We start from the raw sequence: 55454 nt of genomic DNA, 5'->3' as shown, positions 1-55454 counted from the left end.
CGCCGCGTCGAAGTCGTCGCGGCTGGCATAGTCGCGATGCGCGACCACCTGGGTGGCCAGGCCCTGCTGCCGCGCCCAGGCCAGCCCGGCGGCATCGGCCCGGTTGGCGATCACCGCGCAAACCTCGGCCGGCAGCGCCCGTTCCCGCAGCGCGTTGACGATGGCCTGCATGTTCGACCCGCGGCCCGAAATCAGGACGACGAAGCGGCATCCCGTAGGAAAAGTGGGGTTCAAGACTATAATTCCTGAGTTGAAGCAATACAAAATTGTAAACTCTCGGGTGTGAAAAACTCTTCTACCATCTACCGCACCCTGCCGCGCCACGACAGCCAGCGCCCAAGCGCGGTAACCATCGGCAACTTCGACGGTGTCCACCGCGGGCACCAGGCGATACTCGCGCGGGTGCGCCAGACCGCGCTGGAACGCGGCCTGGCGTCCGCCGTCATGACTTTCTCGCCGCATCCCCGCGCCTTTTTCGCGCTCCGGGGCCGGCGCCCGGAACTCGTGCCCACCCAGATCAACAGCCTGCGCGACAAGCTCTCCACCCTGGCCCGCCACGGCATAGAACAGATCGCGCTGCAGCGTTTCGACCACCGCCTGGCGGACATGTCCGCCGAGGACTTCATCGGCCGTCTGCTGGTGGGCGGCCTGAACACCCGCTGGCTGCTGGTGGGCGAGGACTTCCGCTACGGCCACAAGCGCAGCGGCGACATCGAACTGCTGCGCCGCTCCGGGCGCGAATACGGGTTCGAAGTCGAGACCATCGCCGACGTGGCCGACGAGCACGGCCATCGCATCTCCAGTTCCGAATTGCGCACCGCCCTGGCGGTCGGCAACCTGGAACGCGCCCGCCATCTGCTGGGGCACGCCTACCGCATCAGCGGCCATGTGGTGCACGGGCAGAAACTGGGCCGCAGCATCGGTTTTCCCACCCTGAACCTGCGGGTCCCGGCGCAATGCGCTTTGCGCTCCGGCGTGTACGTCGTCCAGGTCCATGGCCTGGGGGACAAACCCATGGCGGGCGTCGCCAGCCTGGGCGTGCGGCCCACCGTGAGCAGCGGCGGCAGGCTGCTGCTGGAGGTCCACCTGCTCGACCGCAGGGTGGACGCATACGGTAAACTCACGTGTGTTGAATTTCTTGAATACCTGCGGGACGAAGAAAAATTCCCCGACCTTCCCACTATGATCGCTGCCATCGAACAGGATGCGCAAAGCGCTCGCGACCATTTCGCCTTCCATGGACTATAGAAACACCCTGAACTTGCCCGACACCCCCTTCCCCATGCGCGGCGACCTGGCCAAGCGCGAACCCGGCTGGATCGCCGAGTGGGAAGAAAACAAGGTCTACGCCGCCATCCGGAAAGCCAGCAAGGGGCGCCCCAAGTTCATTCTCCATGATGGGCCGCCGTACGCGAACGGCGACATCCACATCGGCCACGCGGTCAACAAGATCCTGAAGGACATCATCGTCAAGAGCCGCAACATGGCGGGCTTCGACGCCGTCTACGTGCCCGGCTGGGACTGCCACGGCATGCCCATCGAGATCCAGATCGAAAAGAAATACGGCAAGCACCTGCCCGTGGCGGAAGTGCAATCCAAGGCGCGCGCCTATGCCTATGAACAAATAGACCGCCAGCGCAAGGACTTCAAGCGCCTGGGCGTGCTGGGCGACTGGGAACGCCCCTATCTGACCATGAACTTCAGCAACGAGGCCGACGAGCTCCGGGCGCTGTCGCGCATCATGCAGAAGGGCTATGTCTTTCGCGGGCTCAAGCCGGTGAACTGGTGCTTCGATTGCGGCTCGGCGCTGGCCGAAGCCGAAGTCGAGTACGCCGACCGCAAGGATCCCTCCGTCTACGTGGCATTCCCCTTCGACGACCCCGCCAAGGTGGCGCAGGCTTTCGGCCTGGCGTCCGCGGAAGAAGGCGCCATCGTCATCTGGACCACCACGCCCTGGACGCTGCCGGCCAACCAGGCGCTCAACGTCCACCCCGACTTCGACTACGCCCTGGTCCGGCTCGATGCCGGGCGCAATACCGGCCCCCTGCTGCTGCTGGCGCAAGACCGCGTCGAGGCCTGTCTGCAAGAATGGCAGCTCGGCGGTTCCGTAATCGCCACGGCCAAGGGCGGCGCGCTCGCGGGGCTGGAGTTCCGCCACCCGCTCTGGGACGCGCACGCGGGCTACCAGCGCACCGCGCCGGTCTATGTGGGCGAATACGTCACCCTGGACAGCGGCACGGGCGTCGTGCATTCGTCGCCCGCCTATGGCGTGGAAGACTTCCTGTCCTGCAAAGCGCACGGCCTGGCGGACGACCAGATCATCAACCCCGTCAAGGGCGACGGCCACTACGCCGACAGCCTGCCCCTGTTCGGCGGGCTGATGATCTGGAAGGCCAACCCGCTCATCGTCGACGCGCTGCGCGACGCCGGCACCTTGCTGCACACGGCGCCGCTCACCCACAGCTACATGCACTGCTGGCGGCACAAGACCCCGGTCATCTACCGCGCGACCAGCCAATGGTTCGCCGGCATGGACCGCCAGCCCGAGTCCGGTCCGACCCTGCGCGAAACCGCCCTCAAGGGCGTGGAAGACACCGCGTTCTACCCGGCCTGGGGCCGCGCGCGCCTGCACGCCATGATCGCCAACCGCCCCGACTGGACCCTGTCGCGCCAGCGCCAATGGGGCGTGCCCATGGCCTTCTTCGTCCACAAAGAAACCGGCGAGCTGCATCCGCGCACCCCGGAGCTCATGGAACAGGTGGCGCAGCGCATCGAGAAAGAAGGCATCGAGGCCTGGCAGTCGCTGGATCCGGCCGAACTGCTCGGCGCCGAGGCGGACCAGTACGAAAAAAACCGCGACACGCTGGACGTCTGGTTCGATTCCGGCACCACCCACGCCACCGTGCTGGGCGGCCAGGACCACGCCATCAACGGTTCGCACGCCGACGAGCTCGCCTGGCCGGCCGACCTCTATCTGGAAGGCTCCGACCAGCACCGCGGCTGGTTCCATTCCTCGCTGCTCACCGGCTGCATGCTGTATGGCCGGCCCCCGTACAAGGCCTTGCTGACCCACGGCTTCGTGGTCGACGGCCAGGGCCGCAAAATGAGCAAATCGGTCGGCAACGTGGTCGCGCCCCAGAAAGTCTCCGACACCCTGGGCGCCGAAATCCTGCGCCTCTGGACGGCCTCCACCGACTATTCCGGCGAGCTGTCGATTTCCGACGAAATCCTCAAGCGCGTGGTGGAAGGCTATCGCCGCATCCGCAACACCTTGAAATTCCTGCTGGGCAACCTCAGCGATTTCGACCATGCGCGCGATGCCGTTCCGCTCGAACAGATGTTCGAGATCGACCGCTACGCGCTGGCCATGACGGCGGCCATGCAGGCCGAGGTGCTGGCCGGCTACGAGCGCTACGAATTCCATCCGGCCATTTCCCGGCTGCAAATCTTCTGCTCGGAAGACCTGGGCGCCTTCTACCTGGACGTCCTGAAAGACCGCCTCTACACCGCCGGCAAGACCAGCATCGCGCGCCGCTCGGCGCAGACCGCCGTGCACCACGTCACGCAGACGCTGCTCAAGCTGCTGGCGCCCGTGCTGTCGTTCACCGCCGAAGAAGCCTGGAAAGACCTGCACCCGGGCCGCGACGACATCGCCACCATCTTCACCGAGCTCTACCACGCCGTGCCCGCCCAGGGCGACCCGGACGCCCTGATGCGCAAATGGGCGCGCCTGCGCGAGATCCGCGCCGAAACCATGCGGCGCATCGAGGAAGTGCGCAGCGCCGGGGAAATCGGCTCGTCGCTCGCGGCCGAGGTCGACATCCACGCCGGGCCGGGCGACTACGAACTGCTGGACAGCCTGCAAGACGACCTGCGCTTCGTCCTGATCGTATCGCGCGCCGCCGTGCATCGCAGCGACGGCGAACTGCGCATCGAGGTCGCGGCCACCCGGCAGCCCAAATGCGAGCGCTGCTGGCACCACCGGGCGGACGTCGGGCGCGACCCCGAACACCCCACGATCTGCGGGCGCTGCGTGGACAACCTGTTCGGCGCCGGCGAGCTTCGGCAACATGCCTGAGGGCGCGCACACCCCCCGGCTTTCGCCCGGGCGGCGCAACGCCCGCTTCTGGGCGTGGCTGGTGGGCGCGCTGGCCATCATCGTCGCCGACCAGCAGACCAAGATCTATTTCGACACCGCGCTGCAGTACGGCGAACGGCGGCCCGTGCTGCCCTTCTTCGACTTCACGCTGCTGTACAACCCGGGCGCCGCCTTCAGCTTCCTGGCCGACGGCCATGGCTGGCAACGCTGGCTGTTCACCGCCATCGCCGTGGGCGCCACGGGGCTGATTCTTTACCTGTTGCGCAAGAACCCGGGCCAACGCCTGTTCTGCGCATCGCTGACCTGCATCCTGGGCGGCGCGATCGGCAACCTCATCGACCGCGTGCAACACGGGCATGTGATCGATTTCCTGCTATTTTATTGGGAATCGTGGTTCTTCCCCGCGTTCAACGTGGCCGACATCGCCATCAGCTGCGGCGCCGCCCTGCTGGTGCTCGACGAAATCCTGCGCATGCGCCGCGGCAAGAAGCAGTCCGAATCCCCGTCGCAAGACTGAAAAGGCGGATCCCCCCATGCTCGACCTTCAACACAAACGCATCGTGCTGGGCCTGACGGGCGGCATCGCCTGCTACAAGGCCGCCGAATTCCTGCGCCGGGCGCAGGACGAGGGCGCGGTCTTCGACGTGGTCATGACCGATGCGGCCAGCCGCTTCATCACTCCGGTGACCATGCAGGCGCTGTCGGGGCGCCCTGTGTTCCAGGACGCCTGGGACGCGCGCATGCCCAACAACATGGCGCACATCAACCTGACGCGCGGCGCGGACGCCATCTGCATTGCGCCGGCGAGCACCGACTTCATCGCCAAGCTCGCCCACGGCATGGCCGACGACTTGCTGTCCACGCTGTGCGTGGCCAAGGGCGCCTGCCCCTTGCTGGTCGCTCCCGCCATGAACCGCGAGATGTGGCTGCACCCGGCCACGCAGCGCAACGTCGCGCAGCTGCGGGCCGACGGCGCGGTGGTGCTGGGGCCGGCGGAAGGCAGCCAGGCCTGCGGCGAGGTCGGCGGCGGGCGCATGCTGGAGCCGCACGAACTGCTGTCCGAACTCATCGCCTTCTTCCAGCCCAAGCTCCTGGCCGGGCGCCGCGTGCTCATCACGGCGGGCCCCACGTCCGAAAAAATCGACCCGGTGCGCGTCATCACCAACCGCTCTTCCGGCAAAATGGGCTACGCCATCGCCCGGGCGGCCCGTGAAGCGGGAGCCGAAGTCATCCTGGTCTCCGGCCCGACTGCTTTGGCGGCCCCCTACGGCGTGCGGCGCATCGACGTGGAAAGCGCGGTCGACATGCATGCCGCCGTGATGGCCGAGGCCGGCCGCAGCGACGTGTTCATCTCCGTGGCCGCGGTCGCCGACTGGCGCGTCGCCAACGCCAGCGACAGCAAGCTGAAGAAGCGGGCGGACGGCCGCCCCCCAAGCCTGGAATTCGAGCCCAACCCGGACATCCTCGCCGAGGTGGCGGCCCTGCCGTCCGGCCCATGGTGCGTGGGATTCGCCGCCGAAACGGAAAACCTGGAAGAACACGCCCAAGCCAAGCGGGTGCGCAAAGGCGTGCCGCTGCTGGTGGGCAATCTCGCCCAGCGCGCCATGAACGCCGACGACACCGAGCTCGTGCTTTTCGACGAAACCGGCCATCACGCGATGCCGCCCGCCGACAAGATCATTGCCGCGCGCCGGCTGGTGGAGCAAATCGCCCGCCGCCTGCCCGTGCGCCCTTCTCCCTGACCAACCATCCCCCCGCCACCATGAGAAAAATCGGCCTGAAGATCCTGGACCCCAGAATGAACGATTATCTGCCCGCCTATGCCACCAGCGGCTCGGCGGGACTGGATCTGCGCGCCTGCATCGACCATCCCATCACCCTGGAGCCCGGCGCGACGGAGCTGATTCCCACCGGCCTGGCAATACACATCGCCGACCCTGCCTACGCGGCGATCATCCTGCCGCGCTCGGGCCTGGGGCACAAGCACGGCATCGTGCTGGGGAATCTGGTGGGCTTGATCGACTCGGATTACCAAGGCCCGTTGATGGTGTCGGCCTGGAATCGAGGCCGGCATGCGTTCGTGCTGGAGCCCATGGAGCGGCTGGCCCAGCTGGTGGTGGTTCCGGTGCAGCAGATCGAATTCGAGATCGTGGATGAATTCGAGAGCAGCGATCGGGGCGCAGGCGGCTTCGGCAGCACGGGACGGGCCTGACACCCCCCGCCCAGAGCCCGCAAGGGATCACAGCCCGGAACACCCCCTCAGCTCCACGCCATCGCCCTCGGCCGGCGCCTTCCCGCCACGCAGCTGCTCCGCGATCACCGCGCTCAGGCGCCGCAAAGCCTCCTGGTGCGCCGACACGAGCGCCGACACGCCCTCGCGCTCCACGGGTACTCGCGCCGACGCCCGGCAGAGCACCTTGCGGCCGTCCTTCAGATTCACCGGCACCAGTTGCCAAGTCGCATCCAGCAGCGCATAGCGCCCGTACACCGACTCGAACCGCTGGACCGCCAAAGCGACCTTCCAGCTCGGCGCGTCGCCCCCCGGCCCGGAGCTCGAGACATCGATCACCCCCAGACGCCCCGACAAGTCATCGGACAAGGCATTGCGCAATTCCTGCGACAGTGGCGACGCCCACAGATAATTGTTGAGGATGACCACCTGCGTCGTGGCGGTGTCGTTCAGCACGATCTGCAGCCGGTCCAGCTGCTCCGGCACGCTCACCGGCTGCACATCGATGACATAGCCGGGCGGCGGCGACGCCTGCGATGCCGGCGCGGCGTCGCGCTTGGACGCCGCGGGCGGCATCAGGGTGTAATAATGGCTGGCCGGGCTGCTTGCGCAGCCGGCCAGCGCAACGGCCATGAGCGGTATCAGCAAAAACTTCGCGCCATGCATGGAAACTCCTGGTTGTGGTCTCGGCCCCCGTCTGCCGCCTGGCTTGCCATGTTAACCGGACGACACACTAAGGGACCACCGTGATCGCATCGGGCCCCTTGCCCCGGATCACGGACGACGGATGGGATTGCAGATAATCGGCCAGCGCGCGCAGGGACTTGGCCGCGTTGTTCAGTTCGCGCAGCGTGCGTTCCACGTTGCCGCTCATGGGCGAGTTCTCGGACAGCAGTTTTTCGACCTCGCCCAGCGATTTCCTGGCCGCCTTCAGGGTGGCCGTGGCCTGCGGCGTCAGCTCGCCTTCCAGACGTTGCAGCAGCTTGGTCGCCGCGTTCAGGCTGCTGCGCAGGTCGGTGACGATGCCGTCGAACGGCACCGCGTCGATCTTGCTGACGATGCTGCTGATCTGCTGCTGCAGGCGGTCGAAGCTGCCGGCGATGGTGGGCAGCACCAGCGGCGACCGCCGGGCATCGAACTCCACCTTCTCGGCGTCCCGGAAGAAGTCCAGCGCGACGTACTGCTGCCCGGTCAGGATGTTGGCCGGGCGTATCTGCGCCCGCAGGCCGTGTTCGACCAGCGGCCCCAGCAGCGCCCCGCCATGGTATTGGCTCGAGCCCTCTTCCAGCATCAGGTTCTCGTACACGGCGCCGAACCTCAAGGGATAGAGCTCCGCCTTCACCAGCGCGAAGAAACGCTTGGTTTCCTTGTTGAACTCCAGGTCCACGTCGATGACCTTGCCCAGCTCCAGGCCGCGGAAATCGACCGGCGCGCCCACTTTCAGCCCGCGCACCGACTGCTGGAAATGGAACTCGATGGCGAACGGCGGCCCGTCGGGGTCGGCCAGCGCCTCGGTCCGCGAAGCCGCCAGCTTGAAATCGCTGCCGGCCGGCGCCTGCAGGGTGTTGTCCTCGTTCGCGGACGCGAACGCCACGCCTCCGGCGATCATCGACACCAGAGAACCGGTCTGCACGTTGAAGCCGTCGGCGTCCAGCGACAGGTTGATTCCGCTTGCGTTCCAGAAGCGTGTATCGCTGGTGACGAATTTGTCGTTGGGCGCATCGACGAACACCTGGATGTTCACCGATTTGCCGCTTTCGTCCAGGTCGTAGCCGATGATGCGGCCCACCTGGATGCGCCGGTAATAGACCGGCGAGCCGATCTCCAGGGAACCGAGGTCGTCGGCATGCAGGGTGTAGCGCGTGCCCGGCCGGCCGCTGGTGACCTCGGGCGGTTTTTCCAGGCCGACGAATTCGTACACCGGCGTCGCCCCCTTCTTGACCTCGGTCTCAGCGGCGTCCACGGCGATGTAGGCGCCCGAAACCAGGGTGCCCAGACCCGACACGCCGCTCAGCCCCAGCCGGGGCCTGACCACCCAGAAACTGGTGCTTTCGCGCGTGATGAATTCCGAGCCGTCGCGCACGAGCTCGGCCGTGACCAGCACTCTGGCGCGGTCCTCCGCCACCCGTATGCCCGTCACCGTGCCGATGGCGACGTCCTTGTAGCGCACCTTGGTCTGCCCCACCTCCAGGCCTTCCGCGGTTTCGAAGCTGATGGTGATCGTGGGCCCGGTCGCCAGCCAGCTGCGGGCCAGCAGCGACAGGCCGACCAGGGCGGCGACCAGGGGCACGAACCAGATCCAGGAAATCCGGGTTTCGCGGCGGGGATGGACGGTCGGCGCCGGCACCTTCGCCGGCGAATCGGGTTCTTGTGGAGCGTGGACTTCGGTCATGCCTTTCCCTGTTGTGCTGAAGGGGCTGCTGCGCGGGCCGGAGCCTGGGCCGGGGCCGGACTTCGTGCTGTATCCGACTCCCCGTTGCGCGCATCCCACCCTCGGCGCGGATCATAGCTCATCGCGGCCATCATGGTCAGGATCACCACGAGCCCGAAGCTGACGGCGGCGGGCCCCGCCATGACTTGGGAAATGCCGGGGAAGTTCGCCATCGAGGTCATCAGGATCACTACGAACACGTCCAGCATGGACCATTGCCCGATGAACTCGACCAGTTCGTACAAGCGTGTGCGCTGGCGCTGCACCCGATGGCCGCGCCAGCGGCCTTGCGTCATGAGCACCATCAGGGCCAGCAGCTTGGTCATGGGCACGACCACGCTCGCAACGAAGACGATGACCGCGAGGTCCAGCGAGCCCAGGCGCCAGAGCTCGATCACCCCGCCCAGAATGGTGTGCTCGGCGTCGCTGACGGCGGTGCGGATGCGCATGACGGGCAATACGTTCGCGGGCACGTAGGCGATCCATGCCGCGATGATCAAGGCCCACACCCGTGAAAACGGCCGGGGCTTCCGGTAGTGCGTGGTCGACCGGCACCGGACGCAGGGCACGCCCCGGCCGTCGGCCGGAACGGGCTGCACCATGCCGCAGGCCAGGCAGCACGAATGGAGGGCGTCGCCGGAGATGTCGCCCGCCGTGGCAAAAGGCACGAGGCCGGCGTCTTCGGCGTGCCGCCACAGGCGCAGGGACGACAGCCGGCTGAGCGCCGTCAGCAAGACGGTCAGGACCCCGAACGCCAGGATGGCCGGTCCGGGCACGATGGTGGCGAACCCGGCGAATTTCACCAACGCCACCAGTATGGCCAGCATCAGCACCGGCACCATGCTCCAGGGCTCGGCGAAGCCGAGCAGGCGCATGCCGTAGGGGAAGTCGGCCGGAAGCCGCCGGGAACGTATGGCCGTCAAGGCCCACAGGCAGCAGAGGATTTGCGACAGCGGCAGCCAGAACGCGAACATGCCGGTCATGACGGACAGCGTGTAATGGCCCTGCTGCCAGGTCAGGTACAAGGCATGCGGCAGGTTCGCATGCACGGTCATGGCCTGCACGTTCAAGGTCGCGATGGGGAAGTAGTTGGCGATGCCGAACACCACCAGCGTGGTCAGCACCAGCGACAGCCAGCCGTCGAGCGTGAAATAGCTCTGTCGGTACAAGACATAGCCGCAGACGTTGCAGCAGGCCATCGCGCCCTTTTCGATGGGAACGCGTTCATGCAGCGTTCCGCAATGCCTGCACGCAACCAGCGGGTTAGTCAACGAGCTCGGGTTCGGGATGCGACGGCGACGACTGCTTTTGCCCGCCCGGCTTGCCGGATCTGTCGGAGAACACCAGCTTCACCTTGCCGTTTTCGTCGACGTCGACTTCCACATGCCCGCCGTCCACCAGGCGCCCGAACAGGAGCTCATCGGCCAGGGCCCGGCGTATGGTGTCCTGGATGAGGCGCTGCATGGGGCGCGCGCCCATGGCCGGGTCGAAGCCTTCCTTGCCCAGGTGGGCCCTGAGGGCATCGCTGAAGACGACTTCGACGCGTTTCTCGTGGAGCTGGTCTTCGAGCTGCATGAGGAACTTGTCGACCACGCGCATGATGATTTCGTGCGACAGCGGCGTGAAGCCGATGATGGCGTCGAGCCGGTTGCGGAACTCGGGCGTGAACATGCGCTTGATGTCGGCCATTTCGTCGCCGGTGCGCGCGGGCGCGGCGAAACCGATGGCGTTGCGGTTCAGGGTCTCGGCGCCGGCGTTGGTCGTCATGACGATGATCACGTTGCGGAAATCGGATTTGCGCCCGTTGTTGTCGGTCAGCGTGCCGTGGTCCATGACCTGCAGCAGGATGTTGAAGACGTCGGGGTGGGCTTTTTCGATCTCGTCGAGCAGCAGCACGCAATGCGGCTGCTTGCTGATGGCTTCGGTCAGCAGGCCGCCCTGGTCGTAGCCGACATAGCCCGGCGGCGCGCCGATGAGGCGCGACACCGTGTGGCGTTCCATGTATTCCGACATGTCGAAGCGCAGGAGCTCGATGCCCAGCACGAAGGCGAGCTGGCGCGCGACTTCGGTCTTGCCCACGCCCGTGGGGCCGGAAAACAGGAAGGAGCCGATGGGCTTGTCGGGCTTGCCCAGGCCGGAGCGCGCCATCTTGATGGCCGCCGCCAGGGCCTCGATGGCCTTGTCCTGGCCGAACACCACGGTCTTGAGGTCGCGTTCCAGGGTGGCGAGCTTGTTGCGGTCGTCGGTGGAAACGCTTTGCGGCGGGATGCGCGCGATCTTGGCCACCGTGGCCTGGATCTCGGCCTTGCCGATCAGTTTCTTCTGGCGGGACTTGGGCAGCAGGCGCTGCGCCGCGCCGGCCTCGTCGATGACGTCGATGGCCTTGTCGGGCAGGAAGCGGTCATTGATGTGGCGCGCCGAGAGCTCGGCCGCCGCGGTGATGGCGGCCGACGAATAGCGCACGCCGTGGTGCGCTTCGAAGTGGCCCTTGAGGCCGCGCAGGATCTCGATGGTTTGCGCGACCGTGGGTTCGGCGACGTCGATCTTCTGGAAGCGGCGCGACAAGGCGTGGTCTTTTTCGAAGATGCCGCGGTATTCGTTGTAGGTGGTGGCGCCCAGGCATTTCAGCTGCCCGGACGACAGCGCCGGCTTGAGCAGGTTGGAGGCGTCCAGCGTGCCGCCGGACGCCGAGCCAGCGCCGATCAGCGTGTGGATTTCATCGATGAAGAGCACCGCGTTGCGGTTGTCCTTCAGGCATTTGAGCACGCCTTTCAGGCGCTGTTCGAAGTCGCCCCGGTACTTGGTGCCGGCCAGCAGCGCGCCCATGTCGAGCGCGTAGACTTCGGCGTCGGCCAGGATGTCGGGGACGTCGCCCTTGGTGATGCGCCAGGCCAGCCCTTCGGCGATGGCCGTCTTGCCTACGCCGGCCTCGCCCACCAGCAGCGGATTGTTCTTGCGCCGGCGGCACAGCACCTGGATGACGCGCTCGACTTCGTGCTCGCGGCCGATGAGCGGGTCGATGCGCCCGCTGCGGGCCTCGGCGTTGAGGAAGGTGGCGTACAGTTCCAGCGGGGACTTCTGCTGGTCGGACTTGGGCTCGGCCTCGGCCGCCTGGGCCTTGGGCGGCTCGACGGGCGGCTCTTCCGCGGCCTTGGTGATGCCGTGCGACAGGTAGTTCACCACGTCCAGGCGCGTCACCCCCTGCTGCTGCAGGAAATACACCGCGTGGGAATCCTTTTCGCCGTACATGGCGACCAGCACGTTGGCGCCGGTGACCGTGTTCTTGTTGGAATTGCCGGACGAGACGTGCATGATGGCGCGCTGGATCACGCGCTGGAAGCCGAGCGTCGGCTGGGTGTCGACTTCGTCCTCGCCGGGGAACACCGGCGTGTTTTCATTGATGAATTTGCGCAGTTCCTGGCGCAAGGTTTCGATGTTGGCCGAGCAGGCGCGCAGCACTTCGGCCGCGGCGGCGTTGTCCAGCAGGGAGAGCAACAAGTGCTCCACCGTAATAAATTCATGTCGCGCGCTGCGGGCCTCGACAAAGGCCATGTGCAGGCTGACTTCAAGTTCTTCGGAGATCACGCTTCCTCCATTACATATCGGAGCGGACAAACAATTCGATAAATCCTATTCTATGACTAAATCGACCTTGCGTATCAACATTAATTGAAAACCAACATAACCCTTACTATACATGGACTGCGGCGGTGTTGCGCGGCGTCCGCGCCACGGCGTCAGGCGTCGGGAGCGGGCTCCATGACGCACTGCAAGGGATGCTGGCGGGCCTGGGCCATTTGGCGGACCATCTCCACCCGGGTGGCGGCGATGTCCCGGGGGTACACCCCACAGACTCCGCGCCCTTCGTGGTGCACCTTCAGCATGATGCGGGAAGCTTCTTCCTCGCTTTTACCGAAAATGCGCTGCAATACATTGACGACGAATTCCATGGGCGTGTAGTCGTCGTTCAGCAGGACCACCTGATAGAACGGCGGCGGCGCAAGCTTGGAGGACTGGCGGTCCAGAACCGTATCGCGCTGGTTTTCGATCTGAGTAGCCATGTCAAATACTAGTGGTTTCCATAGTTGACTATGTTAGGGTAAATTGCGCATTATCGTACTATTCTGAGTGCCTGGAAGTCCGTTGCATGCCAGAATCTAAAGGCTAAAGGTAACCCCTTTGTAGTCGAGTTTCAATTTAACACTATAGTCGAGAGGCAGTCCGCATGTCTGATTCAACCGCAACCTCCACGCCAGGGGATACGCAAAAGCTGACCGGAACCGTCAAATGGTTCAATGATGCGAAAGGTTTCGGATTCATTACCCCCGATAATGGGGGCGAAGACCTTTTCGCACATTTTTCTTCCATACAAATGAACGGCTTCAAGACCCTGAAAGAAGGTCAGAAAGTCGCTTTCGAGATCGCACAGGGACCCAAAGGCAAGCAAGCGCTCAACATCACCGCCGCCTGAACACCGTTGTGGAAGGCAGGCATTCGGCATCAATAACAATGTATAAATTGTATCGATCTACAGGGCTTCCATGCCCTGTTTTTTTTGGCGCCCTCGCCCTGGTCTTGTGCGCTTGCCTTATGGCCGCCGCGGCCGCCGCCGCCCAGGGCATGCTGCTGCCCACCACCGAACTGCGCGTGGGGCCGCACAAGGTGCATGCGGAAGTGGCCGCCACCGACGCCAGCCGCGCCCGCGGCCTGATGGGCCGGCCCTCGCTCCCGCCGGACCACGGCATGCTGTTCGTGTTCGACGCCCCCAGCACGACCTGTTTCTGGATGAAGAACACGCCCCTGCCGCTTTCCATCGCCTTCATCGACGAAGACGGCATCATACTGAACCTCGAGGACATGCGGCCTTTCGACGAATCCAGCCACTGCCCCGCCGCGCCCTTCCGCTATGCGCTCGAAATGGAGCAAGGCTGGTTCAAGAGCAATCAGGTCGCCCCGGGCGCCCGGGTCGGCGGACTGCCCCGGCGCTAGGGCCGGGCCCGTCAATACCGTCGATATCGAGAGGCCATGGGGGGCGCGCTGCGCGCCCCCCATGCTCCGGGCATGCCTCAGACGCGCTCGAGCACCACCGCGATGCCCTGGCCGACCCCGATGCACATGGTGCACAGGGCATAGCGGCCGCCGCTGCGGTGCAGCTGGTTCACGGCCGTGAGCGCGAGGCGGGCGCCGCTGGCGCCCAGGGGGTGGCCCAGGGAAATCGCGCCGCCGTTGGGGTTGACCCGCGGGTCGTTGTCCGCGATGCCCAGCAGCCGCAGCACGGCCAGCCCCTGGGCCGCGAAGGCTTCGTTCAATTCGATGACGTCGATCTGGTCCAGCGACAAGCCGGCCAGGGCGAGCGCCTTCTGGGTGGCGGGCGCCGGCCCGATGCCCATGATGCGCGGCTCGACCCCCGCCGTGGCCATGGCCACGATGCGCGCGCGCGGCGTCAGGCCGTGTTCGCGCGCGGCGGCCTCGGAGGCCACCAGCATGGCGCAGGCGCCGTCGTTGACGCCGGACGCATTGCCCGCCGTGATGGTGCCGTCGGGACGCACGATGGGCTTGAGCTTGGCGAGGGCCTCGAGGGTGGTTTCACGCGGGTGCTCGTCGGTGTCCACGACCAGCGGATCGCCCTTGCGCTGCGGGATGTGCACGGGCGTGATTTCGGCCTGGAAGAAGCCCGCCTTCTGGGCGGCGGCGGTCTTGGACTGGCTGGCCAGGGCGAAGGCGTCCTGGTCTTCGCGGCTGACCTTGAACTGGTCGGCGACGTTCTCGGCGGTTTCGGGCATGGAATCCACGCCGTATTGCGCCTTCATGAGCTTGTTGATGAAGCGCCAGCCTATGGTGGTGTCGTAGATGGCGGCGCTGCGCGAAAACGCGGCGTCGGCCTTGCCCATGACGAAAGGCGCGCGGCTCATGCTTTCGACGCCGCCCGCCAGCATGAATTGGGCGTCGCCCGCGCGGATGGCGCGCGCCGCGGAGCCGAGGGCGTCGAGCCCCGAGCCGCAAAGCCGGTTGATGGTGGCGCCGGGGACTTCGACCGGCAGGCCCGCCAGCAGGGTGGCCATGTGGGCGACGTTGCGGTTGTCTTCGCCGGCCTGATTGGCGCAGCCGTACAGCGCGTCGTCCAGGCGCGCCCAGTCGATGCCGGAATTGCGCTGCATCAGCGCCTTGATGGGAATGGCGGCCAGATCGTCCGCCCGGACCGTGGCCAGCGAGCCGCCGTAGCGGCCGAACGGCGTGCGCACGCCGTCGCAAATAAAAGCTTGAGTCGTCATTTTTGAGCCTGCGAGAACAAAGGAAACCATGACGCGGCGGGCGCATGCATGGCCCTGGCCGCCGAATGGACGAATCTTAGCGCATTCGTTGACGGCACAATGAAAAGAACCGGTGTTTCGTCCGCGCCGTGGTCACTTCGCTGCGGGCGCCGGCATGCCGGCGGGGCATGCCGGGCAGCCATGGGCCGCGCCCGCGCAAGCTGCGCGGCCCAGCGGGGCTTAGCCCAGGTTCGATGCCGCGAACTGCCAGTTGACCAGGTTCCAGAAGCTTTCCAGGTACTTGGGACGCGCGTTGCGGTAGTCGATGTAGTAGGCGTGTTCCCAGACGTCACAGGTCAGCAGGGGGATGTCGGAAGTGGTGAGCGGCGTGGCGGCATTGCTGGTGTTCACGATATCCAGCGAGCCGTCGGGCTTCTTGACCAGCCAGGTCCAGCCCGAGCCGAAGTTGCCGGCCGCGGACTTGTTGAAGGCGTCCTTGAAGCCTTCGACGCTGCCCCATTTGGCCTTGATGCCTTCCAGCAGCGCGCCGGTGGGCTCGCCGCCGCCGTTGGGCGACATGCTGTTCCAGTAGAAGGTGTGGTTCCAGACTTGCGCGGCGTTGTTGAACACGCCGCCCGAGGACTTCTTGACGATTTCTTCGAGGCCGGCGTTTTCGAATTCGGTGCCCGCGATCAGGTTGTTCAGATTGGTGACGTAGGCCTGATGATGCTTGCCGTAGTGGTATTCCAGGGTTTCCTTGGAAATGGTGGGGGCAAGGGCATCAAGCGCGTAGGGAAGAGGGGGAAGCGTAAAAGCCATGGTCGATTTCCTTCAAAAAAAGCCAGTCAGAATGCCAAAAAGCGGGTACGGCGGCCGCCCGGGCGCCGCAAGGCGCCGCCCTACAGCAGGCCGTGCGCCCGAATGACGTTCGCGCGCACGCTGCCACGGGCAAGCTCTACGCCGATTTGCTCGCCAACACTCAAGTCTAACGCATTTTTGACGATTTCCCCGTCCTCCTTCCGGACGATGGCATAGCCGCGGTCCAGAATGCTGCGCGGGCCCAGCGCCTCGAGGGTTTGCGCCAGCGCCAGCAGCCGTTGGCGGCGGCGCTCGAGTAGCCGCCGGGCCGCGTCGGCCAGGGCTTGCCGGCGGTGATTGAGCTCGGACCGCAGGCCCTGCGGCCGGGGCTGGGCATGGGCCAGGCGGGCGCGGACCTTGTCCAGCCGGACGGCCTGCGCCGCCGTCGCCTGCGCCGCCGCCCTGGACAGCCGCTGGCTGAGGCCTTGCAGGTGCAAGGCCTGCCGGCCCAGGCGCTGCTGGGGCGACACCAGCATGGCCGCCGCCCGGTCCAGCCGCAACGAGGCGCGCTCCAGCAGGCGCCGCTGATGGGCGGCCAGCGATGCGAACGCGACCCGGACGGCGCGCGCGCAGGCCTCATGGCTGAGGCAGCAGAGCTCCGCCGCGGCGGTCGGGGTCGGCGCGCGCAAATCGGCCACGAAATCGGCGATGGTGAAATCCGTTTCGTGGCCCACGCCGCTGATCACGGGGATGGGGCTGGCCGCGATGCTGCGCGCCAAGGCCTCGTCGTTGAAGCTCCAGAGGTCTTCGATGCTGCCCCCGCCGCGGACCAGCAGCAGGACGTCGACCTCGGCCCGCGCGACGGCCTGGCGCAAGGCGGCGTCGAGCTTCCCGGCGGCGTCCAGCCCCTGCACCGGCGCCGGATACACGATGACGCGCACATGAGGCGCGCGGCGGGCCATGGCGGTCAGCACATCGCGCAAGGCCGCCGCGGCGAGGGAAGTGACCACCCCGACCGTGGCCGGCATCGCGGGAATGGGCCGCTTGCGCGCCGGGTCGAACAGCCCTTCGCGGGCGAGCTTCTCCTTGAGCGCCAGAAAAGCCTCGTGCAGGTCGCCGCGGCCCGCGCGGCGCATGCTTTCGACCTGCAGCTGGTAGTCCCCGCGCGGCTCGTACAGGGTGACGGTGGCGCGGAATTCGAATTTCTCGCCGGCCTTGGGCACGAAGCCCACCGCCTGGCAGCGCCCGCGGAACATCACCGCCCTGACGCTGGCCCGTTCGTCCTTGATCGAAAAATACCAATGCCCCGACGCGGCCTGCGTGAAGTTGGAGATTTCCCCGCGCACCCAGAGCCGGGAAAAATGCCCTTCCAGCAATTGCCCGACCTGACGATTCAGCTGGCTGACCGTCAAAACCTCATTGGACATGGGCATGTTTTCCCATGAATTCATCTAAAACCTCCGCTATTCTCGCTGCGCTGTCCACAGAGAAATTGGATTTGTCAAATCGATGAAATATCAATCCGATTCCGCGACCAGCTCAAAACCCGCTTTAATTCGGAAGCGCAAGCACTTGATTTAAATCGATTTTTAATAAATTGGTCGATTGATCGCAAATTGACCATTGAACCTCCAGAGCCAGTAAATCATGCCTATCCGGCAACTTGTGCACAGAATTATCCACAGTTTTTGTGGATACCCGCCGCAAAGCCAGCAACCACGCCCTTTTCCATATCGATTGCGGGGCCGCGCCTGCTTTTCCAGCGCACGAACGACCCGATTCGCCGATTGGAGCCCCTGCCGGCGGACGGCCCGCGGGCGGGGAACGCCGTGCAATGCTTCCCGGGCGGGCCTGCGCCGAACGGCCCATGGGACGCCGCTTTTCGGCCGACCGCCGCCCGACGCCCCCGCGCCATCCGGCCGATTGTAAAATGCCGATACGCCGGACCACACTTTACCCCGGGTGGAGACTACCTTGCTTGAAATCATCAACGCCGCCGGATGGCCTGTCTGGCTGCTCATTGCAACCTCCGTCATCGGGCTCGCGCTCGTCATCGAGCGTTTTCTCTCCCTGCGCGCCAGCAAGATCTTCCCTCCCCGCCTGCCCGGCCAGGTGCTGGAACTCCTGCGTCAGAAAAACGACAACCCCGAAGCGGTCATCCGCCTGGCCGGCAACTCGCCGCTGGGCCGCATCCTGGCGGAAGTCCTGATCAACCGGCACGAAAGCCGCCATTACCGGCTGGCGGCGGTGGAAGACGCCGGCAAGGACGTGGCGCATCGCTTGAACCGCCATTTGCCCGCCCTGGGCACCATCGCCGTCGTCGCGCCGCTCATGGGCCTGTTCGGCACGGTCGTCGGCATGATCGAGATCTTCGCTTCGTACACGCCGGCCGGCGGCGACCCGGCCCAGCTGGCCCGGGGCATATCCATCGCCCTCTACAACACGGGCTTCGGCATCATCATCGCCATTCCCGCCCTGATCCTCCATCGCTATTTCCGCTCGCGGGTGGACCACTTCCTGCACCTGATGGAACGTGAAGCCGGCTCGCTGAACCGGCTCATCAGCCGGGAGGCCGAATGAACTTCCGCCGGCGCCTGCCCGACGACGAGCTGGAGATCAACCTGATCCCGCTCATCGACGTCCTGCTGGTCATCCTGATCTTCCTGGCCGCCACCACCTCGTTCACGCGCTACCAGCAGATGAAGGTGTCATTGCCCGAGGCCCGGGCGGACGCATTGGCCGAACCCGAAGCGCTGAATATCGCCATCAGCCAGGAAGGCCTGTACGCGCTGGAGGGCCGGCTGCTGCCCGGCACCACGGCCGCCGACATCGCGCAGGCGCTCGCGGCGGCCGCGGAAGGCCGGCCGGACGCCGTCCTGGTCATCAACGCCGACGCCCACAGCACCCACGAGTCCGTGCTGCGCGTCATGGAAGCCGCGAGGCAGGCGGGCATCTCGCGCGTCAACTTCGCGACCCGCAGCCCGCGATGAAAGCGCCCGCCGCGCTGGTCCGCGGCCTGCACTCGGCCTGGAGCAAGAAGGGCTGGATCAGCACCCTGCTGCTGCCCCTGTCCTGGATCGCCGCCGCCGCGGTCGCCCGCAAGCGCTCGCGCTACGCGAACCAGCCCGCGCTCACCCATCACTGCGCGATCCCGGTCGTGGTGGTCGGCAACATCTATGTGGGCGGCACGGGCAAGACGCCGGTCGTCATTGCCCTGCTCCAGGCCCTGCAGGCGCGCGGCTGGCGTCCGGGCGTGGTCAGCCGCGGATACGGCATCAAGCTGGGCGAGCGCGCCAGGACGGGGCAAGGCGAGCTGGCGGCCGACCGCTACGGCGACGAGCCCGCCCTGATCGCCCGCGCCACGGGCGTGCCCGTCAGCGTCCATCCCGACCGCCCGGAGGCCGCAAGGCGGCTGCAGCGCGATTTTCCTCAGGTCGACATCATCGTCGCCGACGACGGGCTGCAGCATCTCGCCCTGGGCCGCGACCTGGAGATCCTGGTCCAGGACGGCAGGGGCGTCGGCAACGGGCGCATGCTGCCCGCCGGGCCGCTGCGCGAACCCGCCGACCGCCTGCGCTATGTCGACGTCATCGTCACCAACCTGTCCGCCGGCCAGCTCGGTCCCGCGCCGGTGGACAGCCCGGCGCGGCAGGTCGCCATGCGCCTCGCGCCGGCCGCGGTGGAGCGGCTCGTGTCCGGCGAGACCCTGAGCTGGCCCGACTGGCTGGCCGAGCACGGCGGCGAGCCCGCCGCCGCCGTCGCCGGCATAGGGCGGCCGGACCGGTTCTTCGACATGCTGCGCCATCACGGCCTGGAATTGAGCCGCGCGCTCTCGCTGGAGGACCACGCCGATTACGCCGAATCGCCCTTCGCCGGCCTGACGGCGCCGGCCATCCTGATCACGGGCAAGGACGCCGTGAAATGCGGCCGCTTCCAGGACCCGCGCCTGTGGGTCGTGCACGCGGAGCCGCGCTTTTCCGATCCCGGCTGGCTGGACCACGTACACGACATGCTGCGCATGATCGCCCGCCACAAGGCCTCGGTGGCCCAGCGGCGCCGCGGCGATTAAACTCCTCTTTTATCCGAACACTATTGGAGCCCGGCATGGAATCCCGCCTGCTTGAAATACTGGTCTGCCCTCTTTGCAAAGGCCGCCTGCATCACGACCGCGACCGCCATGAACTGATCTGCCGCGCCGACAAGCTCGCCTTCCCCATCCGCGACGGCATTCCGGTCATGCTCGAGAACGAAGCGCGCGACCTGCGCCAGGCCGCCGCGCACGGCGACCCCGCTAGCGGCCAGCCGGAACAGGCATGAGCTTCATCGCCGTCATCCCCGCGCGCGCGGCCTCCACCCGCCTGCCCGACAAACCCCTGCTGGACATCGGCGGCAAGCCCATGGTGGTGCGCACGGCCGAACAGGCGGCGCGCTCGCGCGCGGCGCGCGTGGTCGTGGCGACCGACGACGAGCGCGTCGCCGCCGCCGCCCGCCGGCACGGCATCGAAGCGCTGCTGACGCGCGGCGACCACCCCACCGGCACCGACCGCCTGGCCGAAGTCGTGCAGCGGCTGGGGCTCGCGCCCGACGCCGTCGTCGTCAACGTGCAGGGCGACGAACCCCTGATCGACCCCGGCCACATCGACGAAGTCGCCGAGCTGCTGCAGCGGGCGCCCGACGCGGCCATCGCCACCTGCGCGACGCCGATCACCGACGCCGCCGTCCTGTTCAATCCCAACGCCGTCAAGGTCGTGTGCGACCGGGCGGGGCGCGCGCTCTATTTCTCGCGGGCGCCCATACCGTGGGCGCGCGATGCGCTGTCCGACGGCGCCCGACGGCTCGCCGACGGCTTGCCGGCCCTGCACCACATCGGCATCTATGCCTACCGCGCCCGCTTTCTGTCGCTGTTCCCCACCCTGGAAGCCGGCACGCTCGAACGATTCGAGTCCCTGGAACAATTGCGCGCGCTGGAAAATGGCTATAGCATTGCGGTTCACGTCACCAAGAACCATCCAGCCGCCGGAGTGGACACTCAGGAAGATCTGGTCCGCATACGCGAAATCTTCGCCAATCGGCTATGACATCGCTTCGAATCGCCGATTCCGCGCACCGGATTCCACGACTCATGCGCGCAGTGCCGTGCAGAAATTGCTGCATTGCGGCATAATCGGAAAAAGTTAGAAAAACCGAACTCCAGGAGGAATTCATGCGACTGATACTGCTCGGTCCGCCCGGCGCGGGTAAGGGTACCCAAGCAGCGTTCATCACCGAAAAATTTGGCATTCCCCAGATTTCCACCGGTGACATGCTGCGCGCCGCCGTCAAGGCACAAACGCCGCTTGGCCTAGAGGCCAAGAAAATCATGGATGCGGGCGGGCTGGTGTCCGACGACATCATCATCGGCCTCGTCAGCGATCGCCTCAAGCAGGACGACTGCAAGAACGGCTATCTGTTCGACGGCTTCCCGCGCACGATCCCGCAGGCGGACGCCCTGAAGGACGCGAATGTGGCGCTGGACTACGTGGTCGAGATCGTCGTCCCTGAAGAAAACATCATCGAGCGCATGAGCGGCCGCCGCGTGCACCCCGCCAGCGGACGCAGCTATCACCTGAAGTTCAATCCGCCCAGGGCGCCCGGCGTCGACGACGTCACCGGCGAACCCCTGGTGCAGCGGGACGACGACCGCGAAGAAACCGTCAGGCATCGCCTTTCCGTCTACCGCGAACAGACTCGGCCGCTGGTCGACTACTATTCGCAGTGGGCGGAAACCGGCGCCCCGGGCGCGCCGGCCTATCGCCAGCTTTCAGGCGTCGGCGAAGTGGAAGAAATCCGCGAGCGCATTTTCCAGGCGCTCCGGTCCTGATCCCCGCCAGCTTCAACATAACGGGCCTCGCGCCCGTTTCTTACTTTTTTCGAGACGGAAAATGGATATCAAGAACAAAGTTTTCATCGTGACCGGCGGCGCCTCGGGCCTGGGCGCCGGCACCGCGCGCATGCTGGTGGCCGAAGGCGCCAAAGTGGTGCTGGCCGACCTGCAGGACGAAGCCGGGCAAGCGCTGGCCGCCGAGCTGGGGCAGACCTATGTGCATTGCGACGTCACCCGGGAAGCCGACGGCCAGGCGGCGGTCGCCGCGGCGCTGGAACTGGGCCCGCTGTTCGGGCTGGTGAACTGCGCCGGCATCGCGCCGGCCTCGCGCACCGTGGGCAAGAACGGGCCGCATGCGCTGGACCTCTTCCAGAAAGTCGTGTCGATCAACCTGATCGGCACCTTCAACATGATACGGCTGGCCGCCACGGCCATGAGCCAGAACGCGCCCGAGCCCACCGGCGAACGCGGCGTGCTGATCAACACCGCGTCGGTGGCGGCCTACGACGGCCAGATCGGCCAGGCTGCCTATTCCGCGTCCAAGGGCGGCGTGGTCGGCATGACGCTGCCCATCGCGCGCGATCTGTCCAAGTCCGGCATCCGCTGCGTCACGATCGCGCCGGGCATCTTCGGCACGCCCATGATCTTCGGCATGCCGCAGGAAGTCCAGGATTCGCTGGCGGCCAGCATCCCCTTCCCCGCGCGGCTCGGCCGCCCGGAAGACTATGCCAAGCTCGTGCACAGCATCATCACGAACGAAATGATCAACGGCGAAACCATACGCCTGGACGGCGCGATCCGCATGGCGCCAAAATGACGGGCAGGCGCCGCCCACTTCCCCGCGCCGGCAAACCCTAGCCCATGAGCCTGCTTCGGTCCGCGGCAACGGTCAGCGGCTTCACGCTGTTTTCGCGCATCACGGGGCTGGCGCGCGACGTCCTCATCGCCGCCTCCTTCGGCGCCGGCCCGCTGACCGACGCTTTCTGGGTCGCCTTCCGCATCCCCAACCTGCTGCGCAGGCTGTTCGCGGAAGGCGCTTTCTCGCAGGCCTTCGTTCCCATACTGGGCCAGGCCCGCAGCACCCGGCCGGCGGAGGAAGTCCGCGTGCTGCTGGACCGCGTCGCCCTGCTGCTCACCTTCGCCCTGATGCTGGTGACCCTGGCCGGCGTCATCGGCGCGCCATGGGTGGTCAGCGCCATGGCCAGCGGCCTGCGCGGCGCCGCGCGCCAAGCCGAATTCGACGCCGCCGTCTGGATGACGCGGCTGATGTTCCCCTACATCGTGTGCATGTCGCTGGTCGCGCTGGCCTCCGGCGTGCTCAACACCTGGAGCAAATTCGCCGTTCCGGCCTTCACGCCGGTGCTGCTGAACGCATCGATGATAGGCGCCAGCCTGTTCCTGGTCCCCTACTTCGACATCCCGATCTATGCATTGGCGGCCGGGGTCATGATAGGCGGCGTGGCGCAGCTGGCGGTCCAATGGGCGGCGCTCGTCCGGCTGGGCGTGGCGCCGCGCTGCTCCGCGCGGCTGCGCCAGGCCTGGGCGGATCCCCTCGTTCAGCGCATCATCCGCCAGATGCTGCCGGCCATTCTGGGGGTCTCGGTGGCCCAGCTGTCCCTGCTCATCAACACCAACATCGCCACCTGGCTCGCGCCGGGCAGCGTGACCTGGCTGTCGTTCGCGGATCGGCTGATGGAGTTCCCGACCGCCTTGCTGGGCGTCGCCCTGGGGACCGTGCTGCTGCCCAGCCTGTCGGCCGCGCACGCGCGCCAGGACCACGCGGGCTACAGCGCCTTGCTGGACTGGGGCCTGCGCCTGGTGCTGCTGCTCGGCCTGCCGGCCGCGCTGGGGCTGGCCATGCTGGCCGACGGCCTGGTCGCCACGCTGTTCAATTACGGGGCGTTCAGCGGCCACGACGTCGCCCAGACGCGGCTGGCCGTCATGGCCTATTCGGCCGGGCTGATCGGGCTGCTGGCCATCAAGATCCTGGCGCCGGGCTTCTATGCGAAGCAGGACATCCGCACGCCGGTCAAGATCGCGGTCTTCGTGCTGGTCGCCACGCAGATGCTCAACCTGGTCCTGGTGCCGCTGTTCGCGCACGCGGGACTGGCGTTGTCGATCGGCCTGGGGGCGAGCATCAATGCGCTGTGCCTGGTGGTGCTGCTGGTGCGCCGGGGGTTGTACCGGCCCGCCGCGGGCTGGGCGCGGTTCCTGCTGCGCGCGCTGCCCGCGCTGGCGGCGCTCGCCGCGCTGCTGTGGTACGCCGACCAGCACCTGGACTGGGTCGCCCTGGGCGCACACCGCTGGCAGCGCGTGGCCTGGCTGGGAGGCGTGGTGGCGGCGAGCGGGGTCGTCTATTTCTCCCTGCTTTTGCTTTGCGGTTTTCGGCTGCGCGACTTTACACGCAGGGGCAGATAAGCTAGAATAGCTGTCTTTGCCGAATAAACTTTACAGTCTAATCAGACAAACGGGATACGCAAATGGCCAATTCCGCCCAAGCACGTAAGCGCGCTCGCCAGTCGGTTGAGCGCAACAAGCATAATTCCAGCCTGCGCTCCATGCTGCGCACGTCCATCAAGCGTGTGCGCCAAGCCATCGAAGCCGGCGACAAGGCAGCTGCTACCGAAGTTTTCCAGAAAACCACGAGCATCATCGATCGCGTTGCCGACAAGAACATCATTCACAAGAACAAGGCCGCCCGTCATAAAAGCCGCCTTGCTGCCGCTGTCAAAGCTTTAGCCTGATTGGCGTAATGGTTTAGACGGCAGACGACATTTCCCGGGTGTGCCCGGGGTGGGAAAGGGACGCTCAGGCGTCCTTTTTTCGTTTGCGGGCTGTTCGGGCTGCGGCATGATGGATGGGCGGGGCGGCCTTGGTGGGCGGCCAGGTGGGCTATCACCGGTGGGCTGCTTATCACCGATGGGCTGCTGTAGCCGGCGCAGCCCGTCCAGCGGGCGTCCGCCCCTCTTTTCAGCGCGTACACGTGGCCATAAAAGGCAACCGCCCTATCGAGGGCGGCTGGGCATCGCGGTTTCTTGTTCAGACACCTTGAGATGGTTGTCTTCGGCAAAGCTGCACACGAACTTGAAGGCGAGCGGTTCCAGCTCGCGCAGGCGCTTGTCGACGACGACGCAGCGCACGCCGTCCAGGACGACCGGCACGACATAAGGAGAATAAGTGAGAGGCCCTCCTACGGAGCCGGCGGGCCTGAACTGCGACATGACGCCTGCCAGGCGCTCGGCCCAGTCGCTGGGGCGAAATTTTTGACCATCCTGGGTGACGCCATGAATGATTAACTGCTGCACAAGTTGTGTCATAACCTTCCGCGGACTAACCGTGGCCGTTGCGGCCACCAAACTTTCCCTGCGCCGCGAATTGTATATGATACCCACCTGCACCGTCTCGGCGCGGCGACTTTGCCCGCTGCCGCATGGCAGGGTAAGATGGCTCTTTTGAAACAAGGCTTACTATGTCTGACGTCACCACGCATACAGGTCCATTACGGCATTTCCTGCAGTTTCGCGATTTATCGAAGACCGAGATCCAGTACGTCCTGGATCGCGCGCGACTGATCAAAAGCAAGTTCAAGCGGTACGAACCCCACCGCACGCTGCATGATCGCAATCTGGCCATGGTGTTTGAAAAAGCCAGTACGCGCACGCGGGTGTCGTTCGAGGCGGGCATGTATCAACTTGGCGGCTCGGTCATCCATCTTACCACCGGCGATTCCCAGCTCGGCCGCGCCGAGCCCATCGAGGACACCGCGCGCGTCATTTCGCGCATGGTGGACCTGGTCATGATCCGCACCTTCGAACAGACGCGCATCGAGCGCTTTGCCGCGCATTCGCGCGTGCCCGTCATCAACGGCCTGACCAACGAATTCCACCCTTGCCAGATCCTGGCGGACATCTTCACGTTCATCGAGCACAGCGGCCCCATCGAGGGCAAGACCGTCGCCTGGATCGGCGACGCCAACAACATGGCCTATACCTGGCTGCAGGCGGCGGAAATACTCGGCTTCCGGCTGCACGTCTCGGCGCCCACGGGCTACCGGCTGGATCCCGCGCGCATCGGCCAGCCGCCCGGCAGCGTGCTGCAGGAGTTCTCCGATCCCATGGACGCCTGCCGGGGCGCGCATCTGGTCACCACCGACGTCTGGACCAGCATGGGCTACGAGGCCGAGAACGAGGAACGCCGCAAGGCCTTCGCGGATTGGTGCGTGGATGCCGAGATGATGGCGGTCGCCGACCCTTCGGCCGTCTTCATGCACTGCCTGCCGGCCCATCGCGGCGAAGAGGTCGCCGGCGACGTGATCGACGGCCCGCAAAGCGTCGTCTGGGATGAAGCCGAGAACCGCCTGCACGTGCAGAAGGCGCTCATGGAATTCCTGCTGCTGGGGCGCCTGGAAGAATCCGATCACGCGTGATCGGCCCCCTGCCCCGGCGCCGGGCCGCCCTGGCGCCATGTCCCATATCGGCATGGCGCGTTGCGGCAACGGCGCTTCGCGGCCGGCCCTCGAACGGGGCCGGGCCGTCGGCAGGCGTCAGTCTTGCGCGCCGTCTTTCAGCTGGGGCAAGGCGGAACCGGCGGTGGACGCCAGCAGCCCCGATTTGGCGTAGGTGAACAGCTTGTCGCGCGTGTCGACGATGTCCAGGTTGCGCAGGGTGAGCTGGCCGATGCGATCGCGCGGCGAGAACATGGATTCGCCCTTTTCCATGGTCAGGCGATCGGGGTGGTACGTCAGGTTGGGCGAGCGCGTGTCCAGGATGGAGAAATCGTTGCCGCGCCGCAGTTCCAGCGTGACCTCGCCGGTGATCGCGCGCGCGACCCAGCGCTGCGCGGTTTCGCGCAGCATGATGGATTGCGGGTCGAACCAGCGCCCCTGATACAGCAGCCGGCCCAGCTTCAGGCCGTTGATGCGGTACTGCTCGATGGTGTCTTCGTTGTGGATGCCGGTCACCAGGCGTTCGTAGGCGATGTACAGCAGGGCCATGCCGGGGGCTTCATAGATGCCGCGGCTCTTGGCCTCGATGATGCGGTTTTCGATCTGGTCGCTCATGCCCAGGCCATGGCGCCCGCCTATGCGGTTGGCTTCCATCAGGAGTTCCACGCTGTCCGGGTATTCCACCCCGTTCAACGCAACCGGCCGCCCTTCTTCGAAGCGCACCGTGACCTCTTCGGCCTTGATCTGGACATCGTCGCGCCAGAACGCCACGCCCATGATGGGCTGCACGATGCGGATGCCGGAATCCAGGTGTTCCAGATCCTTGGCTTCGTGGGTGGCGCCCAGCATGTTGGAGTCCGTCGAATAGGCTTTCTCGGCCGACATCTTGTAGTTGAAGCCGGCCTGGCGCATGTATTCGGACATTTCCGCGCGGCCGCCGAGCTCGTCGATGAAGGCCTGGTCCAGCCAGGGTTTGTAGATCTTGAGCTCGGGGTTGGTCAGCAGGCCGTAGCGGTAGAAGCGTTCGATGTCGTTGCCCTTGAAGGTGCTGCCGTCGCCCCAGATGTTGACGTCGTCCTGTTTCATGGCCGCGACCAGCATCGTGCCGGTGACCGCGCGGCCTATGGGCGTGGTGTTGAAGTAGGTGACGCCGGCGGTGGAAATGTGGAAAGCGCTGCACTGCAGGGCGGCGATGCCTTCGGCCACCAGCTGCGGCCGGCAGTCCACCAGGCGGGCCTCTTTGGCGCCATACTCCAGGGCCTTGCGGGGAATCGCGTCGTAATCGGGCTCGTCGGGCTGGCCCAGATTGGCGGTATAGGCATAGGGTATCGCCCCCTTGTTGCGCATCCAGAGCAATGCCGCGCTGGTGTCCAGCCCACCGGAAAAAGCGATGCCGACCTTCTGGCCGACCGGTACGTCTTGAAGTATGGTTGTCATTGTGTACTAAGGCCTTGGGAATGAATTCGTGTAACCCGTCATTATATCCCGCGCGGCCTTGGCGCCCAATGACACGCAGGTCAATCCCGCTCGGAAATCCTGCGCGGCGCATCGGCGTCGCTCAGCTTGTAGCCGTCGGCGACGTAGCCCGGGCCCTTCATCAGCATGATGAGCACCGCGCCGGTCGTCACCGCGAATACGGCGTTGAAAAACAGCATGCCCGTGCCGAATGCGTACATGTCCACGCGCTCGATGAGCGCCTGCACGGCCAGCGGGTTGCGGTCCCAATCGACCAGACGCACGATGATGGAAGGCAAGGCGATCGCCAGCCCCCCGAACAATACGACCCAAGGCATTTTCCTCAGGATCGTACGCTCCATGCCCGGCGGCTCCTTCCTGTAGCCCGGTAAACGGTTCAGGATAGACATGGCCAACTCCTTGTATGCAAATAGACGACAATCAGCAGCATATGATATGCCCGCAAGCTGACGGCGGGCTGGATATCCCGCCCGGGAACACATATATGTGCGCCGCCCGCAACGGGCATGAAAAAAACTGATAAAATACGCAGCGCGATGGGGAAGTAGCTCAGCTGGGAGAGCGCTGCGTTCGCAATGCAGAGGTCGGGAGTTCGATCCTCCTCTTCTCCACCAAACTCAAAAAAGCCAACCGTTCCCGGTTGGTTTTTTTTCGCATCGAGCTCTCCCTCGGCGGCAGGAGTCCTTTGGAGTACCGCCAGCATCCGGGAATTGCAGCATCATCCGTCCAAGAATTCGTCCGCACCTCCATTCGGCTTCGGGGACGACAGGCACGACAGCGGCGCAGCCGGCGAATGCGTGCGCCAGGTCTTGACGTATCGGAATTCAGGCTTAAAATAAGGATTGCATCAAGAGTTGGGCGTTTGCCCATGCCAACCTGTGACCCACACAAGGTGGAAAGACGATGCGGCTTGCAAAGCAATCAATGGGAACCGGTGCCCGCGATTGCGGGCATTTTTTATGGGCCTTTTACTCCGACTTGCTCGCCCGGCATGGTGCCAAAGAGCTAAAAGGGAATCAGCATGGCATATCAATTTCACATCGACGGCGAACTCTATGTCGGGCGCACCATCCCCGGCGCCGCTCGCATGAGGATCTTCCATTCCAGGACGGACCGGTTCATCGTGGCTTTTGACCCCGACGTCCATTCGCTGCGCGGCAACCGGCCTTCCGGAAGCTGGGCGAACATTCAGCCCGACACCAGCCTGGCGCTGCTGGAAACCCTGCAGCCCCAGATTCTTTCTGCCTGCCGGAACAGGCTGCGCCACTATGACGACGCCCGGTCCGGACGGCGGCGGGCGGCGGAAAACGGCGGCCTCTAGGGCCCGTCGAGGCTACAAGGCAAGCCGGCACCGGCCCTGGGTCCCGCCAATGCCGGGCCTCTAAGCCGCCATCGTCAGAAGTTCCGGCCTGCGGGCGTGCTGCGGCTCGGCACGGTACTGGATCGAGCCCTGGTCTTCCAGCTGGAAGAACGCCAGCGTTTCCGCAAGGTGGTCGGCCTGCTCGCGCAGCTGGACGGCCGCCCTGGCGCTTTCGGCCACGAAATCGCGGTTGTGCTCGGTGTCGCGGTCCATGGCGATCACGGCCTGGCTCACTTGCTGCACGCCGGAGCTCTGTTCCACGCTGGCCCTGCTGATCTCGGTCATGATTTCGGCGACCTGGCGGATCGAAGTCACGATTTCCTCCATGGCATGGCCCGCGTCGTTGACCTGCTGGGTGCCGGAATCGACCCATTGCAGGTTTTCCATGATCAGGGTCTTGATGTTCTTCGCGGCATCGGCGCTGCGCTGGGCCAGGCTGCGCACCTCGCTGGCCACCACCGCGAACCCGCGGCCTTGCGCGCCGGCGCGCGCGGCTTCGACCGAGGCGTTGAGCGCGAGGATGTTGGTCTGGAAAGCGATGCTGTCGATGATGCCGATGATCTCGGCGATTTCGCGCGAGCGGCTGTTCACGTTGCCCATGGTGTCGATCACCGTGCGCATGACCTGGCCGCCTCGCTGGGCGACGTCCACCGCGCCCGTCGCGAGCTGGTCGGCCTGGGCGGCGTTGCCGGCGTTCTGCGACACGGTGCTGCCCAGTTCTTCCATGGCCGATGCCGTTTCGGTGAGCCCGCTCGCCTGGTTCTCGGTGCGCGCCAGCAAGTCATTGTTGCGTTCGATCAACTGCTGCGTGGCGACCGCCACCGACTGCGCCGTCTGGCGGCCGCTGGCCACCACTTCGCGCAGGACTCCGGACATCGCCACCAGGCTGGACATGACGCTGCCTTCGGACGGCTGGCGATGCTTGTCCGGCACCACCAGATTGCCGCTGCCCACGGCGGCGGCGAATTCGTTCAGTTCCCCTGGTTCGGCGCCCAGTTCGCGCAGCAGCTTGCGGGTGATGAGGCTGGCCTGCAGCCCGCTGAGGACCAGCGCGATGAAGCACAGCACCAGCATTTCCATCTGGAAGCTGGAAGCGGTGGACATGGCTTCGGCGGCCGCCTCCTGGGACTGGCTTTCCTGGAGGTCGATGAACGCGTTGATGGCGGCCAGCCATTCCGTGAAGACCGGTCCGACGCCGTCCACCAGGGTTTGCCGCAGGTCCTCCAAGTCGCCCGCCTGCCGGCGTTCGATGACGCGGCGCGCCAGCGGCATGCCTTTGGCCTCGACCGCCTTGATCGCGGCATAGGTCTTCCGCTCTTCTTCGCGTGTTTCCGGCTGCGCGATGAGCGCATCCAGTGCTTTCGCGTTGCGGGCGTAGTCGTCCGCGAGACGCTCGATGTCGGCCAGCACCTGGCGCAGCTGCGCATCGGTTTTCACCAAGGCGATGTCGCGCAGCGAGATGGCTCGATCATGGACGCTGCCCCGGAAATTGATGGCGTGGCGCTGCTTGACGCTGTGCTGCTCGGCAATTTCGGTAAGGTTGTGGGCAATGCCGTTGACGCGCAGTATACCGATACCGGTCAATACGATCATGGTCAGCAGCACAAACGCGAACCCCAAGGTCAGCCGCCTTTTCACTGTCATTTTGCGGGCCATCACATTCACATCCTAAGTTATTGAATTACGGAAACATATCCCGGCATGCACCGGCACGGAGATACGCAAGAAAGCCGCCTATGCACAAGGCAGAAAATCATACTAAAGAAACAGAAAAAACCAGCCCATTCATGCTCAAACAACGAACAAATGTTCACAACTTGTTGCGTGGTGATCACAATTTGCGCAGCGCGAGCCGCCGCGGGCCGGGAGGCTGGGCAAACCGCCACCCGGGGCGGCCATGGGCAAGAGAGCGTGATCACGCGCATTTTTTCCTTTGCTGCAGGTCTTCGATGCCCAGCTCCCGGACGGCCAAGCGCGCCCGGCCGGCGTGCTTGGCCTGGTACATCAGCATGTCGGCCAGATCGAGCAGGCATTCGGGAGACGCGCAGAACGCGTTCAGCGTGGCATGTGGGCAAATGAGCACGCCCAGGCTGGCGGACACCTGCACCGTCCGGCTCACGTTCTCCAGATAGGCCGGCTCGTTGATCGCCGCAAGGACTTTTTCCGCATACTTGACCGCGTCTTCGCGGGCGACGATGTCATTCAGGACGAGCACGAACTCGTCGCCGCCCACGCGCGCCGCCGTATCCCCTTCACGGACAAGGCCTTTCATTCTGGCGCCGATTTTCTTGAGCAGCACGTCGCCCGCGGCGTGGCCATGGGTGTCGTTCACCGGCTTGAAGCCGTCGAGATCGAGGAAAATGATGGCCACGCCCGTTCTTGACCGCCGCGCGTGGGCGGTGGCCAGGTTGATCCGGTCGTGCAGCAGATTGCGATTCGGCAAGCCGGTGAGCATGTCGTGGTTGGCGGAATGCTGCAGCCCGGCGATCAGGCGTTTCTGCAGGCTGATGTCCGTGAATATCGCAATGTGATGGGTCACTTTCCCATCCCGGTCGCGCAGTTCCACGATGGAGATTCTTTCAATGAAGGTATGGCCGTTCTTGTGGCGATTGACGACTTCGCCGGCCCACTTGCCGGTCTTTTTCAAGGTGGACCAAAGCTTCTTGTAGAACGCCTTGTCATGGTACCCGGACGAAAGAAAGCTGGGCGACTTGCCGAGGATTTCGTCGCGCGTGTAGCCGGTGATGTCGGTGAACGCAGGATTGACCTGGACGATCTGATTGCTGTGGTCGGTGATGATCACGCCGGCATGGGTCTGAAGAAAAACCGCATGGCTGAGCTTGAGCTGTTCTTCCAGGCGCTTTTTTTCCGATACGTCGAGGTTCATGCCGGTCAGCAGCAGCGGGGCGCCGTCCTTGGCCCGTACCACCACACTGCCATGGCAGCTGATCCAGCCCCAGCTTCCGTTCTTGCGCAGCATGCGAAACTCGGTCTCGAAGGAATCCGACCCCGGCGCCCGGAGCGCATCCAGCGCGTCCCGCACCTGCTCCTTGTCCGAGGGATGGATCAGGTTTTGCCAGGTATCGAGCGACCCCGGCGGGAGCTCGGCCAGGGTGTAGCCCAGCATTTCCGCCCACCGGGCGTCAAAGAGCAGCTTGCCTTCAGGAAAATGCAATTCCCATGTTCCGGAATTCGAGCCCTTGATGACGTTGTCCAGCCGCTGGAGCTCATGGGTCAGGCGAGACTGGGTCCGCGCAAGCCTGCGGTTGGCCCGGGCGATCCATGCCGCGGCGAACAGCAGCGTCAGCAGCATCGCCGCCAAGGCCGCGCCGCTCAGTGCGTGTTCGCGCGCGAATTCGCGTAAGGCGATGGACCGCAACTGGTCGAACGGCGGCATGCGCGCGGCGATCATCGCCTCTTTGACGGATTGATAATCGCTCGGGATGACGAAGCCATGGATGCTTGCGGACTGGCTCAGGACGTCGTTCGGTTCGAGCGCCAGCAGCGCGGCGCTGATGCGCCGGCTGGTATCGCGGTCGAGATGCGACAAAGCGACCATGGGCCATTCGGGATACAGCGGCGTGCTGCTCATGAACGGAAAGGCGGGATGCGAGACCGGTTCCACCACCGCCAGGTCGCCGGCATCGGCCTCGCCGCTTTGCACCATGCTTTCCAGCACGCCGCTGCGCACGAAACCGGCGTCCGCTTCGCCCGACAGCACGGCGGCCACCACCCGGTCTTGCGGGTGCCCGATCTGCTTGAACACGATGGATTCGAGGGCGATGCCGCGCTCCGTGAGTTCTTTGGCCTGGGCCGCATAGCCGCCCAGGTACTGGGTGCCCGACACCGCCACCACCTTGCCCCGCAAATCCTCCCAGCGCTGGAGGTCGCTGCGTTCCTTGCGCCGGACGACCAGGCCGCTGACATGAGGCACGGGCCTGCCGCCGTCGAGGCCGACCAAGGTGGCGATGGTGCCGGATATTTCGTTGCGCGTGCGAAGCTGGACGTAGTGGACCGGGTTGGTGAAAACGAGATCGAGTTCGTTTTTGTCGAGCGCGGCCGCCATTTCGTCGAGATCTAGGAACTGGAGCCGTACGCGGGTGCCGGGCAGCCGTTTTTCCAGGTAGTCGGCAAAGCCGCCCCAGGACGATTGATGCACCGGGACGGGCCGGTAGGAAAGCATGCCGATGGTGAGGGTGTCCGGTGTCGCGGCTTGCGCCTGCAGGAGGAACAGGCAATTGAACAAGACGAGTCGGCACAGATGGCCGAGTGTCGTGGTACCGATGAACCCTCCGAGCTTTTTCGGGACGGGGGGCCGTGAAACAGCCATTGCGCGTTCGCGCCCGGCAATTGAAAACATGACAGCTTCTAAACCTTTTGACGTGCACCTGGAATTTGATTGTGTATGGTCAATTTACATGGTTTTACTTAATATGGGTAGCAGTAACGAGCGGTAAAAACAATGTGATTTTCTTTGTCCTGTTTAGTTAATGAAACTACTGTTTTGATGGCTGGATTTCTCCCATGATTGAAACCAATGGTATTGATCCACATCATGTTCTTTTGAGCCGTTAATTATTGACTGCCGCTCGTTTTTGGGTTTCAACGCGTTTGTTCATCAACCGTCTATTTGTTTTATGGTTTTTAAATCCGCGCATTATGTGGTTATTGCATTCTTTATTTAAATGCTTAAATATTTGATTAATTCATTGATTTTCTTTTTGTTTGTTTCTTAGTATTTCAAATAGTTTCTTAATATTATATATGCGGGCCTCCGATGCCGCTTGACGGATCAACGCTTCCCGCCATCCCCCGCGCCATCGACAACAACGCCCGCACAAGCGCTTCCCGCTCCGTCGAACGCTTCCATATGACACCGAACACCCGGGCGCCAGGCGCGTCATCCAGGGCAATCGCGGCGATATCCAGCGATGCGATCAACGGCGAACCGAAATTCGGCACCAGCGATACGCCCAGCCGCCGATCCACCATCAGCGCAATGGTCAACAGCGAATCGAGCTCGAAGCTTTCATCGGGCGCGATTTCATGGCGCCTCAGATAATCGTCCGCCAGCCTTCCCCCGCCCAGGCGGCGGTCGTAGCGCAGATACCGCTCGGTGCGCAGCAGGTCCAAAGGCGGCTGGTCAGCCAGCGACCGATGGGCCAGCACGACCAGCGGCTCCTCCCGCAGCGGCAGCCAGCCGAACGCCTTGGGCAGCGCAAACGGCGGATGCTGGCAGATGGCGGCGTCGACCAGGCCTTCTTGAAGCTGATGGAACAACTGATACGACGTGCCCGCATGGACCCGCGCCCGCACCTTGGGGTATTCCGTGCCGTATTGATTCAGGATGTCCGGCAGGAAGGTGTGCAAGGCGGAATTGATGACGCCAAGCCGCAATTCGCCTTCTATGTCCGAACGCTGCAGCGACGCGCGCAGGTTCGCCAGCTCCGACAGCAGCGGACGCGATTTGCCGAGCAGCTGGTGGCCCGCCACCGTGGGCACGACGCTGCGGCCCGCCCGCGTGACGACGGCGATGCCCAGGTCCTTCTCGATCTTGCGGATATGATGCGCCACGGCCGCCGGGGTGATGCCCAGCCGGCGCGATGCCTCGGCCATGGAGCCCAGCTCCGCCACCAAAGAGAAGGTCTTCAGATAATCGGTCTCCACGCGCCCGCCCCCCGCGCCGGACCGGCGCTCATTAACCCGAGCCGCCCGGCGCGCATAAACAATAAAAAAACTATCTTTTAACAATCAAAAAGAATACTGTTTCTTATGTTCCATGCCAAGTACACTGGGATGCATTCCCAATCAGCAAGAAGCCCGAGCATCCCATGCGCAGCAAGCTTTTCGTTCCCGGATCACGGCCCGAACTCTTTGCCAAGGCCTTCCATGGCCCCGCCGACGCCATTTCGCTGGACCTTGAAGACTCCGTCAGCGCGGACCGCAAGGCCGAGGCGCGGGCCGAAGTGCGCGCGTGGCTGGACCGCCTTGCCGCCGACCCCATGCTGAAAAACGGCAAGACGGTCATCGTGCGCGTCAACCCGCCCGATACGCCTTGCTTCGATGACGACATGCGCGCGGTCTGCCATCCCGCCGTCGACACGATCAACCTGCCCAAGCCCGCCGGCCCCGACAGCGTCCGCCAGGCCGCCGCCTTGATCGGCGCGCTCGAACCGGGCCGCGGGGGCGGCAAGCCGCTGGGGCTCCTGCTGAACATAGAAACCCCTGCCGCGCTGCGCCGGGCGGCCGAGCTGGCCGGCGCCGACCCGCGCGTGGAGGGCTTGCAGCTGGGCCTGGCCGACTTGTTCGAGGGGCTGGGCATATGCAGGACCGAGCGCAGCGCGATCGAGCAGGCCATGTACGCGGTGCGCATGGCCGCCGGCGAAGCCGGCGTCTATGCCTATGACGCCGCCTATGCCGACATCCGGGACGCCGAGGGCTACCGGGCCGAAGCCTTGCTGGCGCGGCGGCTGGGCTTTCTGGGCAAGTCATGCATCCACCCCAGCCAGGTCGCGACGGCAAACGCCGTGTTCCAGCCTTCCGCCGACGAAATCGCCTTCGCGCAACGGATACTGGCGGCGGCCGAAACCGCCAAGGCCCAAGGCCTGGGCGCCTATCGGGTCGACGGCCGGATGGTGGACCCGCCTTTCGAGCTGCGCGCGCGCAACGTCGTGGCCGCCGCATCCCGTTATGGGCTGATATGACTCCGTAACGCCGCCGCGGCGGGCGTTCGCGATGACGCCGCGCGACCGATTTCCCTTCACTTCCCCGACCCCCATGCATCCCGATTCTTCCGCCGAACAGCCCGCCGAACCCGCCAAAACCGCCCGCCTGCGCGAACCGCGCGGCGCCGCCGGGCCGCTGTCCGGCATCCGCGTGCTGGACCTCAGCGCCTATATCGCGGGGCCTTATGGCTGCTCGCTCTTGGCCGACCAGGGCGCCGAAGTCATCAAGATCGAACCGCCCGCCGGCGACAATCTGCGCAAATACCCCTCCACGCTGGCCAGCGAAAGCCGCGCGTTCCTGGGGGTGAACCGCAGCAAGCTGGGCGTGGTGCTCGACCTGAAGCAGGCCGGCGACCTCGACCGCCTGAAGGCCCTGGTGCGCACGGCCGACGTGCTGGTGCACAACTTCCGCCCCAGCGTTCCCGCCCGGCTGGGCATCGACTACGAGCGGCTGTCCGCCGTCAACCCCCGCCTGATCTACTGCGCGGTCACCGGCTACGGCGACACCGGCCCGTTGAAGGACAAAGCCGGCTACGACCAGGTCCTGCAGACCCTGACGGGCATGTGCGCGCTTCAGGGGAAACAGGAAGGGCCGCCCGAGATCCTGTATGGTTCGGTGGTGGACTACTATGCGGCGGCCCTGGTGTCGGGCGCCGTCTCGTCGGCGCTGTTCGAGCGCGAGCGCAGCGGCGCGGGCCAGTATGTCGGCGTGTCGCTGCTGCGGGCCGCCCTGGCCATGCAATCGGCGCGGCTGGTGTGGGCCGACGGCGAACCGCGCGAGGTCGGGCGCGACATGCGCTCGGGCGGCATCACGGGCATTCATCCCACGCGCGAAGGCCATATCTATCTCTCGGCCAACACCTCCCACTTCTGGGCCGCGCTGTGCCGGAAAACCGGCCTGGCCGAATTGCTCGAGACGGACCGCTACGACACGGTACGCAAGCGCGCCGTCCATCGCGACGAAATCGTCCCGAAGCTGCGCCGCGCGCTGCAAGCCCGCAGCGCGCTGGAATGGGAAGCATTGTTCGGCGATGAAGTGCCCTGCGCGGCCGCGCGCGCGCTGGAAGACATGTTCGACTTCCCCCAGGTGCTGGAAGAGGACATGATCTGCGCCTATGAGCACCCCGGCGTCGGGCGCTACCGCGGGTTCAAGCGGGCGATGACTTTCGGCCGCACGCCGGGCCCCGAACCCTTTGCCGCCCCCACCCTGGACCAGCACGGCGCCATCGTCAAAGCGGAAGCCGACCGTTTGCGCCATGAATGACGCCATGCCCGCATCCGCCCGGCCGCTGCCGCCGGCGCTGATTCCGAATTCCGCCGCGCGCCGAGGGCCCGTCAGCCCGGCGCCCCCCATGGCGTGCGACGCGCATCTCCACATCTACGACCCCGCGCATCCGGCGGCGGGGCCGACGCCTGAAAACGCCGGCGTGGAACAGTATCGGCGGCTGCAGGCGCTGCTGGGCCTGTCGCGCGCCGTGATCGTGCAACCCCGGCCCTACGGCACCGACAACACCGTTACCCTGCGCGCCATCGCGCAGCTCGGGCCGGCCCGGACCCGAGGCATCGCGGTCGTCGACAGCGACATCGGCGATGCCGCCCTGCAGGCGCTGCACGAAGGCGGCATACGCGGCATCCGGTTCAGCTTCCATGCGCCGAACACGAAGGCGGGCGGGTTCGAGGCGGTCGAACGGCTGGCGCGGCGCATCGCCCCCTTGGGCTGGCATGTGCAGCTGCACTGGACGGCCGATCAGATCGCGCGGCAACGCGATTTGCTGGAACGCCTGCCCGTCGCCATGGTCTTCGACCACCTGGGGCGCCTGCCGCCGGCCGACGGCATGGCGCATCCCGCGTTCGGCATCGTGCGCGCCCTGCTGGAGAGCGGGCGCGCCTGGCTCAAGCTGAGCGGCGCCTACCTGAATACGCGCCACGGCGTGCGCGGCGGCTACCATGACACCGACGCCGTCGCCCGCGCGTGGATCGAATCCGCGCCCGGCCAGCTGGTATGGGGTAGCGACTGGCCGCACGTGACCGAACCCGTCGACAAACCCGATGACACGGAATTGTTCGATCTGCTGTCGCGCTGGTGCGGCACGCAGGCCTTGCAACGGCAGATACTGGTGGACAACCCGGCGCGGCTTTACGGCTTCGCCGCCGATTGACCACTTTTTTCAACTGGATCTCAAGACACCAACGAGGCAATCATGATTCTGAAGAAAATCGCCCTGACCGGGCTTACCTCGGCCGCTCTGGCCCTCACCGGCATGCAGGCGCATGCCCAGGCGAGCGGCTACCCCGCCAAAACCATCACGCTCATCGTGCCGTTCTCGGCCGGCGGCGGCGCCGACAATGCCGCGCGCATTTTTGCGCAAGGCATGGAGGCCGTCAGCGGCCAGCCCGTCGTGGTCGAAAACAAGGCCGGCGCCAGCGGCTCCATCGGCGCCGGCCAGGTGGCGCGCGCGGCCCCGGACGGCTACACGGTCCTGTTCGACGCCTCGTCCTTTACGCTGAACCCCGTGCTGCGCAAGCTGCCCTATGACCCTAAAAAGGATTTCGTTCCGGTGTCGCAGGCCATCGTCGTGCCCAATATTCTGGTGGTCGCGCCCGGCTCGCCCTTCCAGACGCTGGGCGACCTGATCAAGGCCGCCAAGGCGGCGCCCAACGACCTCACCTATGCGTCCTACGGCCCCGGCAGCCTTGCGCAGATGGCGGCCGAACTGCTGAAGAAGGAAGCCGGCATCGAAATGGTCCACGTGCCCTACAAGGGCGGCGCGCCCGCCATGGTCGACGTCATGGCCGGCCACGTCGGCGCCTATTTCGCCAATGCGGCCTCCAGCCTGAACTACGTCACGACCGACCGCCTGCGCGCGCTGGCCGTCACGTCGACCAAACGCATGCCCGAACTGCCCAATGTGCCGACGGTGGCCGAAGCCGGGATCAAGGATTTCAGCGTGTACGAATGGAACGGCCTGTTCGTCCCGGGCGGCACGCCCGACGCCGTCGTGCAGAAACTGTATGAAATCGTGAAAGCGGCGCTGGCGCGTCCCGACATCACCGAGAAGCTGGCCCGGCTGGGCCTGACGCCGGTCGGCAGCTCGCCCGCCGAGTTCGCCGCCTTCCTTGCGGCGGAAGACGCGCGTTGGCGCGAAGTGGTCAAAGCGAATAACATTTCGCTGGACTGACCGCCCCCGCCGGCCCGGCTTTTCCGCAGAACCCGCCATGGCGCCCGGCGCCGGCGGGTTCTGCGCTTTTCATCACTGGACACAGCATGACCGATCACGACGACACAGATTATCAGAAGGGCCTGGCCACCCGCCGGGCGGTCCTGGGCGACGAATGGGTGGACCGCTCGCTGGCCCGCAGGACCGCCTTCACGGCCGAATTCCAGGAACTCATCACGCGCTACGCATGGCATGAGGTCTGGAACCGCCCGGGGCTGGGCCGCCAGACGCGCCGCATCATGGTGCTGAGCGTGACGATGTCCTTGGGGCGCTGGGAGGAATTCGAACTGCACGTGCGCGCCGCCCTGCGGGCCGCCGACGAATCGCGCCTGAGCCCGGACGAGCTCAAGGAAGTGCTGCTGCAAAATGCGATCTATGCGGGCGTACCCGCGGCGAACACCGCCTTCGGCCTCGCCCAGAAGATCCTCGACGAGATCGCCGCGGGCAAGTAGGAAAACCCGCCGGCCTTGACGGCTTCGGCGGGCGCACCGGCCGGCCCGTCCTAGCGCCGCGGCGGAAGATCGCGCGGCGGGTGGCCGTCGTACACGGGCAGGTATTGCCGCGGTATGGGCCCTTTGTTTCGCCCGCCCTGCTCGGACTGCTCCCAGGCATGGGCCAGGATCCCCACGGAGCGCGACAGGCAGAACAGGCCGCGCGCCAGCGCCGGCGGAAAACCGAGCTCGGCGTAGATGACCGCCGTGGCGCCGTCGATGTTCATCGGTATGGCCCGGCCCTTGCGTGACCGCAGTTCTGCTTCGATGGCCCGGGCGACCGCCGCATGGCGGCCCGCGACCACGCCTTCGGCCACGGCCTGGTCGACCAGCTCCAGCAGCCGGACCGCGCGCGGGTCGACCGGATGGAAGCGATGGCCGAAACCCGGCACGTACTTGCCGTGCGCGGCGATGAAAGCGTTCAGCCCCTTGCGGACGGCCAGGGACGGATCGAGTCCGGCGTCGGCATCGCCGACCATCCCCTCATACAGCGCCACCGCCTGCTCGCCCGCGCCGCCGTGCACGTCGCCCAGGACATTGACCGCCGAACCCATGGCGTTATTGAGGCTGACGCCGCAGGTCATCGCCATGCGGGAAATCGCGATGCTGGGCGCCTGCGGCCCGTGGTCGACGGCCGACATCAGCGCCGCTTCCAGCAGGGCGCCCTGCCCCGTGGCCGGCAGCTCGCCGCGCAGCATGAGCCAGATCATTTCCGCAAAGCCCAGGTTGCCGATCAGGTCCTGCGCGGCATAGCCGTGATACCGGATGCTGCCCGGCCGAATGTCCGAAATGCGGGTGCGCCACCAGTTCGCGCTTGCCCGGCCTTCCGGCGTCGTGGAATCGTTCATACCGCTCCTTCGTTCTTCATGGAGGCGATCTCGTCGCCCGTATAGCCCAGCTCCGCCAGCAGCTCCTCGGTGTCGCGGCCCAGCACCGGCGGCGGACCCTCGACCGACGGCGCCCGCCCGTCGACCTTGAACCCGCTGCGCACCACTTCGATGTCGCGCCCCACGCCGGGCGCCTGCGCGAAACGCCCTATCATGCCGCGCTCGCGCACTTGGGGATGCGCCAGGATTTCCTGCACCCCGTAGACCGGGCCCGCTGGAATGCCGTTCCCGGTCAGCAGCGGCCACCATTCCCGGGCGGGGCGGCGGGACAAGGCCGCTTCCAGCTGCGCCTTCAAGGCGGCGCGATTCTCCAGGCGCGCCTGCCGCCTGGAAAAGCGCTCGTCATCGATGAGTTCGGGCTTGCCGAGGACTTTGCACAAGGCCTCGAACTGCTCCTGCTTGTTGGCCGCGATGTTCAGCAATCCGTCGGCGGTATCGAACGTTCCAGAAGGGCTGGCCGTGAAATTGTCGTTGCCCATGGGGCGCGGAACGTGTCCCGCGTTCAGGTAGTTCGACACCACCCAGCCCATGGTCGCGATGACCGATTCCAGCATGGACACGTCGATGAAGCGCGCCTCCTTGCGGGACGGGTCGCATAGCTCGGCCACGAGCGCGAAGGCCGCCGTCAGGCCCCCTATGGTATCGCCGATGGGGTAGCCCACGCGATACGGCGCGGTGTCCGGATCGCCGGTGATGCTCATGACGCCGGACATGCCCTGGATGATCTGGTCATAGGCGGGCAGGCTTTTGAGCGGCCCCGCCTGGCCGAATCCCGAGATCGCGCAATAGACGAGCCCGGGCCGGCGATGGCGCAGCGTTTCGAATCCCAGTCCCAGCTTGTCCATGACGCCCGGCCGGAAGTTCTCGACGACGGCGTCCGCCGTCTCGACCAGGCGCAGGAAGAGCGCCTTGCCCTTGGCGCTCTTCAAGTTGATGGTGATGGAGCGCTTGCCGGCGTTCTGCGCCAGGAAGGACAGGCCCATGAGGCGGCCGTTCAGGTCGGCGTCGGCGCCCAGCTGGCGGGCGAGGTCGCCCGTGCCGGGCGTTTCCACCTTGACGACGTCCGCCCCCATCAGCGCCAGCTGATGGCAGCAGAAGGGACCGGCCAGCACGTTGGTCAGGTCGAGCACGCGGAGATGCTTCAGCGGTCCGGACATGGTCTTACTTGATTTGAATGTTGGCATCCGAGATGATCTTGGACCACTTGGCCGAGTCGTCGGCGATCAGGTCGGCGAACTCCCGCACCGAGCCGCCCAGCACCACGTTGCCCTCTTCCATGATGCTGGTGCGCAGCTTGTCGGTCTTGAGGACTTCGTTCACGGCCCGGTTGACGGTCTCGATGATGTCCTTGGGGGTTCCCGCCGGCATGATCAGGCCGGTCTTGGAAGCGGCCTCGAAGCCCGGCAGGGTTTCCGCCAGGGGCGGAACGTTGGGCAGCTGGGGAATCGGCTTCAGGGTGGTGATGGCCAGTGCCCGTATCTTGGGATTCTCCTGCTGCGCCATGACCGCCGGCGTCGACGCGAAGAAGGCGTCGATCTGGCCGCCCAGCAAATCGTTCATGGCCGGCGCCGCGCCCTTGTACGGCACGTGCAGGACGTCGATGCCGGCTTCGTGGGCGAAAAAGCGTCCGGTGATGTCCCCGACCGTGCCCGTGCCGGCATTGCCGACGGTCAGCCTGCCCGGATGTGCCTTGGCGAAATCCACCAGCTCCTGCACATTCTTATAGGGCTTGCCGGCCGCCACGATCAGCACCATGGGCTGCGAGGCGACCGAAACGACCGGCGCGAAATCCTTCGCGACATCGTAGGAGATGTTGCTGTACAGGTAAGGATTGATCGACAGATTGGAGGTCTGGCCCAGGGCCATGTTGTAGCCGTTGGCCGGCGAACGCGCCAGCATGCCCAGACCCACCGTCCCGCCCGCGCCGGGCCGGTTGTCCACGATCACGTTCCAATTGAACTTTTCCGTCAAGGCGTTGGCCACGAAGCGCGCCATGGTGTCGGTGCCGCCGCCGGGCGGGAACGGGACCAGCAGTTTCAGGACCTGCGTGGGATAAGCCTCGGCCGCCCGGGCGGCGGGCGTCGACGCCAGCACGCCCAGGGCCATCATGGATATGGCCGCGAATTTTCGAAAGTGCATCATCATGCCTCCTTGGAATTATGCTTCTGAAATGACAACTGCCGGGACCCGCCGGCGCTAAACCGGCAAGCCTTTTGCCCGCAGGACGGCATCGAACCGCTCCGGGTCCGACGTGCCTTGCTCGTTCGACATGCGTATGGCCTGCTCGCGCCGGAGATGGGCCTGCACGCGCGGCAGTAGCCCGGCGACTTCCTGCGCGGGCACGCATATCACGCCGTCGGCATCCCCCATGACCAGGTCGCCGGGCTGGACGACCAGCCCCGCGCAGGCGACGGGCGCGTTGATCCGGCCCGGCCCTTCCTTGCTGGGGCCCCGATGGGTGTGGCCCTTGGCGAAGACCGGCATCCGGCCGTCGGCCCATTCGACCAAGTCCCGTATGGCGCCGTCGATGACGAAGCCGCCGATTTTCCTGGCCAGGGCCGTCGTTCGCATGAGCCCGCCGACCAGCGCCTGGGTCAGGTCGCCGCCGCCGTCGATGACGACGATGTCGCCGGCTTGCGCCATCATGAGCGCTTTGTGGATCATCAAGTTGTCGCCCGGACGGACCTGCACCGTCAGCGCCGGCCCGCACAGAACCGCATGCAGGCTCTCGTGATAGGGCTTCAGGCCCAGGGCCCCGAGCGACCGGCCCATGCAGTCTCCCGCCACGGCGACGGGGACCGCGCGAAAGGCGTCGATCAGCGCCGGGGCCAGCGTGCGCGGCATTTCCTTGATGCCGTAGCCGGGCGGCCAGCTTCCGCTATCTGACATTCGTTGCTCCATGATCCGGTTGTTGCAGATTCTTCAGGTTGACGACCCGGTCGCGATCCAGGGTCCCGTGTTGCAAATAGCCGAGCACGTTCCGCACGGCGCCCACCGCCATGGCGGCCAGCGCGGCGTGGGTCGAACCGCCCACGTGGGGCGTCAGCACGACCTGGCTCATGCCGCGCAAGGGGCTGTCGAGCGCCAGGGGCTCGTCCACGGTCGTGTCCAGCCCGGCGGCGGCCAGGCGTCCGCTCGCCAGCGCTTCGATGAGCGCCTGCTCGTCCACCACCTCGCCGCGGGCGGTATTGACCAGGATGGACCCCGCCGGCAGCCGGGCGAGCTGTTCCGCGCCGATCAGCCCGCGCGTCTCGGGCGTCAAGGGGATGTGCAGGCTCAATACATTGGCCACGCCCAGCAAGGCGTCCAGGCCGGCCGCGCGCTCCACGCCCGCCGGGAAGCCGGCCGCGCCGGCGTAGGGGTCGTACGCCAGCACGCGCATGCCCAAGGCCTGGCAGAACGTCGCGACCAGGCGCCCGACCTGCCCGAACCCGACCAGGCCCATCGTCCGGCCCTTGAGCTCCAGCCCGTTCTGCAGCCGCGTCCAGCGCCCGGCGCGGATCTCGCCGTCCATGTGGGCGATGCCGCGCGCCGCCGACAGAAGCAGACCCAATGCCATTTCGGCAACGGACTGCGCATTGGCGCCGGGCGTGGAGAACACGGGGATGCCGCGTTCGGTGCAGGCCTCGACGTCGATGTTGCTGACGCCGACCCCGTGCTTGGACACCACCTTCAGGCTGTCGCAGGCGGCGATCGCGGCGGCGGACAAATCCACGGTGCGGGAGATGACCGCGTCGACCCGTTCTCTTTCCAGCACCGCCAGGACTTCGGCGGCGTCGGCCGCTCCCTCCAGGAAAAGCGTGCGGCAGCCCTCCTGATCCAGCAAGGCCTTGCCTTCCGGGCTGAGCGTGCGAGCGGTGACGAAAACGGTGTACGGCATCGTGGGTTTCCACTTGGTTGAACCGGGCGGCATCGCCCGCTGCATCGATTAGACGGGATCGTGATATAAACGTCTATTCGCTAATTTTGATGAAACGATAACCATGAGGAATGGGTTGAACATCGAGCTGCGGGATCTGCGCTATTTCGAGACGATCGCGGAACTCAAGCATCTCGGGCAGGCATCGGAGGCGCTGCATCGCACCCAGCCGGCGCTCACCAAATGCATCCACCGCCTCGAAGAAGCGCTCGGCGCGCCGCTGTTCGACAGAAAGGGGCGCGGCCTGGAGCTGACGGCCGTGGGCAAGGAGTTCTATCTGCGCGCGAAGAAAATACGGGAGGCCAGCGACCGCTATCTGAACGACATGGAGGATTTCATTGCCGGGTCGGCGGGGCGGGTGCGCATCGGCTGCGGGCCCATCACGGCGGACTATCTGCTGCCCCGCGTCTGCGCGCTGGCCTTGCGCCACGCGCCGAACGTGTCGCTCGACATCACCATCGGCACCAATTACGAGCTCAAGGAGGCCATCCGGCAGGAGCGGCTGGACATGATCGTGGGCGTCATTTCCGATGACGACGAGTTCATCAACCAGGGTTTCATCGACGACGTCGTGGTGGTGGCCGCAAGCGGGAAGCACCCCATTTTCGGCCTGCCTTCGGTAAGCCTGGAAGACCTGCTGGACTATCACTGGATACTGCCGTCGCCGCCGGTGCAAAGCCGGAAATGGCTGGACAGGGTGTTCGCCGTGAACAAGCTGCCCAAGCCGACGACGCACATCGAAGCGAACACGCTGCCTTCCATCCACGACCTGATCGCCGGCACCGAGCTGCTTTGCTTTTTATCGAGACTGACGCTGGATCACCCCAAGACCCGCGGACTGCTGAAAGAAGTCGAGCTCAAGGAAACCACCATGGTCCGCCAGCTGGGCATCACCTACCCGCAAGGCGCGCTCACCCCCGCCACGCGGCGCATCATCGAGCTGCTGAACCAGCACAACCAGGACGGCAGGCTGTCTCTCGGCGAGTGAGCCGGACTCAGCCGCTCCAGGCGCGCACTCTTCCGGTGTCGACATGCACGAAATTGCTGCCCGGGTAATAGCCCACGCCCCCCGCCCTGAGCTCCAGCGCCGCGTCGCGCAGCTCTTTGAGCGGCACGCCCGGAATGCGCAGGTCGACCGCCTTGCCGTCCATGTGCAGGCTGTGCCTGGCCACGCCGCCGCCGCGGGTGGTGCGCAGGCGCTCGTTGGTCTGGGGCGCCCGGTAGCCGGAAATGATCTGGTACGGCGACCTGGCCTTCAATGAGGCGCGCAATGCGTGCATGATGTCGTACAGGCCGGGGTCCATGCTGCCGATCAGGCCGGAATAGTGGTCGCGCAGGAAATGGTTCAGGTCCGTCAGGGCCTGCGGCACGTATCGGCTTCCCAGCGCATACGTCAGCTGGATTTTTTCACGCGTGTGGGTGTGGTCCATGGCCAGTTGGCGCGCGGACGGCGAACTCAGCGAGATTGCCCTGGCCACCATCGGGAAAGCGCCCAGCATGGCCGCGCCCGATGCGCTCGTCAGAAAACGCCTGCGCGCGATGTCGGTCTGAAATGTCATGATTGAACCGGACGGGCGTTGCGCAAAGCCTGCGCAAGGCGTGCGTCCTGCTGATAAATGTCGGGAAAAAAGTAGACTTTACCACCATCTTTGACGACCGCGGTGCTGTATGCGATCAGGACGGGAATGGGCTCGTCCAGCCGCAGCGTGCTGGACTTGCCTTTTTGCATGGCTTGGAGAATCCGTTCTTCCGTCCAGTCGGGCCGGTTTTGCAAGACGAAGCGGGCGAGCGCCACCGGGGATTCGATGCGGATGCAGCCATGGCTGAAGTCGCGCCGCGCGCGTGCGAACAACTGGGGCGTGGGCGTGTGGTGCAGATAGATGTTCTGGTCATTGGGAAAGATGAATTTGATGTCGCCCAGGGCGTTGCGCGGGCCCGGCCGCTGGCGGATGCGCCATTCCCCTCTTTGCACCGCATCAATGGCCTCGCCCGACAAGCTGTCGACCACCGCGCCGTCCGGAGTGACGAACTCGAACCCCTGCTGGGTGAAGTATGCGGGATCGCGGCGCAGCCGGGGCAGCGTTTCGCCGCGCGCGATCGACCGGGGAACGTTCCAGTACGGACTGAATTCGATGAAGCGCATGTCCTCCAGGAAAATCGGGGTCCGGGTGTCCAGCGCGCGCCCCACCACGACGCGCATCTCCAGCTTCAGTTCAACGCCCTCCCCGCGCAATTCGTAGGCGCGCAAGACGAACTCGGGGATGTTCACTACGACCATGCGCGGCGCATACAGCAAGGGCGTCCAGCGCAGGCGCTCGAGCGTCAGCGCCATCTGTTCCACCCGCTGCGCCGGCGACACGTTCAACTGCGCCAGGGTGCCGGCGCCGAGGACGCCGTCCGGCTCCAGGCCGTGGCGCGCCTGGAAGCGCCGCAGGCCCTCCACCAGCATGCCTTCGTACAGGTCCCCCGGCACCACGGCGACCGGCAAGTCGCCCAGCGCGGCAAGGCGCGCCGCAAGCACGGGCAGGCCGCCGTAGCGTTCCCCTGGCTTCAGCGAGCGGGCCGGCAGCGGCGGCAAGGGCGTCCGCCACGCGGGGTGGTCGCCCATGGCGCGATAGGCGTTCATGGCCGAGCGAATCGCCGCGTACATGGGAACGCGCGGCTCGGCGCCATCGAGCGCCTCGGCGAGACGCCCGGCCCGGCGCGCCTCGAGAATGTAGGTGCGCGCATCGAAACGGTTCGGCGGAGGGGCCTTGAACCGGTGCTTCAGGACCTCGGGGCTGAGGCGCCCGTGGGTCAGGTCGGTCAGGTAGCGTTCGAGCGCGGCCGTCAGGGCGGCATCCAGCCGTGCCAGCGCATCGGGCGCCGGGGGGCGCTGCGATGCGTTCTTGATCGCTTGCGCAAGCTCCGCGGCGCCGTAGTCGCGGGGATTCAGGCCCTGGGATTCCGCGTCGGCCAGCGTGCTGACGGCGACCTGCGCGTCGGAGGACGGCGCGGAGCCTATGAACCATGATGGCATGGGTTCTGTGCCGGGCATGATGGCCGGCGGTTCAACGGCAAACGCTCCCGCAGCGGGCGGTTCGGCGGGAGGTATTGCGGCGGCCGGCGACCCGGCGGCCGGCGATCCGGCGGCCGGCGATCCGGCGGCCGGGGCGCCCGTGGTTGCCGCGGCGATTGCGTCGACGGAAAGAACGGGCGCGGCGAAGAAGAACGCGGATGCTGCCAGCGCGCCGGTGAGCAGGAAGGAAAGACGGAATCTCTTCATGTCGTGTCCGAAGAATGGGCTGTGTCGATTGTCCCATAAGCGTCGGGCCCGACGCATGAGGAAGAGGCGTGCGGGTTAGCGTTTGTTAACGCGGGCGAGCCGGCCGAGCAAGATCCGAATGCGGCAGTCAATATTTGGGCTGATCGGCCATCGAAACACCATCCGCCCCATTCCGCGCGTGAACGCCGGAATCACCGGCCTGCAGCGGCTTGGCGCCTTGCGCATGCGAGCCATGCTTCGAAGCGTAGTTCCAGGTGAACTCCGCGCCCAGCAGAAAAATCTGCGAAGCATAATAGACCCAGATCAGCACCACCACCAGCGAGCCCGCCGCCGTCAGAGAGGAAATGGCCGAGCTCTTGCCCACATACAGACCGATCAGCACCTTGCCGATTTCGAACAGGATCGCGGTGACGAACGCGCCGATCCACACGTCGCGCCAGGCGATGCGGGCCTGGGGCATGAACTTGAAGATGGCGGCGAACATCACCGTCATCATCGCCAGCGACACCGCGGTGTTCAAGGCCTGCAGCACCAGCTCCCAGCCGGGCAGCAGACCGACGCCCCAGCGGCCCAGCGCACCGAAGATGGCGCTCACGATCAGCGACACCAGCAGCAGGAAAGCCAACCCCAGCACGAGGCCGAAAGAAAGCAGGCGAGCGCGCAGGGTGTTCCAGACGCCGGATATTTTTTCGCGCGCCGGCACTTTCCAGATGCGGTCCAGCGCCCGCTGGAGCTCCGCAAAGACGGTGGTGGCGCCCACCGTGAGCACCACGACGCTGATGAGGGTGGCGATGGCGCCTTGCTTGGGTTCGTCGGCGCCTTTCAAAAGCGTTTCCACGCCCTGCGCGCCCTCCCGCCCCACCAGGCCGCTGACCTGGCTCATGATCTCACCGCGCACGGCATCTTCGCCCCATACCGCCCCGGCAACGGCAATCACGATCAGCAACAGCGGAGCGATGGAGAATATGGTGTAGAAAGCGACCGATGCGCCCATGCTCGGCGCTTCGTCGTCCATCCAGGCGGTGACGGAATCCTTGACCAGATCGAAGAAGTGCTTGAATCGCATCGGCGGCTCCCGTTGTTGTGGCCGTCTTCAGCATATATCATGCCAGTACTCGAATCATGGGTATCGACATGCAAGACGGAATCGGATTGGCGATCAGGCCACTGGACGGCGTTTCGTTCTCCGCCTACGGGTGGATGCTGGGCAAGCCTTATCCGGCGGGCGGCGAGACGCCGTGTTTCTCGAATGCGGCCACGGATTTTTGGCGCGAGCATCTCTTCGATCCGGGGCCGGGCGGCGAGCACGAGATACTCTGGGTCAATTATCGCAGCCGGGACCCGCGGGTAGGCAGCCTGGAAACGCATCTGCTGACGCAGCAGGCCATCATTCCGCTTACCGGCGAGATCATCCAGGTCGTCGCGTCAAGCGGCCCCGATGGCCGCCCGGATCCGTCTTCCATCGCGGCGTTCAGCATTCCGCCCGGGCAGGGAATATGCATGCGGCCGGGTTGCTGGCATGCCACACGCGTACGTGAAGGCCAGGCAAGCTGCGTGATGCTGACTCGCCGTTCCACGACGCTGGATCTCGTGGGGCATCTGCGGGATGGAAATCCCATGCATGAATCGGTGATTTCGGCGGTGCCGGGCGTTATGCTGGCAATTTGACTCGCCCCAACCGATATTCCCATGCCACCGCAAACCCCGACCCGTCCGGAAAACCGCGGCGCGGCGCCTCTGGCGCGCCGGCCCACCAGCCTGTGATTCCCATGCACCCCGCCCCAGATCCCTCGATACTCACCACCGAGGAAGTCGCCCGCCTGCTGGATACCGACGTGGACGACGGCCTGACGGCCGCGGCCGCGGCCGAACGCCTGGCGCGCGACGGCCGCAACGAACTCCGCGCCGCGCCGCGCATTCCCACCTGGCGGCGCCTGCTGGGCCAATTGCGCGATCCCTTGATCTACCTGCTGTTCGCCGCCGCCGGCATTTCCCTGCTGGCCTGGATGGCGGAGGGCATGGAGGGGGCACCCATCGATGCGCTCGTCATCACCGGCATCATCCTGATCAACGCCCTCCTCGGCCATGCCCAGGAAGCCAAGGCCGAGAACGCGGTCGCGGCCCTGGCCAAGATGACGGCCGCCACGGCCTCGGTGCTGCGGGACGGCCAAGTCCAGCGGATACCGGCGGCGGAGCTGGTGCGCGGCGACATCCTGGTGCTCGGCGAAGGCGATGCGGTGGGCGCGGACGCGCGCCTGCTGCGGGCCTCGGCGCTGAAGGCCCGCGAAGCCGCGCTGACCGGCGAGAGCCATGCGGTGCTCAAAGAGGCTGCCACCCTGGGGGAACCGCTGCCCTTGGCGGACCGGACCAACATGGTCTTCAAAGGCACGGCCATCGTCGAAGGCACGGGCCACGCCATCGTCACCGCCACGGGCATGGGCACCGAGATGGGCATGATCGCCGGCATGCTGGACAGCGCGCGCGAAGAGTCCACGCCCTTGCAGAAAGAGATCGGGCGGGTCGGACGCATGCTGGGCCTTGCGGTCATCGCCATCGCCGCGATCGTCGTGGCGGCGACCTTCGCCGTCCATGGGGCGCGCAATGCGTCGGACGCCATCAACATCTTGCTGCTCGGGGTGTCGCTCGCGGTCGCGGCCGTGCCCGAAGGCCTGCCCGCCATCCTGTCCGTCGTGCTGGCTTTGGGGGTGCAGCGCATGGCGCGGCACCAGGCCGTCGTCAAAAAGCTTTCCTCCGTCGAAACACTGGGATCGGCGTCGGTCATCGCGTCCGACAAGACCGGCACCCTGACCCGCTCCGAAATGACCATACAGCGGATCGCGACCTTCTCCGGCCAAGTCCATGCGAGCGGGGTCGGCTATGCGCCGTCCGGGCGGCTCGAGCACGAGGGCGCGGAGCTGTCCGGCGGCGCCCTGCTGGCGGAAAGCGCGGCCGTGCTGCTGGGCGGCAGCCTGGCCAACAACGCCGGGCTGCGGCGGCTCGATGACGGCTCATGGGAAATCCAGGGCGACCCGACGGAAGCCGCTTTCCTGGTGGCCGAACGGAAACTGCCGGCATGGCGGGGCGGGGTTCCGGCCTGCGAATACCGCCTGCGGCGCTTCGAGCGCATCGGCGAGATCCCGTTCAGCTCGGAACGCAAGATGATGTCCACGCTGGAGATCGACCATGAGCGGAACGACACGATCCTGCTCGTGGCCAAGGGCGCGCCGGATACGCTGCTCGAGCGCTGCGATCGCGTGCAAAAAGGCAGCGACGCCGTCCCGCTGGACGACGCGACGCGCCGGCGCATCCTGGCGGACGTGGATGCGCTGTCCGACGCCGCCCTGCGCACCTTGTCGGTCGCCTATCGCGAGCTGGAGCCCGGCGAGCATCCGGAAGACGCCGCCAATCTGGAGAAAAACCTCGTCTTCGCCGGCACGGTGGGCATGATGGACCCGCCGCGCGAGGAAGCGGCCGCGGCCATCGGCGAAGCGCGCCGCGCCGGCATCCGCGTGATCATGATCACCGGCGACCACCCCCGCACCGCCGCGCGGGTCGCGGCCGACCTGGGCATCGCGCCGGCCGGCGCCCGGGCGCTGACCGGCGCCGAACTCGACACCCTGAGCGAGCCGGCGTTCCGGGAGGCCGTGCGCCAAAGCGCCGTCTACGCCCGCGTGGCGCCGGCGCACAAGTTGCGCATCGTCGATGCCCTGCAGGCCGACGGGTGCATCGTGGCCATGACGGGCGACGGCGTCAACGACGCGCCCGCGCTGAAAGCCGCGGACATCGGCATAGCCATGGGCGTGAACGGCACCGAAGTCACCAAGGAAGCGGCAAAGATGATATTGGCGGACGACAATTTCGCCACCATCGTCCATGCCGTGCGCGAGGGCCGCGGCATCTTCGACAACATCCGCAAATGCCTGCGCTACCTGCTGTCCTCGAACATGGGCGAAGTCCTGACCATATTCCTGGGCGTCGTGCTCGCCGGCACGATAGGGCTGACGACGGCAAGCGGCGCCGTCGTGCTGCCGCTGCTGGCGACGCAGATACTCTGGGTCAATCTGATCACCGATTCGGGGCCGGCGCTGGCCATGGGCATGGATCCGGAAATCGACGACGTCATGGCCCGTCGCCCCCGGCCTTTGCACGAACGGGTGATAGACGCCCGCATGTGGGCGGGCGTGCTCGGAACCGGCATGACCATGGCCGCCGTGACCCTGCTGACGCTGGACATGCATTTGCCGGGCGGCCTGGTCGAAGGCGATGAAGACATCGCCACCGCCCGCAGCGCGGCCTTCACCACCCTGGTTCTCGCGCAGCTGTTCAACTGCCTGAACGCCCGCTCCGAAACGCTCAGCGCCTTCCGCCACCTCTCCGTGAATCCTTGGCTGTGGGCCGCGATCGGCATATCGGCGCTGGCGCAGATCGCCGTGGTGAACGCCGATTTCCTGAATGTGGCCTTTGGCACAGTGCCGCTGGAAGCCGCGCAATGGCTGTGGTGCGTCGCGCTGGCCAGCGTCGTGCTGTGGGCCGCCGAACTAAGGAAACTGGCCGTCCGCCGCTTGCGGCCTGCCAGCGCTGACAGGCGCTAGAGCGCCCGCGTGCAGTGAAAGTGGAGCATGCTCGGGCGCACCGCAATGCCACCCGGCAAGTGCTGCGTTGCCGAAGGCCATGCGGCGCCGGGGCAACCCAGCGTCGGGTTGAGATCACGAAGCAAACACCTGCTCGATGGAATCGGCATCGATAAGCCGGGCCCACATGCCCGGCTTCTCACTGATCAACATGATCCGGGATTTGCTCAATGGCCGTGCTGTGCTCCAGCCGAAAAAGCAGCCCCGCCAGGTTCCTATCGGGCAGGCCCGCCCAGTCCAGGTCCCGCAGCCAATCGGCCTCCAGCACGCAAGCCAGCGGGCCGCGCAGCATCTGGGGGGTGGAACACGCGACCATCGCGACAATTACGCATGGACGGCGCGGCGTCAGGTCGGAAGAGCTCCCTCAGCACCTGGCAGCCGTGTCAACAACCCCTACAGGGTGGCCTTGAATTCCACGCTGCGGCCGGTGTCTTCGGTCCAGGCGAAGCGCATGTCGCCGCCTTGCGGCGGGCTCACGGTGAATCGCAAATACGGATTGGCCGCCAAGGAACGGTAGTACTTGGCCCTGAGCAGCACGCGGCCGCCGAGGGTCGCTTCGAAGGCGTCGATGATGCGCAGCGGCGGCGTATCGCCGTTGGCGTCCGTGGCCAGGCCGGTATCCATGGGATGATTGATCATGGTCAGGAACTCACCGGGCGCACCCGGCTTCCAGCCCTTGGGCAGGCGCACCCTGGACTGCATTTCCGCCGAGCGTTCGCCGCGCCCCGCGGGCGCGATGCAGCCGCTGGCCGTCACCCGAACCGCACGTTCCGCCACGATGACCCGCCCGTCTTCGGTCGTGGCCACGACCACGACCGGCTGGGATTCGCTGAGGCGGATCCGGGTGGCCAGCTTGACCAGGCCCGCGTCCTCACTGAATTCATACGAGGCGACTTCGGGCGTCGGGTTGCGGGTTGCGTACACGTCGAGAGAACGGATACGGCCGCCCCGCCCCGCCAGGCCGGATTCGATGGACAGCGGCACCGATGACCCGTCTTCGGCCACCAGCGGCAAGTCCAGCTTGACGCCCTCGGCCGTTACCGGGCGGCCGCCTATTTTCTTGCGTATGGCCTCGATCTTCTGCGCCTCCTGGGCCCGGGCGGCCGGCAGCGCCGCGCCAAAGGCCAGGGCCCCCAGCGCCGACAGCATGGCTTTGCGGCGCAAGGGCGAGGAAAGTTCGGAAGTTGGTGCTGAAAAATATGTCATGCCCGTGATCATGTAGATGGATGCGACGCGCGGAAGGTGGCCAGGCGCGCGCCGGCGACGATGGCCGCACTGGCGATCATGGATCCATACGCCAGCGTGGTCAAGCCCGTGAGGCCCTGGCCGATGGAACAGCCCAGCGCGAGCGCGCCGCCGATGCCCATCATGGCGCCGCCCGACAGGTAGCGCAACATCTGCCGGGGTGAATCGAAGCCCTGCAGGCGATATTGCCCGCGCAGCGCGGCCGCCAGCGCCGAGCCGGCCAAAACGCCCAGCACGATCGCGACGCCGAAGCTCAGGCTGGCGCCGGTCGCGATCATCGCGTATTGGATCGTCTCGCCGATGGGCGCGACGAAAGTGAGCGACGCCAGCGGCACGGGGTCGAATTCATCGGCGCCCAGCCGCCCCGTCGCCCACCATCCGGCAACCACCAGGCCGCCGATGACGGCTCCGCCGGCCAGATCGGCCCGCCCATGCCGCCAGCCGCCTTTGCGGACCGCGAAGCCGGCCAGCGCCAGCACCAAGGCCGCCACCACGATGTGGCGCGGCATGCCGTCGGGCACCGCAATGCCGGACGGGCTCAGCAGGCTCAGTTCGGAAAGCCGCAAGCGCAGCGGCGCGATGACGCCGGTCAGGGCCATATAGGCCGCGACGCCCAGGCACATCAAGACCATGAGGGACCGCAGATTGCCCTGCCCCAGCAAGACCAGCGCCCGCGCGCCGCAGCCGTTGGCAAGCACCATGCCGTAGCCGAACATCAGGCCCCCCAAGGGCAGCAGCAGCCAGGAAAACGCGGGCGCCATGTAGAGCGACCGGCCGATGTCGACCCAGCCCGCCAGGACGAGCAGATGCGTGCCGAGCAGCGCAACGGCCAGCGCCAGCGCAAACGCCTGGAGCTTGTAGCCTTCGGTCTTGCCCCAATGCTCCTGCAGCCCGCGATGCAGGCAGAATCCGGTGATCTGCCCGGCCGCGCCGAAGGCCAGCCCGATGGCAAAGCCGGCCCACAGCACGAGTTCAACATTCGACATAGCCGTCCCGCTTCCCTTGCAGGCCCTAAGCCTTGCACGGTTTTCCGATCACGCGCGCGTACCCCATGTATCCAGCGCAATCGCGTTATACCATGCGACGCCATAGTCGGCTTCGAGCTTGCGGAACTCGGCGCTCGCTTCCTTCGGGCTGACGCCGCCGGAGTCCTTCACTTCGATGAGCTTGCCGTCTTCGACGCCATACACGCCGGCCACCGAAATGCCGTAGTCGGGGGCGATCAGGCTATAGCAGGTATTGGCGAAGGACGCGGCCGCGGGAGCCTTGCCGGCAAGGGCGTTCACGATCGCGGCGGCGGCCACCTTGCCCTGGGCGTTGGCGGAGAATCCGGATTTGGGCATGGGCGCCGCAATGGTTGCGTCGCCGACCACGTAGATGTCGGGCACCAGCGAAGACTCGAAGGTCTCGGGCTTGACCGGTACCCAGCCGCTGTCGTTGGTGACGCCCGCGAGCTGGGCGATGGCGCCGGCTTTCTGGGGCGGCACGATGTTCAGCACGTCGGCCTGGTGCGTCTGGCCGAATTCGGTCTCCACCACGCGCTTGGCCGCGTCCACGCGCACCACCTTGCCGTCCTTGGACATCGGTACCCATTCGATCATGTCGCCGTAGAAGCGCTTCCAGCCGTCCTGGAAAAGACCTTGCTTGGAAAAGGCGTCTTTCGCGTCGAGAATGATGATCTTCGATTTGGGCTTGTGGGCCTTGAAGTAATGGGCAACCATGCTGACCCGCTCGTAGGGCCCGGGAGGGCAGCGGAAGGGGTTGGGGGGCGAGGTCAGGATGAAGACTCCGCCGTCGGGCATGGCTTCCAGCTGCTTCTTCAGCGTCAGCGACTGTTCCCCGGCCTTCCAGGCATGCGGGACCAGCCTGGACGCGGCTTCGTCATAGCCCTCGATGGCGCCCCAGCGGAAATCGACTCCGGGGGAAAGCACCAGTTTGTCGTAGGATAGCGTCCGGCCCCCCGCAAGGCTGACTTTGCGGGCGCCGGCATCGACGCCGTTGGCGAAGTCATGGATCACGTCGACGCCCAGGCTGCGCAGTTCGTCGAAACCATGGGCCTGGGCATCGAAAGTGCGCAGGCCGCCAAAATACAGGTTGGTGAAGGGGCAGGTGATGTAGCGT

The 55454-nt window shown here is 65.9% G+C and carries 53 protein-coding genes, 1 tRNA gene and 1 riboswitch (2 of these 55 cut by a window edge); of the genes, 27 read left to right on the top strand and 27 right to left on the bottom strand.

The window, feature by feature from the left end:
- Window positions 1-171, bottom strand: partial view of a phosphoribosylglycinamide formyltransferase gene (purN, locus tag H0A72_RS16795; protein WP_180157652.1) — the beginning only. The gene continues 459 nt to the left of window position 1, outside the view; the window shows 171 of its 630 coding nt (coding positions 1-171); the start codon lies at window positions 169-171; its stop codon lies beyond the left edge, outside the window.
- Window positions 172-282: 111 nt separating this feature from the next.
- Here purN and H0A72_RS16790 point away from each other — a divergent pair, with 111 nt between their 5' ends.
- Genes H0A72_RS16790 through dut form a run of 5 tightly spaced genes read left to right on the top strand, consistent with a single transcriptional unit; the run spans window position 283 to window position 6311 of the window.
- Window positions 283-1248 (top strand): bifunctional riboflavin kinase/FAD synthetase, encoded by a 966-nt coding sequence (locus tag H0A72_RS16790; protein WP_180157421.1) that lies wholly within the window; start codon window positions 283-285, stop codon window positions 1246-1248.
- Entirely contained in the window at window positions 1238-4078 is a 2841-nt protein-coding gene (gene ileS, locus H0A72_RS16785; RefSeq protein WP_180157419.1) for an isoleucine--tRNA ligase, read from the top strand. Before H0A72_RS16790 ends, ileS begins: the two co-directional genes overlap by 11 nt.
- Window positions 4071-4616, top strand: coding sequence for a signal peptidase II (lspA, locus tag H0A72_RS16780; RefSeq protein ID WP_180157417.1), 546 nt, complete (start codon window positions 4071-4073; stop codon window positions 4614-4616). Before ileS ends, lspA begins: the two co-directional genes overlap by 8 nt.
- A 16-nt stretch (window positions 4617-4632) precedes the next feature.
- Window positions 4633-5841, top strand: coding sequence for a bifunctional phosphopantothenoylcysteine decarboxylase/phosphopantothenate--cysteine ligase CoaBC (coaBC, locus tag H0A72_RS16775; RefSeq protein ID WP_180157415.1), 1209 nt, complete (start codon window positions 4633-4635; stop codon window positions 5839-5841).
- Between the two features lie 20 nt (window positions 5842-5861).
- The gene (gene dut / locus H0A72_RS16770) at window positions 5862-6311 is read left to right on the top strand and encodes a dUTP diphosphatase (protein WP_180157413.1); all 450 of its coding nucleotides are present in this window, start codon (window positions 5862-5864) and stop codon (window positions 6309-6311) included.
- 27 nt (window positions 6312-6338) lie between these two features.
- Here dut and H0A72_RS16765 read toward each other — a convergent pair whose 3' ends face one another.
- The 5 genes from H0A72_RS16765 to clpS all read right to left on the bottom strand — a co-directional run bounded on the left by H0A72_RS16765 (window position 6339) and on the right by clpS (window position 12821).
- Window positions 6339-6995 carry a PqiC family protein gene (locus H0A72_RS16765; protein WP_180157411.1) on the bottom strand — a complete coding sequence of 219 codons (657 nt, stop codon included), beginning with the start codon at window positions 6993-6995 and terminating at the stop codon, window positions 6339-6341.
- Between the two features lie 67 nt (window positions 6996-7062).
- Window positions 7063-8721 (bottom strand): PqiB family protein, encoded by a 1659-nt coding sequence (locus H0A72_RS16760; protein ID WP_180157409.1) that lies wholly within the window; start codon window positions 8719-8721, stop codon window positions 7063-7065.
- Window positions 8718-10031, bottom strand: coding sequence for a paraquat-inducible protein A (locus H0A72_RS16755; protein WP_246437075.1), 1314 nt, complete (start codon window positions 10029-10031; stop codon window positions 8718-8720). Before H0A72_RS16755 ends, H0A72_RS16760 begins: the two co-directional genes overlap by 4 nt.
- Window positions 10024-12345, bottom strand: a complete 2322-nt coding sequence (clpA, locus tag H0A72_RS16750) for an ATP-dependent Clp protease ATP-binding subunit ClpA (protein WP_180157407.1) — start codon at window positions 12343-12345, stop codon at window positions 10024-10026. The genes H0A72_RS16755 and clpA overlap by 8 nt, the downstream gene beginning before the upstream one ends.
- Window positions 12346-12497: 152 nt before the next feature.
- Window positions 12498-12821, bottom strand: a complete 324-nt coding sequence (gene clpS, locus H0A72_RS16745) for an ATP-dependent Clp protease adapter ClpS (protein WP_180157405.1) — start codon at window positions 12819-12821, stop codon at window positions 12498-12500.
- A 164-nt stretch (window positions 12822-12985) separates the two neighbouring features.
- On the opposite strand from clpS, the gene H0A72_RS16740 reads away from it, so the two are divergent.
- Both H0A72_RS16740 and H0A72_RS16735 read left to right on the top strand, forming a co-directional pair.
- Window positions 12986-13231 carry a cold-shock protein gene (locus H0A72_RS16740; RefSeq protein WP_165028941.1) on the top strand — a complete coding sequence of 82 codons (246 nt, stop codon included), beginning with the start codon at window positions 12986-12988 and terminating at the stop codon, window positions 13229-13231.
- A gap of 119 nt (window positions 13232-13350) precedes the next feature.
- Complete coding sequence (locus tag H0A72_RS16735) at window positions 13351-13749, top strand: DUF192 domain-containing protein (RefSeq protein WP_180157404.1); 399 nt, start codon at window positions 13351-13353, stop codon at window positions 13747-13749.
- A 77-nt stretch (window positions 13750-13826) separates the two neighbouring features.
- Here the strand turns inward: H0A72_RS16735 and pcaF are convergent, their stop codons facing one another.
- The 3 genes from pcaF to xseA all read right to left on the bottom strand — a co-directional run bounded on the left by pcaF (window position 13827) and on the right by xseA (window position 17242).
- Window positions 13827-15032 (bottom strand): 3-oxoadipyl-CoA thiolase, encoded by a 1206-nt coding sequence (pcaF, locus tag H0A72_RS16730; protein WP_180157403.1) that lies wholly within the window; start codon window positions 15030-15032, stop codon window positions 13827-13829.
- A gap of 219 nt (window positions 15033-15251) precedes the next feature.
- Entirely contained in the window at window positions 15252-15830 is a 579-nt protein-coding gene (gene sodB / locus H0A72_RS16725; RefSeq protein WP_180157401.1) for a superoxide dismutase [Fe], read from the bottom strand.
- A gap of 80 nt (window positions 15831-15910) precedes the next feature.
- Window positions 15911-17242: an exodeoxyribonuclease VII large subunit gene (gene xseA / locus H0A72_RS16720; RefSeq protein WP_425502553.1), complete on the bottom strand. Its 1332-nt coding sequence runs from the start codon at window positions 17240-17242 to the stop codon at window positions 15911-15913.
- A gap of 541 nt (window positions 17243-17783) precedes the next feature.
- Here xseA and H0A72_RS16715 point away from each other — a divergent pair.
- From H0A72_RS16715 to rpsT, 9 genes are all read left to right on the top strand, one after another.
- Window positions 17784-18389, top strand: a complete 606-nt coding sequence (locus tag H0A72_RS16715) for a MotA/TolQ/ExbB proton channel family protein (RefSeq protein ID WP_180157397.1) — start codon at window positions 17784-17786, stop codon at window positions 18387-18389.
- Window positions 18386-18799: an ExbD/TolR family protein gene (locus tag H0A72_RS16710; RefSeq protein ID WP_180157395.1), complete on the top strand. Its 414-nt coding sequence runs from the start codon at window positions 18386-18388 to the stop codon at window positions 18797-18799. The genes H0A72_RS16715 and H0A72_RS16710 overlap by 4 nt, the downstream gene beginning before the upstream one ends.
- Window positions 18796-19878 (top strand): tetraacyldisaccharide 4'-kinase, encoded by a 1083-nt coding sequence (lpxK, locus tag H0A72_RS16705; protein ID WP_180157393.1) that lies wholly within the window; start codon window positions 18796-18798, stop codon window positions 19876-19878. The genes H0A72_RS16710 and lpxK overlap by 4 nt, the downstream gene beginning before the upstream one ends.
- 35 nt (window positions 19879-19913) lie before the next feature.
- Window positions 19914-20126, top strand: coding sequence for a Trm112 family protein (locus H0A72_RS16700; protein ID WP_180157391.1), 213 nt, complete (start codon window positions 19914-19916; stop codon window positions 20124-20126).
- Complete coding sequence (gene kdsB / locus H0A72_RS16695) at window positions 20123-20887, top strand: 3-deoxy-manno-octulosonate cytidylyltransferase (RefSeq protein ID WP_180157388.1); 765 nt, start codon at window positions 20123-20125, stop codon at window positions 20885-20887. The genes H0A72_RS16700 and kdsB overlap by 4 nt, the downstream gene beginning before the upstream one ends.
- A gap of 125 nt (window positions 20888-21012) precedes the next feature.
- A complete protein-coding gene (gene adk, locus H0A72_RS16690) occupies window positions 21013-21669 on the top strand; it encodes an adenylate kinase (protein ID WP_180157386.1) in 657 nt (218 codons plus the stop codon).
- A gap of 61 nt (window positions 21670-21730) precedes the next feature.
- Complete coding sequence (locus H0A72_RS16685) at window positions 21731-22489, top strand: 3-hydroxyacyl-CoA dehydrogenase (protein WP_180157384.1); 759 nt, start codon at window positions 21731-21733, stop codon at window positions 22487-22489.
- Between the two features lie 44 nt (window positions 22490-22533).
- Window positions 22534-24090: a murein biosynthesis integral membrane protein MurJ gene (gene murJ, locus H0A72_RS16680; protein ID WP_180157383.1), complete on the top strand. Its 1557-nt coding sequence runs from the start codon at window positions 22534-22536 to the stop codon at window positions 24088-24090.
- A 62-nt stretch (window positions 24091-24152) separates the two neighbouring features.
- Window positions 24153-24416 (top strand): 30S ribosomal protein S20, encoded by a 264-nt coding sequence (rpsT, locus tag H0A72_RS16675; protein ID WP_165028917.1) that lies wholly within the window; start codon window positions 24153-24155, stop codon window positions 24414-24416.
- Between the two features lie 261 nt (window positions 24417-24677).
- On the opposite strand, the gene H0A72_RS16670 is transcribed toward rpsT, so the two are convergent.
- Window positions 24678-24989, bottom strand: a complete 312-nt coding sequence (locus H0A72_RS16670) for a DUF3579 domain-containing protein (protein WP_180157381.1) — start codon at window positions 24987-24989, stop codon at window positions 24678-24680.
- A 152-nt stretch (window positions 24990-25141) separates the two neighbouring features.
- Here H0A72_RS16670 and argF point away from each other — a divergent pair, with 152 nt between their 5' ends.
- Complete coding sequence (gene argF, locus H0A72_RS16665) at window positions 25142-26098, top strand: ornithine carbamoyltransferase (protein ID WP_180157380.1); 957 nt, start codon at window positions 25142-25144, stop codon at window positions 26096-26098.
- Window positions 26099-26215: 117 nt separating this feature from the next.
- Here argF and argG read toward each other — a convergent pair whose 3' ends face one another.
- Window positions 26216-27553: an argininosuccinate synthase gene (gene argG, locus H0A72_RS16660; RefSeq protein WP_180157378.1), complete on the bottom strand. Its 1338-nt coding sequence runs from the start codon at window positions 27551-27553 to the stop codon at window positions 26216-26218.
- 80 nt (window positions 27554-27633) lie between these two features.
- Complete coding sequence (locus tag H0A72_RS16655) at window positions 27634-27933, bottom strand: hypothetical protein (protein WP_180157376.1); 300 nt, start codon at window positions 27931-27933, stop codon at window positions 27634-27636.
- A 197-nt stretch (window positions 27934-28130) separates the two neighbouring features.
- On the opposite strand from H0A72_RS16655, the gene H0A72_RS16650 reads away from it, so the two are divergent.
- A tRNA-Ala gene (locus tag H0A72_RS16650) sits at window positions 28131-28206 on the top strand.
- Between the two features lie 225 nt (window positions 28207-28431).
- Window positions 28432-28527: riboswitch (SAM-I-IV-variant riboswitch) on the top strand.
- Between the two features lie 86 nt (window positions 28528-28613).
- The gene (locus H0A72_RS16645) at window positions 28614-28913 is read left to right on the top strand and encodes a hypothetical protein (RefSeq protein WP_180157374.1); all 300 of its coding nucleotides are present in this window, start codon (window positions 28614-28616) and stop codon (window positions 28911-28913) included.
- Window positions 28914-28973: 60 nt separating this feature from the next.
- Here the strand turns inward: H0A72_RS16645 and H0A72_RS16640 are convergent, their stop codons facing one another.
- From H0A72_RS16640 to H0A72_RS16630, 3 genes are all read right to left on the bottom strand, one after another.
- Window positions 28974-30596: a methyl-accepting chemotaxis protein gene (locus H0A72_RS16640; RefSeq protein ID WP_281389363.1), complete on the bottom strand. Its 1623-nt coding sequence runs from the start codon at window positions 30594-30596 to the stop codon at window positions 28974-28976.
- A gap of 271 nt (window positions 30597-30867) precedes the next feature.
- Window positions 30868-33312 (bottom strand): PhnD/SsuA/transferrin family substrate-binding protein, encoded by a 2445-nt coding sequence (locus tag H0A72_RS16635; protein ID WP_180157371.1) that lies wholly within the window; start codon window positions 33310-33312, stop codon window positions 30868-30870.
- Between the two features lie 398 nt (window positions 33313-33710).
- Window positions 33711-34619 (bottom strand): LysR substrate-binding domain-containing protein, encoded by a 909-nt coding sequence (locus H0A72_RS16630; RefSeq protein WP_180157369.1) that lies wholly within the window; start codon window positions 34617-34619, stop codon window positions 33711-33713.
- 164 nt (window positions 34620-34783) lie between these two features.
- On the opposite strand from H0A72_RS16630, the gene H0A72_RS16625 reads away from it, so the two are divergent.
- The 5 genes from H0A72_RS16625 (at window position 34784) to H0A72_RS16605 (ending at window position 39347) form a co-directional block, all read left to right on the top strand.
- Window positions 34784-35656, top strand: coding sequence for an HpcH/HpaI aldolase/citrate lyase family protein (locus H0A72_RS16625; protein WP_180157367.1), 873 nt, complete (start codon window positions 34784-34786; stop codon window positions 35654-35656).
- 73 nt (window positions 35657-35729) lie between these two features.
- Window positions 35730-36941, top strand: coding sequence for a CaiB/BaiF CoA transferase family protein (locus tag H0A72_RS16620; protein WP_180157648.1), 1212 nt, complete (start codon window positions 35730-35732; stop codon window positions 36939-36941).
- A 4-nt stretch (window positions 36942-36945) separates the two neighbouring features.
- A complete protein-coding gene (locus H0A72_RS16615; protein ID WP_180157365.1) occupies window positions 36946-37836 on the top strand; it encodes an amidohydrolase family protein in 891 nt (296 codons plus the stop codon).
- Window positions 37837-37884: 48 nt separating this feature from the next.
- A complete protein-coding gene (locus H0A72_RS16610; RefSeq protein ID WP_425502554.1) occupies window positions 37885-38856 on the top strand; it encodes a Bug family tripartite tricarboxylate transporter substrate binding protein in 972 nt (323 codons plus the stop codon).
- A gap of 86 nt (window positions 38857-38942) precedes the next feature.
- Window positions 38943-39347, top strand: coding sequence for a carboxymuconolactone decarboxylase family protein (locus tag H0A72_RS16605; protein WP_180157361.1), 405 nt, complete (start codon window positions 38943-38945; stop codon window positions 39345-39347).
- Window positions 39348-39397: 50 nt separating this feature from the next.
- Here H0A72_RS16605 and H0A72_RS16600 read toward each other — a convergent pair whose 3' ends face one another.
- Genes H0A72_RS16600 through H0A72_RS16580 form a run of 5 tightly spaced genes read right to left on the bottom strand, consistent with a single transcriptional unit; the run spans window position 39398 to window position 44153 of the window.
- Window positions 39398-40234, bottom strand: coding sequence for a citryl-CoA lyase (locus H0A72_RS16600; RefSeq protein ID WP_180157359.1), 837 nt, complete (start codon window positions 40232-40234; stop codon window positions 39398-39400).
- Entirely contained in the window at window positions 40231-41430 is a 1200-nt protein-coding gene (locus tag H0A72_RS16595) for a CaiB/BaiF CoA transferase family protein (RefSeq protein ID WP_180157357.1), read from the bottom strand. The genes H0A72_RS16600 and H0A72_RS16595 overlap by 4 nt, the downstream gene beginning before the upstream one ends.
- Before the next feature lie 4 nt (window positions 41431-41434).
- Entirely contained in the window at window positions 41435-42415 is a 981-nt protein-coding gene (locus H0A72_RS16590; protein ID WP_180157355.1) for a Bug family tripartite tricarboxylate transporter substrate binding protein, read from the bottom strand.
- 54 nt (window positions 42416-42469) lie between these two features.
- Window positions 42470-43162 carry an RraA family protein gene (locus tag H0A72_RS16585; RefSeq protein WP_180157353.1) on the bottom strand — a complete coding sequence of 231 codons (693 nt, stop codon included), beginning with the start codon at window positions 43160-43162 and terminating at the stop codon, window positions 42470-42472.
- A complete protein-coding gene (locus tag H0A72_RS16580) occupies window positions 43152-44153 on the bottom strand; it encodes a hydroxyacid dehydrogenase (protein ID WP_180157351.1) in 1002 nt (333 codons plus the stop codon). Before H0A72_RS16580 ends, H0A72_RS16585 begins: the two co-directional genes overlap by 11 nt.
- Before the next feature lie 103 nt (window positions 44154-44256).
- Between H0A72_RS16580 and H0A72_RS16575 the strand changes: the two genes are divergently transcribed.
- Entirely contained in the window at window positions 44257-45180 is a 924-nt protein-coding gene (locus tag H0A72_RS16575) for a LysR family transcriptional regulator (protein WP_180157349.1), read from the top strand.
- A gap of 7 nt (window positions 45181-45187) precedes the next feature.
- On the opposite strand, the gene mepK is transcribed toward H0A72_RS16575, so the two are convergent.
- The 3 genes from mepK to H0A72_RS16560 form a co-directional block, all read right to left on the bottom strand.
- Window positions 45188-45751, bottom strand: a complete 564-nt coding sequence (gene mepK / locus H0A72_RS16570; protein ID WP_180157347.1) for a peptidoglycan L,D-endopeptidase MepK — start codon at window positions 45749-45751, stop codon at window positions 45188-45190.
- Window positions 45748-47457 (bottom strand): L,D-transpeptidase family protein, encoded by a 1710-nt coding sequence (locus tag H0A72_RS16565; protein WP_246437077.1) that lies wholly within the window; start codon window positions 47455-47457, stop codon window positions 45748-45750. The genes mepK and H0A72_RS16565 overlap by 4 nt, the downstream gene beginning before the upstream one ends.
- A 127-nt stretch (window positions 47458-47584) precedes the next feature.
- Window positions 47585-48523, bottom strand: coding sequence for a YihY/virulence factor BrkB family protein (locus H0A72_RS16560; protein WP_180157345.1), 939 nt, complete (start codon window positions 48521-48523; stop codon window positions 47585-47587).
- Between the two features lie 68 nt (window positions 48524-48591).
- Between H0A72_RS16560 and H0A72_RS16555 the strand changes: the two genes are divergently transcribed.
- Window positions 48592-49125 carry an ureidoglycolate lyase gene (locus tag H0A72_RS16555; RefSeq protein WP_180157344.1) on the top strand — a complete coding sequence of 178 codons (534 nt, stop codon included), beginning with the start codon at window positions 48592-48594 and terminating at the stop codon, window positions 49123-49125.
- Window positions 49126-49226: 101 nt separating this feature from the next.
- Window positions 49227-52049, top strand: coding sequence for a cation-translocating P-type ATPase (locus tag H0A72_RS16550; protein ID WP_180157342.1), 2823 nt, complete (start codon window positions 49227-49229; stop codon window positions 52047-52049).
- 178 nt (window positions 52050-52227) lie between these two features.
- Here H0A72_RS16550 and H0A72_RS16545 read toward each other — a convergent pair whose 3' ends face one another.
- From H0A72_RS16545 to H0A72_RS16530, 4 genes are all read right to left on the bottom strand, one after another.
- Complete coding sequence (locus H0A72_RS16545) at window positions 52228-52404, bottom strand: hypothetical protein (protein ID WP_180157340.1); 177 nt, start codon at window positions 52402-52404, stop codon at window positions 52228-52230.
- Between the two features lie 77 nt (window positions 52405-52481).
- Entirely contained in the window at window positions 52482-53294 is an 813-nt protein-coding gene (locus H0A72_RS16540) for a thiosulfate oxidation carrier protein SoxY (protein ID WP_180157338.1), read from the bottom strand.
- Window positions 53295-53302: 8 nt separating this feature from the next.
- A complete protein-coding gene (locus H0A72_RS16535) occupies window positions 53303-54319 on the bottom strand; it encodes a YeeE/YedE family protein (RefSeq protein WP_180157337.1) in 1017 nt (338 codons plus the stop codon).
- Between the two features lie 48 nt (window positions 54320-54367).
- A protein-coding gene (locus H0A72_RS16530; protein ID WP_180157335.1) for an NAD(P)/FAD-dependent oxidoreductase crosses the window boundary here: on the bottom strand, window positions 54368-55454 show its 3' portion. Its footprint extends 215 nt past the window's final position; the window shows 1087 of its 1302 coding nt (coding positions 216-1302); its start codon lies off the right edge, out of view; it ends in the stop codon at window positions 54368-54370.

It is taken from the genome of Parapusillimonas granuli (assembly GCF_013416525.1).
GTDB classification, from domain to species: Bacteria; Pseudomonadota; Gammaproteobacteria; order Burkholderiales; family Burkholderiaceae_B; genus Parapusillimonas; species Parapusillimonas granuli.
This window is presented reverse-complemented; position numbering and strand designations above follow the sequence as displayed.

What these genes read in the sequence shown, in the direction of transcription:
- H0A72_RS16710 (WP_180157395.1), top strand. Translation starts at nt 18,386, where the DNA reads ATGAACTTCCGCCGGCGCCTGCCCGACGACGAGCTGGAGATCAACCTG.
- mepK (WP_180157347.1), bottom strand. Translation starts at nt 45,751, where the DNA reads ATGACATTTCAGACCGACATCGCGCGCAGGCGTTTTCTGACGAGCGCA.
- ileS (WP_180157419.1), top strand. Translation starts at nt 1,238, where the DNA reads ATGGACTATAGAAACACCCTGAACTTGCCCGACACCCCCTTCCCCATG.
- H0A72_RS16640 (WP_281389363.1), bottom strand. Translation starts at nt 30,596, where the DNA reads ATGACAGTGAAAAGGCGGCTGACCTTGGGGTTCGCGTTTGTGCTGCTG.
- H0A72_RS16740 (WP_165028941.1), top strand. Translation starts at nt 12,986, where the DNA reads ATGTCTGATTCAACCGCAACCTCCACGCCAGGGGATACGCAAAAGCTG.
- H0A72_RS16670 (WP_180157381.1), bottom strand. Translation starts at nt 24,989, where the DNA reads ATGACACAACTTGTGCAGCAGTTAATCATTCATGGCGTCACCCAGGAT.
- H0A72_RS16575 (WP_180157349.1), top strand. Translation starts at nt 44,257, where the DNA reads ATGAGGAATGGGTTGAACATCGAGCTGCGGGATCTGCGCTATTTCGAG.
- H0A72_RS16595 (WP_180157357.1), bottom strand. Translation starts at nt 41,430, where the DNA reads ATGTCCGGACCGCTGAAGCATCTCCGCGTGCTCGACCTGACCAACGTG.
- H0A72_RS16585 (WP_180157353.1), bottom strand. Translation starts at nt 43,162, where the DNA reads ATGTCAGATAGCGGAAGCTGGCCGCCCGGCTACGGCATCAAGGAAATG.
- sodB (WP_180157401.1), bottom strand. Translation starts at nt 15,830, where the DNA reads ATGGCTTTTACGCTTCCCCCTCTTCCCTACGCGCTTGATGCCCTTGCC.
- H0A72_RS16765 (WP_180157411.1), bottom strand. Translation starts at nt 6,995, where the DNA reads ATGCATGGCGCGAAGTTTTTGCTGATACCGCTCATGGCCGTTGCGCTG.
- coaBC (WP_180157415.1), top strand. Translation starts at nt 4,633, where the DNA reads ATGCTCGACCTTCAACACAAACGCATCGTGCTGGGCCTGACGGGCGGC.
- H0A72_RS16700 (WP_180157391.1), top strand. Translation starts at nt 19,914, where the DNA reads ATGGAATCCCGCCTGCTTGAAATACTGGTCTGCCCTCTTTGCAAAGGC.
- murJ (WP_180157383.1), top strand. Translation starts at nt 22,534, where the DNA reads ATGAGCCTGCTTCGGTCCGCGGCAACGGTCAGCGGCTTCACGCTGTTT.
- H0A72_RS16635 (WP_180157371.1), bottom strand. Translation starts at nt 33,312, where the DNA reads ATGTTTTCAATTGCCGGGCGCGAACGCGCAATGGCTGTTTCACGGCCC.
- H0A72_RS16560 (WP_180157345.1), bottom strand. Translation starts at nt 48,523, where the DNA reads ATGCGATTCAAGCACTTCTTCGATCTGGTCAAGGATTCCGTCACCGCC.
- H0A72_RS16550 (WP_180157342.1), top strand. Translation starts at nt 49,227, where the DNA reads ATGCACCCCGCCCCAGATCCCTCGATACTCACCACCGAGGAAGTCGCC.
- pcaF (WP_180157403.1), bottom strand. Translation starts at nt 15,032, where the DNA reads ATGACGACTCAAGCTTTTATTTGCGACGGCGTGCGCACGCCGTTCGGC.
- H0A72_RS16535 (WP_180157337.1), bottom strand. Translation starts at nt 54,319, where the DNA reads ATGTCGAATGTTGAACTCGTGCTGTGGGCCGGCTTTGCCATCGGGCTG.
- H0A72_RS16555 (WP_180157344.1), top strand. Translation starts at nt 48,592, where the DNA reads ATGCAAGACGGAATCGGATTGGCGATCAGGCCACTGGACGGCGTTTCG.
- H0A72_RS16735 (WP_180157404.1), top strand. Translation starts at nt 13,351, where the DNA reads ATGGCCGCCGCGGCCGCCGCCGCCCAGGGCATGCTGCTGCCCACCACC.
- H0A72_RS16615 (WP_180157365.1), top strand. Translation starts at nt 36,946, where the DNA reads ATGCCCGCATCCGCCCGGCCGCTGCCGCCGGCGCTGATTCCGAATTCC.
- H0A72_RS16685 (WP_180157384.1), top strand. Translation starts at nt 21,731, where the DNA reads ATGGATATCAAGAACAAAGTTTTCATCGTGACCGGCGGCGCCTCGGGC.
- lspA (WP_180157417.1), top strand. Translation starts at nt 4,071, where the DNA reads ATGCCTGAGGGCGCGCACACCCCCCGGCTTTCGCCCGGGCGGCGCAAC.
- H0A72_RS16580 (WP_180157351.1), bottom strand. Translation starts at nt 44,153, where the DNA reads ATGCCGTACACCGTTTTCGTCACCGCTCGCACGCTCAGCCCGGAAGGC.
- clpS (WP_180157405.1), bottom strand. Translation starts at nt 12,821, where the DNA reads ATGGCTACTCAGATCGAAAACCAGCGCGATACGGTTCTGGACCGCCAG.
- H0A72_RS16590 (WP_180157355.1), bottom strand. Translation starts at nt 42,415, where the DNA reads ATGATGCACTTTCGAAAATTCGCGGCCATATCCATGATGGCCCTGGGC.
- H0A72_RS16620 (WP_180157648.1), top strand. Translation starts at nt 35,730, where the DNA reads ATGCATCCCGATTCTTCCGCCGAACAGCCCGCCGAACCCGCCAAAACC.
- dut (WP_180157413.1), top strand. Translation starts at nt 5,862, where the DNA reads ATGAGAAAAATCGGCCTGAAGATCCTGGACCCCAGAATGAACGATTAT.
- H0A72_RS16565 (WP_246437077.1), bottom strand. Translation starts at nt 47,457, where the DNA reads ATGAAGAGATTCCGTCTTTCCTTCCTGCTCACCGGCGCGCTGGCAGCA.
- rpsT (WP_165028917.1), top strand. Translation starts at nt 24,153, where the DNA reads ATGGCCAATTCCGCCCAAGCACGTAAGCGCGCTCGCCAGTCGGTTGAG.
- H0A72_RS16760 (WP_180157409.1), bottom strand. Translation starts at nt 8,721, where the DNA reads ATGACCGAAGTCCACGCTCCACAAGAACCCGATTCGCCGGCGAAGGTG.
- H0A72_RS16605 (WP_180157361.1), top strand. Translation starts at nt 38,943, where the DNA reads ATGACCGATCACGACGACACAGATTATCAGAAGGGCCTGGCCACCCGC.
- H0A72_RS16540 (WP_180157338.1), bottom strand. Translation starts at nt 53,294, where the DNA reads ATGACATATTTTTCAGCACCAACTTCCGAACTTTCCTCGCCCTTGCGC.
- H0A72_RS16600 (WP_180157359.1), bottom strand. Translation starts at nt 40,234, where the DNA reads ATGAACGATTCCACGACGCCGGAAGGCCGGGCAAGCGCGAACTGGTGG.
- lpxK (WP_180157393.1), top strand. Translation starts at nt 18,796, where the DNA reads ATGAAAGCGCCCGCCGCGCTGGTCCGCGGCCTGCACTCGGCCTGGAGC.
- H0A72_RS16625 (WP_180157367.1), top strand. Translation starts at nt 34,784, where the DNA reads ATGCGCAGCAAGCTTTTCGTTCCCGGATCACGGCCCGAACTCTTTGCC.
- argF (WP_180157380.1), top strand. Translation starts at nt 25,142, where the DNA reads ATGTCTGACGTCACCACGCATACAGGTCCATTACGGCATTTCCTGCAG.
- adk (WP_180157386.1), top strand. Translation starts at nt 21,013, where the DNA reads ATGCGACTGATACTGCTCGGTCCGCCCGGCGCGGGTAAGGGTACCCAA.
- argG (WP_180157378.1), bottom strand. Translation starts at nt 27,553, where the DNA reads ATGACAACCATACTTCAAGACGTACCGGTCGGCCAGAAGGTCGGCATC.
- kdsB (WP_180157388.1), top strand. Translation starts at nt 20,123, where the DNA reads ATGAGCTTCATCGCCGTCATCCCCGCGCGCGCGGCCTCCACCCGCCTG.
- H0A72_RS16655 (WP_180157376.1), bottom strand. Translation starts at nt 27,933, where the DNA reads ATGGAGCGTACGATCCTGAGGAAAATGCCTTGGGTCGTATTGTTCGGG.
- H0A72_RS16645 (WP_180157374.1), top strand. Translation starts at nt 28,614, where the DNA reads ATGGCATATCAATTTCACATCGACGGCGAACTCTATGTCGGGCGCACC.
- H0A72_RS16545 (WP_180157340.1), bottom strand. Translation starts at nt 52,404, where the DNA reads ATGGTCGCGTGTTCCACCCCCCAGATGCTGCGCGGCCCGCTGGCTTGC.
- xseA (WP_425502553.1), bottom strand. Translation starts at nt 17,242, where the DNA reads ATGCCCATGTCCAATGAGGTTTTGACGGTCAGCCAGCTGAATCGTCAG.